At 64.5% G+C, this 57,671-nt stretch carries 48 protein-coding genes (2 of these 48 cut by a window edge); 15 read left to right on the forward strand and 33 right to left on the reverse strand.

Going from position 1 to position 57,671, the window contains the following annotated elements; all coding sequences use genetic code 11:
* Positions 1–341: the 5' portion of a 2-C-methyl-D-erythritol 4-phosphate cytidylyltransferase gene (gene ispD, locus AABE10_RS17720; protein ID WP_342934577.1), read on the reverse strand. 370 nt of this gene lie to the left of the window's left edge; 341 of the gene's 711 nt are visible here — the first part of the coding sequence; it begins with the start codon at positions 339–341; its stop codon lies beyond the left edge, outside the window.
* A 235-nt stretch (positions 342–576) separates the two neighbouring features.
* Between ispD and mfd the strand changes: the two genes are divergently transcribed.
* The 5 genes from mfd (at position 577) to mscL (ending at position 8,520) form a co-directional block, all read left to right on the forward strand.
* Positions 577–4,065: a transcription-repair coupling factor gene (mfd, locus tag AABE10_RS17725; RefSeq protein WP_342934578.1), complete on the forward strand. Its 3,489-nt coding sequence runs from the start codon at positions 577–579 to the stop codon at positions 4,063–4,065.
* Positions 4,066–4,078: 13 nt separating this feature from the next.
* Positions 4,079–5,266 (forward strand): M20 family metallopeptidase, encoded by a 1,188-nt coding sequence (locus tag AABE10_RS17730; RefSeq protein WP_342934579.1) that lies wholly within the window; start codon positions 4,079–4,081, stop codon positions 5,264–5,266.
* 188 nt (positions 5,267–5,454) lie between these two features.
* Entirely contained in the window at positions 5,455–6,702 is a 1,248-nt protein-coding gene (argE, locus tag AABE10_RS17735) for an acetylornithine deacetylase (RefSeq protein WP_342934580.1), read from the forward strand.
* A gap of 94 nt (positions 6,703–6,796) precedes the next feature.
* On the forward strand, positions 6,797–7,816 hold the full coding sequence (locus tag AABE10_RS17740) for a threonine/serine dehydratase (protein WP_342934581.1): 1,020 nt from the start codon (positions 6,797–6,799) through the stop codon (positions 7,814–7,816).
* A gap of 254 nt (positions 7,817–8,070) precedes the next feature.
* On the forward strand, positions 8,071–8,520 hold the full coding sequence (gene mscL, locus AABE10_RS17745; protein ID WP_342934582.1) for a large conductance mechanosensitive channel protein MscL: 450 nt from the start codon (positions 8,071–8,073) through the stop codon (positions 8,518–8,520).
* A 156-nt stretch (positions 8,521–8,676) separates the two neighbouring features.
* On the opposite strand, the gene AABE10_RS17750 is transcribed toward mscL, so the two are convergent.
* The 3 genes from AABE10_RS17750 to AABE10_RS17760 form a co-directional block, all read right to left on the reverse strand.
* The gene (locus tag AABE10_RS17750) at positions 8,677–10,668 is read right to left on the reverse strand and encodes a response regulator (RefSeq protein WP_342934583.1); all 1,992 of its coding nucleotides are present in this window, start codon (positions 10,666–10,668) and stop codon (positions 8,677–8,679) included.
* An 82-nt stretch (positions 10,669–10,750) separates the two neighbouring features.
* Positions 10,751–11,242 (reverse strand): response regulator, encoded by a 492-nt coding sequence (locus tag AABE10_RS17755; protein ID WP_342934584.1) that lies wholly within the window; start codon positions 11,240–11,242, stop codon positions 10,751–10,753.
* Between the two features lie 176 nt (positions 11,243–11,418).
* Positions 11,419–13,041 (reverse strand): sensor histidine kinase, encoded by a 1,623-nt coding sequence (locus AABE10_RS17760; protein ID WP_342934585.1) that lies wholly within the window; start codon positions 13,039–13,041, stop codon positions 11,419–11,421.
* A 617-nt stretch (positions 13,042–13,658) separates the two neighbouring features.
* Between AABE10_RS17760 and AABE10_RS17765 the strand changes: the two genes are divergently transcribed.
* Positions 13,659–14,162 (forward strand): hypothetical protein, encoded by a 504-nt coding sequence (locus tag AABE10_RS17765; protein WP_342934586.1) that lies wholly within the window; start codon positions 13,659–13,661, stop codon positions 14,160–14,162.
* Positions 14,163–14,441: 279 nt separating this feature from the next.
* Here the strand turns inward: AABE10_RS17765 and AABE10_RS17770 are convergent, their stop codons facing one another.
* A complete protein-coding gene (locus tag AABE10_RS17770; RefSeq protein WP_342934587.1) occupies positions 14,442–17,060 on the reverse strand; it encodes an AsmA family protein in 2,619 nt (872 codons plus the stop codon).
* Between the two features lie 104 nt (positions 17,061–17,164).
* On the opposite strand from AABE10_RS17770, the gene AABE10_RS17775 reads away from it, so the two are divergent.
* Entirely contained in the window at positions 17,165–17,938 is a 774-nt protein-coding gene (locus AABE10_RS17775; protein WP_342934588.1) for an ABC transporter ATP-binding protein, read from the forward strand.
* Entirely contained in the window at positions 17,935–18,741 is an 807-nt protein-coding gene (locus AABE10_RS17780) for an ABC transporter permease (RefSeq protein WP_342934589.1), read from the forward strand. The genes AABE10_RS17775 and AABE10_RS17780 overlap by 4 nt, the downstream gene beginning before the upstream one ends.
* 152 nt (positions 18,742–18,893) lie before the next feature.
* Here AABE10_RS17780 and AABE10_RS17785 read toward each other — a convergent pair whose 3' ends face one another.
* Positions 18,894–19,460 carry a DUF6013 family protein gene (locus AABE10_RS17785; RefSeq protein WP_342934590.1) on the reverse strand — a complete coding sequence of 189 codons (567 nt, stop codon included), beginning with the start codon at positions 19,458–19,460 and terminating at the stop codon, positions 18,894–18,896.
* Positions 19,461–19,812: 352 nt separating this feature from the next.
* The gene (locus AABE10_RS17790; RefSeq protein WP_342934591.1) at positions 19,813–20,829 is read right to left on the reverse strand and encodes a zinc-binding alcohol dehydrogenase family protein; all 1,017 of its coding nucleotides are present in this window, start codon (positions 20,827–20,829) and stop codon (positions 19,813–19,815) included.
* A gap of 153 nt (positions 20,830–20,982) precedes the next feature.
* Here AABE10_RS17790 and AABE10_RS17795 point away from each other — a divergent pair, with 153 nt between their 5' ends.
* Positions 20,983–21,942 carry a LysR family transcriptional regulator gene (locus AABE10_RS17795; protein WP_342934592.1) on the forward strand — a complete coding sequence of 320 codons (960 nt, stop codon included), beginning with the start codon at positions 20,983–20,985 and terminating at the stop codon, positions 21,940–21,942.
* A 58-nt stretch (positions 21,943–22,000) separates the two neighbouring features.
* Here the strand turns inward: AABE10_RS17795 and AABE10_RS17800 are convergent, their stop codons facing one another.
* The 4 genes from AABE10_RS17800 to AABE10_RS17815 all read right to left on the reverse strand — a co-directional run bounded on the left by AABE10_RS17800 (position 22,001) and on the right by AABE10_RS17815 (position 27,862).
* Positions 22,001–22,339 (reverse strand): hypothetical protein, encoded by a 339-nt coding sequence (locus AABE10_RS17800; protein ID WP_342934593.1) that lies wholly within the window; start codon positions 22,337–22,339, stop codon positions 22,001–22,003.
* Between the two features lie 141 nt (positions 22,340–22,480).
* Entirely contained in the window at positions 22,481–25,390 is a 2,910-nt protein-coding gene (gene ligD / locus AABE10_RS17805) for a DNA ligase D (RefSeq protein ID WP_342934594.1), read from the reverse strand.
* A gap of 45 nt (positions 25,391–25,435) precedes the next feature.
* The gene (locus AABE10_RS17810; RefSeq protein ID WP_342934595.1) at positions 25,436–26,434 is read right to left on the reverse strand and encodes a Ku protein; all 999 of its coding nucleotides are present in this window, start codon (positions 26,432–26,434) and stop codon (positions 25,436–25,438) included.
* A gap of 195 nt (positions 26,435–26,629) precedes the next feature.
* The gene (locus AABE10_RS17815) at positions 26,630–27,862 is read right to left on the reverse strand and encodes a cytochrome P450 (RefSeq protein WP_428983344.1); all 1,233 of its coding nucleotides are present in this window, start codon (positions 27,860–27,862) and stop codon (positions 26,630–26,632) included.
* A 213-nt stretch (positions 27,863–28,075) separates the two neighbouring features.
* Between AABE10_RS17815 and serB the strand changes: the two genes are divergently transcribed.
* Entirely contained in the window at positions 28,076–28,915 is an 840-nt protein-coding gene (gene serB, locus AABE10_RS17820) for a phosphoserine phosphatase SerB (protein ID WP_342934596.1), read from the forward strand.
* A gap of 115 nt (positions 28,916–29,030) precedes the next feature.
* On the opposite strand, the gene AABE10_RS17825 is transcribed toward serB, so the two are convergent.
* The 5 genes from AABE10_RS17825 to rimO all read right to left on the reverse strand — a co-directional run bounded on the left by AABE10_RS17825 (position 29,031) and on the right by rimO (position 34,784).
* Positions 29,031–30,218: a cystathionine beta-lyase gene (locus AABE10_RS17825; protein WP_342934597.1), complete on the reverse strand. Its 1,188-nt coding sequence runs from the start codon at positions 30,216–30,218 to the stop codon at positions 29,031–29,033.
* A gap of 61 nt (positions 30,219–30,279) precedes the next feature.
* A complete protein-coding gene (locus tag AABE10_RS17830; protein ID WP_342934598.1) occupies positions 30,280–30,924 on the reverse strand; it encodes a hypothetical protein in 645 nt (214 codons plus the stop codon).
* 198 nt (positions 30,925–31,122) lie between these two features.
* Positions 31,123–32,307, reverse strand: coding sequence for a beta-ketothiolase BktB (bktB, locus tag AABE10_RS17835; RefSeq protein ID WP_342934599.1), 1,185 nt, complete (start codon positions 32,305–32,307; stop codon positions 31,123–31,125).
* A gap of 143 nt (positions 32,308–32,450) precedes the next feature.
* Positions 32,451–33,389 (reverse strand): sugar kinase, encoded by a 939-nt coding sequence (locus AABE10_RS17840; protein ID WP_342934600.1) that lies wholly within the window; start codon positions 33,387–33,389, stop codon positions 32,451–32,453.
* Between the two features lie 3 nt (positions 33,390–33,392).
* A complete protein-coding gene (rimO, locus tag AABE10_RS17845; RefSeq protein ID WP_342934601.1) occupies positions 33,393–34,784 on the reverse strand; it encodes a 30S ribosomal protein S12 methylthiotransferase RimO in 1,392 nt (463 codons plus the stop codon).
* A gap of 332 nt (positions 34,785–35,116) precedes the next feature.
* Between rimO and AABE10_RS17850 the strand changes: the two genes are divergently transcribed.
* Positions 35,117–35,638, forward strand: a complete 522-nt coding sequence (locus AABE10_RS17850) for a hypothetical protein (protein WP_342934602.1) — start codon at positions 35,117–35,119, stop codon at positions 35,636–35,638.
* Positions 35,639–35,733: 95 nt separating this feature from the next.
* Positions 35,734–36,105, forward strand: coding sequence for a hypothetical protein (locus tag AABE10_RS17855; protein WP_342934603.1), 372 nt, complete (start codon positions 35,734–35,736; stop codon positions 36,103–36,105).
* A gap of 112 nt (positions 36,106–36,217) precedes the next feature.
* Here the strand turns inward: AABE10_RS17855 and phaR are convergent, their stop codons facing one another.
* The 6 genes from phaR to AABE10_RS17885 all read right to left on the reverse strand — a co-directional run bounded on the left by phaR (position 36,218) and on the right by AABE10_RS17885 (position 43,797).
* Positions 36,218–36,796, reverse strand: a complete 579-nt coding sequence (gene phaR, locus AABE10_RS17860; protein ID WP_012400378.1) for a polyhydroxyalkanoate synthesis repressor PhaR — start codon at positions 36,794–36,796, stop codon at positions 36,218–36,220.
* 148 nt (positions 36,797–36,944) lie between these two features.
* Positions 36,945–37,685 (reverse strand): 3-ketoacyl-ACP reductase, encoded by a 741-nt coding sequence (locus AABE10_RS17865; RefSeq protein ID WP_342934604.1) that lies wholly within the window; start codon positions 37,683–37,685, stop codon positions 36,945–36,947.
* 176 nt (positions 37,686–37,861) lie between these two features.
* Positions 37,862–39,043, reverse strand: coding sequence for an acetyl-CoA C-acetyltransferase (locus AABE10_RS17870; RefSeq protein WP_342934605.1), 1,182 nt, complete (start codon positions 39,041–39,043; stop codon positions 37,862–37,864).
* A gap of 183 nt (positions 39,044–39,226) precedes the next feature.
* On the reverse strand, positions 39,227–41,239 hold the full coding sequence (gene phaC, locus AABE10_RS17875; RefSeq protein WP_428983345.1) for a class I poly(R)-hydroxyalkanoic acid synthase: 2,013 nt from the start codon (positions 41,237–41,239) through the stop codon (positions 39,227–39,229).
* A gap of 411 nt (positions 41,240–41,650) precedes the next feature.
* Positions 41,651–42,511, reverse strand: coding sequence for a peptidoglycan editing factor PgeF (gene pgeF / locus AABE10_RS17880; protein ID WP_342934607.1), 861 nt, complete (start codon positions 42,509–42,511; stop codon positions 41,651–41,653).
* Positions 42,508–43,797, reverse strand: coding sequence for an RluA family pseudouridine synthase (locus AABE10_RS17885; RefSeq protein WP_342934608.1), 1,290 nt, complete (start codon positions 43,795–43,797; stop codon positions 42,508–42,510). The genes pgeF and AABE10_RS17885 overlap by 4 nt, the downstream gene beginning before the upstream one ends.
* Positions 43,798–43,889: 92 nt before the next feature.
* Between AABE10_RS17885 and AABE10_RS17890 the strand changes: the two genes are divergently transcribed.
* Positions 43,890–44,693, forward strand: a complete 804-nt coding sequence (locus AABE10_RS17890; RefSeq protein ID WP_428983346.1) for an outer membrane protein assembly factor BamD — start codon at positions 43,890–43,892, stop codon at positions 44,691–44,693.
* Positions 44,694–44,848: 155 nt separating this feature from the next.
* On the opposite strand, the gene rlmD is transcribed toward AABE10_RS17890, so the two are convergent.
* Entirely contained in the window at positions 44,849–46,273 is a 1,425-nt protein-coding gene (gene rlmD, locus AABE10_RS17895; protein ID WP_342934610.1) for a 23S rRNA (uracil(1939)-C(5))-methyltransferase RlmD, read from the reverse strand.
* A gap of 106 nt (positions 46,274–46,379) precedes the next feature.
* On the opposite strand from rlmD, the gene AABE10_RS17900 reads away from it, so the two are divergent.
* Positions 46,380–47,243, forward strand: coding sequence for an endonuclease/exonuclease/phosphatase family protein (locus AABE10_RS17900; protein ID WP_342934611.1), 864 nt, complete (start codon positions 46,380–46,382; stop codon positions 47,241–47,243).
* 66 nt (positions 47,244–47,309) lie between these two features.
* Here the strand turns inward: AABE10_RS17900 and AABE10_RS17905 are convergent, their stop codons facing one another.
* Genes AABE10_RS17905 through surE form a run of 5 tightly spaced genes read right to left on the reverse strand, consistent with a single transcriptional unit; the run spans position 47,310 to position 52,003 of the window.
* On the reverse strand, positions 47,310–48,086 hold the full coding sequence (locus tag AABE10_RS17905; RefSeq protein WP_342934612.1) for a 3'-5' exonuclease: 777 nt from the start codon (positions 48,084–48,086) through the stop codon (positions 47,310–47,312).
* A gap of 6 nt (positions 48,087–48,092) precedes the next feature.
* A complete protein-coding gene (rpoS, locus tag AABE10_RS17910; protein ID WP_342934613.1) occupies positions 48,093–49,187 on the reverse strand; it encodes an RNA polymerase sigma factor RpoS in 1,095 nt (364 codons plus the stop codon).
* A 16-nt stretch (positions 49,188–49,203) separates the two neighbouring features.
* On the reverse strand, positions 49,204–50,136 hold the full coding sequence (locus tag AABE10_RS17915) for a peptidoglycan DD-metalloendopeptidase family protein (RefSeq protein ID WP_342934899.1): 933 nt from the start codon (positions 50,134–50,136) through the stop codon (positions 49,204–49,206).
* A gap of 5 nt (positions 50,137–50,141) precedes the next feature.
* Entirely contained in the window at positions 50,142–51,248 is a 1,107-nt protein-coding gene (locus tag AABE10_RS17920; protein WP_342934614.1) for a protein-L-isoaspartate(D-aspartate) O-methyltransferase, read from the reverse strand.
* On the reverse strand, positions 51,245–52,003 hold the full coding sequence (gene surE, locus AABE10_RS17925) for a 5'/3'-nucleotidase SurE (RefSeq protein WP_342934615.1): 759 nt from the start codon (positions 52,001–52,003) through the stop codon (positions 51,245–51,247). Before surE ends, AABE10_RS17920 begins: the two co-directional genes overlap by 4 nt.
* A gap of 298 nt (positions 52,004–52,301) precedes the next feature.
* On the opposite strand from surE, the gene AABE10_RS17930 reads away from it, so the two are divergent.
* The gene (locus AABE10_RS17930; protein WP_342934616.1) at positions 52,302–53,276 is read left to right on the forward strand and encodes an NADPH:quinone oxidoreductase family protein; all 975 of its coding nucleotides are present in this window, start codon (positions 52,302–52,304) and stop codon (positions 53,274–53,276) included.
* Positions 53,277–53,382: 106 nt separating this feature from the next.
* On the opposite strand, the gene AABE10_RS17935 is transcribed toward AABE10_RS17930, so the two are convergent.
* The 5 genes from AABE10_RS17935 to recR form a co-directional block, all read right to left on the reverse strand.
* Complete coding sequence (locus AABE10_RS17935) at positions 53,383–54,207, reverse strand: ABC transporter permease (protein WP_342934617.1); 825 nt, start codon at positions 54,205–54,207, stop codon at positions 53,383–53,385.
* A gap of 1 nt (position 54,208) precedes the next feature.
* The gene (locus AABE10_RS17940) at positions 54,209–55,033 is read right to left on the reverse strand and encodes an ABC transporter ATP-binding protein (protein ID WP_342934618.1); all 825 of its coding nucleotides are present in this window, start codon (positions 55,031–55,033) and stop codon (positions 54,209–54,211) included.
* Between the two features lie 128 nt (positions 55,034–55,161).
* A complete protein-coding gene (locus AABE10_RS17945) occupies positions 55,162–56,199 on the reverse strand; it encodes an ABC transporter substrate-binding protein (RefSeq protein ID WP_342934619.1) in 1,038 nt (345 codons plus the stop codon).
* A 109-nt stretch (positions 56,200–56,308) separates the two neighbouring features.
* A complete protein-coding gene (locus AABE10_RS17950; RefSeq protein ID WP_342934620.1) occupies positions 56,309–57,550 on the reverse strand; it encodes a CaiB/BaiF CoA-transferase family protein in 1,242 nt (413 codons plus the stop codon).
* A gap of 66 nt (positions 57,551–57,616) precedes the next feature.
* Positions 57,617–57,671, reverse strand: partial view of a recombination mediator RecR gene (gene recR, locus AABE10_RS17955; protein WP_342934621.1) — the end only. The gene runs 542 nt beyond the window's last position; only the last 55 of its 597 coding nucleotides appear in the window; the start codon falls outside the window, past its right edge; its stop codon occupies positions 57,617–57,619.

Genomic DNA, 57,671 nt, shown 5'->3' on the forward strand with positions numbered 1-57,671 from the left:
ATGCCGGGCCGCGCGGCGTCGTGCACGAGCACCCAGTCGTCGTCGCGGGCGCCGAACTGCGCGAGCGCATGCAGCCCGTTGAGCACGGACGCCTGCCGCGATGCCCCGCCGCAGCGCTGCACGGCAAAGCGAAGCCCGCCGAAGCGGCGCGCATCGAAATGCTGGTCATCGGGCGCGAGGACGACGAGCGTCTGCGCGAACTCGCTGCATGCATCGAACGCAGCGAGCGAGTAATACAGCATGTCGCGGCCCGCGACGGTTCGATATTGCTTGGGCATCGGCGCTCCGGAGCGGCTGCCGGTGCCGGCGCATGGAATCAGGGCAAACAGGCGGGAAGTCACGGAAAGGACGCGGCGCAGTTCAAAGTGAAGGACGGATTTTATAATAGGTGCTCGGCACGCATGCCCCGACACGCGTAAACTTGCCGCTCGTGTTCCGCCGGCGACACGCCTTCGAGGCGTCCGCTGGCGCAATCCATTGGCCGGGCGCGTCGCGAGCCGATGGTCCCACGCTGGTAATCGACAGGTTGCTCATTTGCGTCACCCTTCGCGTCACCCCAAAGGCCGTTTTCCTTTTATGCCCGACATCGCCGCATCCACGCAGTCCTCCACCGAACCGCCCGTCGCGCTGGTCAAGGCCGGCCAGCGTTTCGTTTTCGACGGCACGCACGGCTCGTCCGATGCGCTGTTGATCGCCCGCTATCACCTCGCCTATCGGCAGCAGATGCCGCTGCTCGCCGTCGTCTGCGCGAGCGCCGTCGATGCGCAGCGGCTGTCGCAAGAACTCGCGTTCTTTGCACCGAATGCGCGCGTGCGTCTGCTGCCCGACTGGGAAACGCTGCCTTACGATTCGTTCTCGCCGCACCAGGACCTGGTGTCCGAGCGCCTCGCGACGCTGCACGATCTCGGCGAAGGCCGTTGCGACATCCTGCTCGTCCCCGCGACGACCGCGCTCTACCGGATGCCGCCCGCGTCGTTCATGGCCGCGTACACGTTTTCGTTCTCGCAGGGCGAGCGGCTCGACGAGGCGAAGCTCAAGGCGCAACTGACGCTCGCCGGCTACGAGCACGTGAGCCAGGTCGTGCGGCCGGGCGAGTACTGCGTGCGCGGCTCGCTGATCGACCTGTTCCCGATGGGCTCGCCGCTGCCCTACCGGATCGACCTGTTCGACGATCAGGTCGACTCGATCCGCGCGTTCGATCCCGACTCGCAGCGCAGCCTCTATCCCGTGAAGGACGTGCGCCTGTTGCCCGGCCGCGAGTTTCCGTTCGACGAAGCCGCGCGCACGGCATTTCGCAGCCGCTGGCGCGAAGTGTTCGAAGGTGATCCGAGCCGCGCGTCGATCTACAAGGACATCGGCAACGGCGTGCCGTCGGCGGGCATCGAATACTATTTGCCCCTCTTCTTCGAAGAAACGGCGACGCTCTTTCACTACTTGCCCGAAGGCGCGCAGCTCGCGTTCGTCGGCGATCTCGACGCCGCGATACGGCGCTTCACCGCCGACACGAAGCAGCGCTACAGCTTCCTGTCGCATGACCGCGACCGGCCGATTCTCGAACCGCAGCGGCTCTTTCTGTCGGACGAAGATTTCTTCGCGTTCGCGAAGCCTTTCGCGCGCCTCGCGCTGCCCGGCAACGCGGGCGGCGGCTGGGCCGTGCCGCTGCCCAATCTGGCCATCGACCGTCACGCCGAAGACCCCGTGTCGGCGCTGCGCGCGTATCTCGACACGACGCCGAACCGCGTGCTGTTCGCGGCCGAATCGGCGGGCCGCCGCGAAACGATCGCGCAACTGCTCGCGGAAAACGCACTGCGCCCCGCTTCCGTCGACAGCTATGAAGACTGGCTGACCTCCGACGCGCGCTTCACGCTCGGTGTCGCGCCGCTCGCGAACGGCTTCGCGATTCCCGGCGAAGGCGCGGCGGTCATCACCGAAACGGAGCTGTACGGGCCGCTCGCACGCCGCGCGGGACGCCGCCGCCAGGAACAGGCGAGCAACGTCGATTCGATGGTGCGCGACCTGTCGGAGCTGAAGGTCGGCGACCCCGTCGTGCACTCGCAGCACGGCATCGGCCGCTACATGGGCCTCGTGACGATGGACCTCGGCGAAGGCGAAACCGAGTTCCTGCACCTCGAATACCAGGGCGACAGCAAGCTCTACGTGCCCGTCTCGCAGCTGCACGTGATCTCGCGCTACAGCGGCGCCGATCCCGAAAGCGCGCCGCTGCACGCGCTCGGCTCGGGCCAGTGGGAAAAGGCGAAGCGCAAGGCCGCGCAGCAGATCCGCGACACGGCCGCCGAGCTGCTGAACCTGTACGCCCGCCGCGCGGCGCGCGAAGGCCACGCGTTCAAGCTCGATCCGCGCGACTATGTGAAGTTCGCGGAGAGCTTCGGCTTCGAGGAAACGCCCGACCAGGCGGCCGCGATCGCCGCCGTGATCGGCGACATGACGAGCGGCAAGCCGATGGATCGCCTCGTGTGCGGCGACGTCGGCTTCGGCAAGACGGAAGTCGCGTTGCGCGCGGCCTTCATCGCGGTGATGGGCGGCAAGCAGGTCGCGCTGCTCTCGCCGACCACGCTGCTCGCCGAGCAGCACACGCAGACCTTCACCGACCGCTTCTCCGACTGGCCCGTGCGCATCGCCGAGCTGTCGCGCTTCAAGACGGGCAAGGAAGTCAGCACCGCTATCCAGCAGATCAACGAAGGCAGCGTCGACATCGTGATCGGCACGCACAAGCTGCTGTCGTCGGATGTGCAGTTCAAGCGGCTCGGGCTCGTGATCATCGACGAGGAGCACCGCTTCGGCGTGCGCCAGAAGGAAGCGCTCAAAGCGCTGCGCGCCGAAGTCGACGTGCTCACACTGACCGCGACGCCGATCCCGCGCACGCTCGGCATGGCGCTCGAAGGACTGCGCGACTTCTCGGTGATCGCGACGGCGCCGCAAAAGCGCCTCGCGATCAAGACCTTCGTGCGCCGCGAAGAAGACGGCGTGATTCGCGAAGCGATGCTGCGCGAACTGAAGCGCGGCGGCCAGGTGTACTTCCTGCACAACGAAGTCGAAACCATCGAGAACCGCCGGCAGATGCTCGAAGCGCTCGTGCCCGAAGCGCGCATCGCCGTCGCGCACGGCCAGATGCACGAGCGCGAGCTCGAACGCGTGATGCGCGATTTCGTTGCGCAGCGCGCGAACGTGCTGCTGTGCACGACGATCATCGAAACGGGCATCGACGTGCCGAGCGCGAACACGATCCTGATCCATCGCTCGGACAAGTTCGGACTCGCGCAGCTGCACCAGTTGCGCGGACGCGTCGGCCGTTCGCATCACCAGGCGTATTCGTATCTGCTCGTGCACGATCCGCAGGGCTTGACGAAGCAGGCGCAACGGCGGCTCGAAGCGATCCAGCAGATGGAAGAACTGGGCGCGGGCTTCTACCTCGCGATGCACGACCTCGAGATTCGCGGCACGGGCGAAGTGCTCGGCGACAAGCAGTCGGGCGAGATCCACGAGATCGGTTTTCAGCTCTATACGGACATGCTGAACGACGCCGTCAAGGCGCTGAAGAACGGCAAGGAACCGGACCTCACCTCGCCTTTGGCCGCGACGACGGAAATCAACCTGCACACGCCCGCCATCCTGCCCGCCGACTATTGCGGCGACGTGCAGGAGCGTCTGTCGCTGTACAAGCGCCTCGCGAACTGCGAGCACAGCGATTCGATCGACGGCATTCAGGAAGAGCTGATCGACCGCTTCGGCAAGATGCCGCCGCAAGCGCATGCGCTGGTTGAGACGCACCGTCTGCGTCTTGCCGCGAAGCCGCTCGGCATTTCGAAGATCGACGCGGGCGAAGCGGTGATCGGCTTGCAGTTCGTGCCGAATCCGCCCATCGACGCGATGCGGATCATCGAGATGGTCCAGAAGCACAAGCACATCAAGCTCGCGGGCCAGGACAAGCTGCGCATCGAGACGCGCAGCCCGGACTTCTCGGTGCGCGTCGCGACCGTCAAGGAAACGTTGCGCGCGCTCGGCGCGCCGGCGAAAGGCGCGGCGGATCAGCGCGTCGCGTCCTGAGCGGACGCATCGCATGACAGCCGCGAGCGACACGGCATCGATCGTCGATCTGATGACGGCGCTTGTGCGCATCCCGAGCCGCGGCGGAATCGATGCGCGCGCGCCCGTGCTCGGCTGTATCGAAGCATGGTGCAACGCACATCGGGTCGCCGCGCGCCGGCTGGTTGGCGACGACGGCGAACCAGTTGGCCTTTACGCGGAAATACGCGGCACGGCGGAAACGGCGAACGCGCAGCAACGTCCGTACTATCTGCTGAACGCGACGCTCGACACCGCGAGTTTCGGCGACGAATCCGCATGGACCCACGCGCCGCTGAGCGCGCGGATCGCGCACGGCTGGCTGCACGGCCGCGGCAGCGCCGACAGCAAGGCCGCAGTCGCGATCGACGCGCATCTGGCCGCCGCGCTCGCACGGCGCACCGATGAATTCGCCGGCACGCTCGGCGTGCTGTTCGATCTCGACGAGCATACAGGCCGTTTCGGCGGCGCACGCGCGTTGTTCGATGCCGTCGACGCGCCCCGGCCCGACGGCGTGTTCATCGGCTATCCGGGCATCGATCGCATCGTCGTGGGCGCGCGTGGCTTCGTCCGGGCACGACTCGTCGTACGCGGCATCGCTGCGCATTCGGGCGGCAGCAGCGCGCGCGGACTCAATGCGGCGATACGCGGCGCCTTTCTCGCGGCCTCGTTGAACGACGCGAAGCTACCCATCGATCATGCTTTCGAACGTCCCGCGCAACTCACGGTGACGGGCATCCGCGCGGGCGACGGCACGTTCACGAGCGTGCCGGACCGGTGCGAGCTGAGCGTCGATTGCCGGCTCACGCCGCGCTTCGATCGACGCGAAGCGCAACGCTGCATTGCGGAGATCGTCAATGCTCACGACGCGCGCCACGACGCATCGCTTGCGACAACGATCGAGTGGATCGACGGCTGGCCCGCGTATCGCGTGGACGCATCGCATCCGATTGTCATGGCGCTATCTCGCGCGGCACGAGACGAACTCGGCGCGGAACTGCCGTGCGTGGTCGCGGGACCGTCGAACATCGGCAACTATCTCGCGTCGCTGGGCGTGCCCGCGCTGTGCGGGTTCGGCGTGCGCTGCGAGGGCATTCACGCGGCCAACGAACGCATCGAACTTTCGAGCATCGCGCCCGTCTATCGCGTCTACGAACGCGCGTTGCTCGCGCTGCTGGCCTGAGCGTGGACGCGCCGGAAAACGTCGAAACCGGTCGAAGCCCAAAGTGCTGACGGAAGCGCTTCCATTGCCCGCCAAACGATTGCTGCATCGCGCAAACCCAAGCCCCGCAAGCGCCTGGCGCATCGAGCTTTGGATTATTAAGTGCTTTTTGGGTATCATCGAATGACACACAAGCTGGAGCCAAGGTCATGTCACAGATCGCTGATAAAGCGCTGTCCGCACAAACGTCTTCCACTTCCGCTGTTGTCTCCAACGCTTCATCTCCTGCTTCGCTTCCCTGGGTCGAACGCCTCGTGTCGATGGACACGGTCAGCCGCAATCCGAATCTCGGCCTGATCGAAACCGTGCGCGACGCGCTGCGCGAGCGGGGCATCGACGCGACGCTCACGCACGACGAAAGCGGCAAATGGGCGAACCTGTTCGCGACAATTCCCGCGCACGACGGCGAGACGAATGGCGGAATCGTGCTGTCGGGTCACACGGACGTCGTACCCGTCGACGGCCAGCAATGGGACAGCGATCCGTTCAGGCCGGAAGTGCGCGGCGACAAGCTCTACGGGCGCGGCACCTGCGATATGAAGGGCTTTATCGGCGCGGCGCTGACGCTGGTCCCGCAAATGCAGCAGACAAAGCTTGCGAAGCCGATCCATCTCGCCTTTTCGTTCGACGAAGAAGTGGGCTGCGTGGGCGCGCCGCTGATGATCGCCGACCTGATGAAGCGCGGCGTCAAGCCGGAAGGCTGCATTGTCGGCGAGCCGACCAGCATGCGGCCCATCATCGCGCACAAGGGCATCAACGCGTACCAGTGCTGCGTGCGCGGCCAGGCGGCGCACTCGTCGCTCACGCCGAAGGGCTTGAACGCGATCGAATACGCAGCGCGGCTCATCTGCTTCATCCGTGACATGGCGGACCAGTTCCGCGAGCAAGGCCCGTTCGACGAGCTCTACGACGTGCCGTTCACGACGGCGCAGACCAGCACGATCAAGGGCGGCAATGCGATCAACACAGTGCCCGCCGAATGCAGCTTCGAATTCGAGTTCCGCAATCTGCCGACGCTCGATCCCGATCCGATCTTCGCGCGCATCGACCAGTACGCGCGCGAGACGCTGCTGCCGAAGATGAAGCGCGAGCACGAAGCGGCCGCGATCGAGTTCACGAAGATCGCCGCGGCGCCCGGTCTCGACGCGACGGAGCAGGCGGCCATCACGCAACTCGTGCGCGCGCTCACGGCCGATCAGGACAAGCGCAAGGTCGCCTACGGCACGGAAGCGGGCCTGTTTTCGCGAGCGGGCATTCCGAGCATCGTGTGCGGGCCGGGCGACATCCAGCAGGCGCACAAGGCTAACGAATTCGTCACGCTCGACCAGCTTGCACAGTGCGAACGCTTTCTGGGCAAGTTCATCCATAGCATGTCGGTCGACGCGCACGCGCATTGACGCAAGCAATATAACGACAAGCGACGACGAGCCGACGGCAACCCGACGACAAGACATCGAACGCGGACCTTCCCCACAGACGAGTACGCACGCCATGTCCACTGCCACGCAGCACTCCGACCGCACGATCGACGGCGAGCCGATACCGACGCTCGACGACATCGCCTCGCAGCATTTCGCGTTGACGCCGTGGGTCGTGCGAACGCCCATCTTCGACCGGATGGATTTCCCGACGCTCGAAGGCACGCTCGTGAACTTCAAGTTCGAGCTGCTGCAGGCGGGCGGCAGCTTCAAGGCGCGCGGCGCGTTCACGAATCTGCTCGCGCTCGATCCGGCGCAGCGCAGCGCGGGTGTCACCTGCGTGTCGGGCGGCAATCATGCCGTGGCCGTCGCGTATGCGGCGATGCGCATGGGCATCAGCGCGAAGGTCGTCGTGATGCATGCGGCTAACCCTGCGCGCATTGCGCTGTGCCGGAAATATCGCGCGGAAGTCGTCGTCGCGGAAAACGTGACGGCAGCGTTCGAGATCGTGCGGCGTATCGAGGCCGAGGAAGGCCGCTACTTCGTGCATCCGTTCAACGGCTATCGGACGGTGCTCGGCACCGCGACGCTCGGCTACGAATGGGCGACGCAAACGCCGGACCTCGACGCGGTGATCGTGCCTATCGGCGGCGGCGGGCTGGCGGCGGGCATCTCGACGGCGCTGCGGCTCGCCAATCCGCGCGTGCACGTATACGGCGTCGAACCGGAAGGCGCCGACGTGATGAACCGCAGCTTCGCGGCAAATCACACGGTGCATATGAGCCACATGCACTCGATCGCCGATTCGCTGATGGCGCCGCATACCGAGCAATACAGCTACGAGTTGTGCCGCCGTCATATCGACCGTCTCGTCACCGTCACCGACGACGCGCTGCGTGCCGCGATGCTCACCCTCTTCACGCAACTGAAGCTGGCCGTCGAGCCCGCGTGCGCAGCGGCCACGGCCGCCCTGCTCGGCCCGTTGCGCGAGCAACTGCAAGGCAAGCGCGTCGGCGTGCTGCTATGTGGGACGAATACCGATCCCGTGACGTTTGCCGCGCATATCGAACAGGCGCGTGCCGCTGAGGTTTGATGGGCCTGCCGATATAGCCGGCTCGTTGCGCGCGCCGCGATCGCTTCAATGCACTTCCTCGAGCCTGATTTTTGCGTCTGGTTATTGCTCCAGCATTGCCAGCGCATGCGTCCGTCAGCGTCGTTCACGCTGCACGGGCACGACAATCGCTTCCTGCGTCGTGCCGTGGCGCATTGCGATTAATCCCCAAATGATTTCCCGCTGCGCCGAACGTTGGCTATCATGTCGCCATCGACTTCAAGGAGAAACGCCTGATGAGCCTAGTCACGGAATTCAAGGAATTTGCCCTCAAGGGCAACGTAATGGACCTCGCTGTTGGTGTGATCATCGGCGGAGCGTTCTCGACGATCGTCAATTCCGTCGTGAAGGACCTGATCATGCCTGTCGTCGGCGTCGCGACGGGCGGCCTCGACTTCTCGAACAAGTTCATCCTGCTCGGCCACATACCGCCCAATTTCAAGGGCAATCCCGATTCGTACAAGGATCTGCAAACGGCGGGCGTCGCTGCATTCGGCTATGGCTCGTTCATCACGGTCGCAATCAACTTCGTGATTCTCGCCTTCATCATCTTCATGATGGTCAAGTTCATCAACAAGCTGCGCGCCCCGGCGCCCGCCGCGCCCGAAGCGCCGCCGCCGACGCCGGAAGACGTGCTGCTGCTGCGCGAGATCCGCGACTCGCTGAAGAACTCGCCGCGTAGCTGAGCGCGTGCGAGCGAGGCGCCGCCGCTTCGGCGCCGCTTGCAAACGGCACATAACGCGAAGGGCCTGTTGCGTAAGTTAGCGCGCGACAGGCCCTTCGCTTTTTGTCGAACGCCTTCTCTCGAAGGCTTTATATCGAATGCGTGCTGGACCGCGCGTCTAGTCCGTTCTCCCCTCGCCTGCATTCCTCTGCGCTTTCGCTGCCGCCGCGCTTTCAATTACCTGTTCGAGCTGCGCGAAGTTGACGGGCTTCGTCAGATGCGACGTGAAGCCCGCTTCGAGGCATCGGCGGATATCCTCGTCGCTGCCGAAGCCCGTCAGTGCGACAGCTGGCGCATCGTCGCGCTCGCGGAACGCCTTGATGAAATCGAGGCCCGTACCGTCCGGCAAGCCGACGTCGCTGACGATCAGATCGAACGGCGCGCTCTGCGTCGCGGCAAGCGCATCGGCGACACGCCCGACGACGGTCACTTCGTGACCCAACGTGCGCATCAGTTGCGCCATCACTTCCGCCGTATCCGTGTGATCTTCGATCAGCAGAATCGTGAGGCCGCCTGCGGGGTGCACGCTCGCGGCGACGGGCGCAGCGGGCTCGGCGAGCCGCTCTTCGGCTGTCGGCAGCATGATCGTGAACGTCGCGCCGCAGTGCGCGCCCGGACTTTGCGCGGTGACCGTGCCGCCATGCGCATCGGTGAGCGCCTTCGTGATCGCGAGCCCGAGCCCCAGCCCGCCGAACTGCCGCGACATGTTCTGGCTGCCCTGCTCGAACGCGTTGAAGAGCTTGCCGATCTGCTCGGGCTCGATGCCGACGCCCGTATCCTCGACCGATATCTGCACATGCATTCTTTCGTCGCGCGTGCGCACGAAAATATGCCCGCCGTCCGGCGTGAATTTCGCGGCATTGCGAATCAGGTTCCACAGCATCTGCTGCAAGCGCGCGCGATCGGCCAGCACGTAATGATTTTGCGCCGTCTTGCTGACGTGCACGTCCTGCTGCTTCGTCTGAATCTCGCTGCGAAACAGATCGAGCACGCTGTCGATCACCTCGTGCACATCGACCGTTTCCAGCGACAGCCGCAGCTTGCCGTTCGCCACGCGCGTGAGATCGAGCAGATCGTCGATCAGGCGCGCTTCCAGTTCGACATTGCGGCGAATCATCACGACGCCCGAGCGCACTGCTTCGGGCAGGTCCGGCATCATCTCGAGCATGCGCGCGCCCGCGAGCACAGGGGTCAACGGCGTGCGCAATTCATGCGACAGCATCGCAAGAAAACGGTCCTTCGAACGATTCGCTTCTTCCGCCGCCTGGCGCGCGGCCTGTTCGGACGCGAGCAGGCGTTCGCGTTCCTCGATGGCTTCGCGCTGCGAATGGATGTCCGTGCAACTGCCGAACCACTTGCTGACCGTGCCGCTCGCGTCGCGCACGGCGGCAATGCGCGCGTCGAACCAGCGATACGCGCCGTCATGGCGGCGAATGCGCAATTCGTGGCGGTAAAAGGCGGCTTCGCTGCGCACCGTCTTGAGCCAGGTGCGGCGCACGTCTTCGCGGTCGTCGGGATGCACGGCGTCGAGCCACGCCAGCCCGAGCGCATTCGCACCGTCGAGGCCCGTGTAGTCGATCCACTGCTTCGACAGAAAATCGCAGTCGCCATTCGCGTCGCAGGTGAGCACGAGATGCGGCAGCGCTTCCGATAGCGTGCGGTAATGCGCCTCGCGCTCGCGCAGCAGCAGTGCTTCCGCGGACGCCCGTTGCAGCCGCACTTGCGACAACACGCGTTCGACGGCTTCGGGCAGATAGTCGAGATAATCGCCCGCCTTGGGCACGACGTCGGACACGCCGGAACGCAGCGCTTCGATCACGCGGGATTCATCGGTGAAACCCGTGACGAGTATCGCGGGAATGCGCACGCCCTCGTTGCGCAAACGCCTGAAAAAATCGAGCCCCGTCTCCGCGCCGTCAAGCTGATAGTCGAGCACGATCAGATCGGGCGCGTTTGCATCGATCGCGCGATGCGCGCTTTCCACGCTGTTGCAGAGCTCGACGCGGCAGCCGGCGCGCTCCAGCGATTTGCGCGCAAGCCGCAAGATGCCCTCGTCGTCGTCGACGACGAGCACATGCGCGGCGAGCGGCGTGGATCCGTCTTCGGTCATCCCAGATGATCAATCGTCAATTGGACTGCTTGCGGCACGAACTGCCCCGTGATGAGCGAGCACTGCGTGCCCCTGCGCGTATTCATGCAGATGCGTAGCGCTGCCCCGGCGGCAGCTTCACGACCTGCAGGAAGAAGCCGAGCCGCCGCACGGCTTCGATAAACGCATCGTATTCGACCGGCTTCGTGATGTAGACGTTGCAACGCAATTCGTAGCATCGTTCGATTACGCGCGGATCGTCGGTGGTCGTGAGCACGATGACGGGCATCGACGCCGTCGCCGGTGTTTCTTTCAGACGCCGCAGCACTTCAAAGCCGTCCACGCGAGGCATCTTAAGGTCCAGCAGCACGACGTAATTGGCGACATCGTCGCGCGATGGACGGCCGCTCGGGCGCTCGCCGGGCGTCGGCTCGCCGAAGAAATAGTCGAGCGCCTCCTGCCCGTCTGCGAAGCGTACGAATCCGTTCGATATGCCGGCACGCCGCAGATTGCGCTCGACGAGCGTCGCGTGTCCGTCATCGTCTTCGATCAACACGATGCCAACCGACTTACCGACCGCTTCCCCGTGTGACATTGTTCCCTCCGGCGCGCTCGCATGGCGCATCGCGCGTTTGTCACGACCGTCTCCGATTCCGCGTCAAAGTACAACCCGATGCAGTACGACCCGATGCACGTCATTATGCGTCGCTCAGCTTACGACTTCTTGCACTGCGTCACGCACGCGATGCCCCGTTGCGCGCATTCGCGTGCTCATCGGGCCCGCAACGGCTGACCGGGCAGCGTGACGAAGAACGTCGATCCCGCGCCCTCCGCCGATTCGACCCACACGCGTCCGCCATGGCGCTCGACCATGCGGCGCACCAACGCAAGCCCGATGCCCTCGCCTTGCGCGACATCGCCATGCAGACGCTGGAACGCGCGAAATACCTTCGACATATACGCGGTTGGAATGCCCATGCCATTGTCGCGCACAAAGTAAGTGCGCGTTCTTTGCGGCGGCGCCGTCGCGCTGTTCTCATGCGCGGCATCGGCCACATCGAGCGCGCCCACTTCGATATGTCCCGGCCGCGCCGGATCGAGAAAAATGATCGCGTTGCCGATCAACTGTCTGAACACCTGCTCGATCGCGGCAGGATCGCCCCATGCCGCCGGCAATTCGCGCACGACGACCACGGCTTCGCGCTCGTCTATATGCTTTTGCAGCGCATCGACGGCCCGCGCGACGGCACGCCCGACGCTCACACGCTGCCAGTGATATTCGTGCCGCCCGGCGCGCGAAATGCACAGCAGCGCATCGATGATAGCGGCCGCACGCGTCACCGATAAACGCACGAAGCGCAGCGCTTCCTGCACGTCGCCGTCGAGCACATCGGCGAGCCGTTTGTGTTGGTCGGCGGGCAGGCGGGCGTCGACGATCGTCGTGCGCAGTTCATCGCACGAAACCTGCAGTTCTTTCGAAAAGCCCTGCATGTTTACGAGCGGCGAGCGCAGATCGTGCGACACGCTGTAGATGAACATCTCATTGTCCTGCGTCTCCTGGCGCAATGTTTCGTTGACGCTCGCCAGTTCCGCCGCGCGCGTCTGCAGCGACGCCTGGAGCGCCGCCTGATTCAGCTCGGCGGCACGCAGCAGCGCGCTCGTGCGGTGCAGCGCGGCATCGAGCGCGGCGATTTCGTCGTTGCCCGCGAGCGGCGCGGGCAACGGCTTTCCGCTGCCGAGCCGTCGCGCGTTCGACGCGAGCACATCCAGCCGCCGGCCGATGCCGCGCGCGAACGCGAACGCCGTCGCAGTCCAGATCAGCATCGAGCCGAGCACGGCGACCACCAGCGCGAGTTGCTGGCGCGTGCGCGTTTGCGCGAGCGTGGCATTGCGTTCTGCTTCGAGCCGCGTCGCTTCGTCGATGAATGCATGCAGCGCGTCGCGAAAGCGCACGGCTTGCGCGGGCAATGCACCGCCTTCGAGCGTCGCGAAGGGCTTCATCGTCGCGCCCGTGCGCAGCGATTGCGCAACGGACATCGCCTGTTGGCGATAGCTGTCGACGGCGTCGCGCATCTGCCGCACGCGCGCGGCCTGCTCGGGTGTGTCCGCAACGGCCTCTTCGAGTCGCGTCAACCGGTCGGCGAGATCGACCCACGGTGCATGACGATCGATGAACGACGGATCGTCCGCGACGATGCCTGCGCGCACGCGAGCCACTTGCCGCAGCATCGGGTTTTCGAGGGATGCCGCCTGATACAGGATCTGCCTGCCGTCCAACGAGCGTTCGACGGCCTGCGCCGTTTGTGCCTGCATATCTGACACGACGCCCAGCAGCGCCAGTTCGACGGCGCTTGGCAATGCGATCAGCAACAGGCCCTTTGTGAACAGTTTCATCTACGCATCGCGCGATGGCGGCGGAATCAGCGAGAAAGGCGGAAAGCAGCGAGCGTGGCACGCGAGCAGCGATACGTTTCGCGCATCGGATACGTTTCGCGCATCGAACTGTCAGCGCGGCTGTTGCCTCGCGGACGACTGACATGCAGGCGTGCACGGTGACGCGCGTCCTGCACGCAGAACCGGCGCGAATCTTGAAACGCGCGCATGCATCATCGCAGTCTGTGAAGCATGGAACGTCGACACGCACGATGCGCCATTGATGATTTCACTCATGCGCGCCGCTCATCGATTCGACACAGCGCCGTGCGCTCCGTCCGAAGCCGCGCCGCGGCTGGGACCGGGCCATTATCGACGGGCACACAAGATATTTCAACGTGCGCGCAGAAGGGGCTGGCGCACACAAAAATGTCTTTTTTTACGGTGCCGGAAACACGTCGCGCGTGGGTGAGTCTATTATTGAGACCAGATGCACAGGGGATGCGAAAGCGCACGGCGACGCGATTCGGCCTGGCTCGCACGGGACGATGGAGTGAGACAGACGAATCACCGTGTATCCGGCATTTTCGTATGCTATAAAAGATCGACGTGCGGCGCGCGAAGCCGGGAGTGGTCGCATGAGGACGCTGCGTTTCTTGCAATTCTTTTTCAGGCGAGTTTTTATGTCCTTCCCGAAAAAGCGCAGGCGCGCGAAGGTGGACGGCGACGAGTCGTTCCTCGCTGTGCTGCGGCACTTCAAGCCCTTCGGTCAACTCGATACCAAGATTGCGCGCGCTCGCGCGCAAGACGAGCCGGTGCTCTACGCACATGTGCTGCCAGGGCTCGATGTCCTGCTGTGCAGCGTGCGCGGCGCGCAGCCGCCCTATCCCGCTGTCGCCGAGTTGCGCCGCCGCTGCATCGAATCCATTGCGAACGCGCTCGAACAGCCGCTGGACGGACTGGAGAACGGCGGCTACTGGTACGAAGCCGACGGTTTCGGTTTTCTCGTGTTCGCGAGCCGCGCGAGAGCACGCATCCTGCCGGAATTCGGCGCGACGCGCACCACCACCGCCGCAGGCACGCGGCGCGGCGTGCGGCGTCAGGATGCGGCCGGCGACGCGACGCCTCGCTCGCTGCGCTAGATCCTCAGAACCACGACACCATGGCCGCGAAATTCGCGGCCGTGGTGTTTTAGCGTGCTGCTCTGCTGCTCTTGCGCTATTGCTCTTGCGCTATTGCTCTTGCGCCATTGCTCCTGCGCTATTGCTCCTGCGCTATTGCTCCTGCGCTATTGCTCTTGCTCTATCGCCCCTGCTCTATCGCCCCTGCTCTATTGCTCAATTGCGCAGCGCTCAATCGCTCTCGCCGCACAAAACATGCGCGTCGTTTTTCACCGCGACGTCACGCACTGAATCGTGCACTCAGCTGCCCTTGTAGTCGGCGGCATGCCCGGGCCCCGGCAGCGATGCGCCGCTGGCGGGCGCCGCTGGCTTCTTCGATGACCCGGAAGATTTCTTCGATCCCGATGTCGCGGGCGCTGACGGCTCCACGGCCGACGCACCCGGCGTGCCCGGCGGCAATACAATGCCCTTCGCTTTTTCGCGTTGTCCCGGCGGCGGCGCGGCCGGGGGCTGCGCCTGCATCGCCGTCAGCAGTTGCTGACATGGCAGCGGCTTGTTGTTGCTCGGCGCGATCAGCGGGATCAGCGCGGCAAACGGATTGATCAGGCCGAGCCCGACCATCGCGCCGCCGCGCAGCGCGAGCGCCGCCGCGTTCACGCCCACGCTCGGGTTCTTGAACGATCCCTTCACGTACAGCGGCGAGCGCAGCGTGAAGATGCGAAAGCCCTTCGTGTGCGGATGCACGCCTAGATCCATCGACTCGTCCTTCATGTTCACCGTGCCGTCGATATTGATCACGGCGTCCTGCGTATCGAGCGCGAACACGCGTGAATCGAGCACGCCGTTCGTCACGACGAAATCGCCGGCTGCGCAATTGATCTGCACGTCGCGCGAGCCGAACAGCTTTTCGTAGACCACGTTCGCGACGTTGAGCCCCGCAGCTTCCATCAGCAGGCGGCTGATCGTGCCGTCGGTGACGAGCAGCTTCACTTCGCCGTTCGACGTGCCCGCGAGCGCCGCCGGCGAATTGCCCGTCGCCGACAACGCGGCGTCGCCGTTGATTTCGCCGAGCGCGTTCTGCATCGTCTTCACGGTCGGCAGCAACTGCTTGAGCTTCAGGTGGCGCGCTTCCGTCGAGAAGCGGCCCTTGAGCGGCGTCCCGCTACCGTCGAGATGAATGTTCGATGCAAGCGAGCCACCCGCCACGCCGAACTTCAGCGGCTCGAGCGACAGCACGCCGTCCGTCATCACGACGTGCGTGTCCAGATCGGTGATGGGCAGCGCCGGGTCCTTGACGATGCGCCGGCCCGTGAACCTGACGTCGGCATCGATGGCCTTCCAGCGGTCGGTCTTGAACTCCTCGGTCGGCAGCGCCTTGTTCGAGGGCTGGCGCGCCGTCTCGCCGCGCTTTTTCTTGCTCGCGTTGGTGTCCGCGCCGATGACGGGCGCGAGGTCCTTGAACTGCAGCAGGTTCGACACGAGCGTGCCCTGGAGCAGCGGGCGCGTCGCGCGCTGCGTATAGACGACCGTTCCGTTCAAATCGCTGCCGCCGACACGGCCTGTAAAATTTTCATACCTGAACACGCTCGCGCCCTGCTTGAAGTTACCGATCAGATGGCCTTCCGTTGCATACGGCGGCGTCTCGGGCAGCGTGATGCCCGTCAGCTGATACAGATGGCCCAGGCTCGTGCCTTGCAGCCACAGACGCAGATCGACAGCTGCCAGATGCGCGGGATCGGTGACGGTGCCGACCATCGCGATGCGCAAGTCGCCTGCTTTCACATCGGCCTGCACGGGGAACGGGCGCGACACGTCCTGCAACGCGAGCACGCCGCCGAACTTGCCGCTGCCCGATACCGGCGAGCGGTTGTACGTGCCCTTCACGGTCCAGCCGATTCCATATTGCGGCGCACCGCGATGTTGCGCGACGGCCGTGCCCGTTGCGCTGGCGGGCGCGCTGGCTGATGCGGCCGGTGATGCGGCCGGTGACGCGGTGGCTGATGATGCGGTGCCTGATGCAGCGAGTGCCGTCGACCCGCTCGCGCTCGCGCCCGTGCTCGCGAGACTCGATGCGCCCACGCCCGCCGGCGCGGCGGATGCAGAAGCACCCGGTACAACCGGGGCACCCGATGCCCCCGGCAGAGCAGGCGCGCCAGATGGCGCCGATGCGGTGGCCGCTGCAGCGGACGCAGCCGCCGCCTCGGAAGCGGTTTCGTGCTGCACCTGTGCATTCAGCCGTTTCGCGCCCTGCTTGCCGACAACATCGGCGGAAGCGTTGCGTGACGTCTGTTCCTGCTGCTTGAGCGCTTCGCCGATCGGAATCGGCTGGCCTAGCGTATCGACGACGGCCTGCATGTCGATCTTCTTCTGCTGATCGTGGAGCGCGATATTGCCTTTGTTCAACTCGATGTCGTGCAGATCGAGTTTCCACTCCGACGGTCCCGCCGACGACTTCAGCTTGAAGGTCCAGTTGTTGCGTCCATCGACGAGCCGTTCCAGATCGACGGATGGATTCACGAGGTTGATCGCCGGGATCACGATGTCATGCGTGAGCAATGGCAGCACTTTGACCTCGAAGTCGATTTCGTCGAGCGTCGCGAAGTGCTGCTGCTTCGTCCAGTCGGGATTGGCGACCGTGATGTTCTGCGCGGAAAAGCGCGGCCACGGCACCCACGCACGCCAGCCGTTTTCGCCGACGGGATGCCGCCATCCGACCTTCAGATCGCCCTCGATCGCGAACGGCCGGCCGATGGCTTCGCTCACTTTGTCGTTGACGTAAGGACGCGCGCGATTCCAGTCGAATGTGAGGATGAACACCGCGAGCGCGGCGACCAGAATGACCAGCACGGCGATCAGCCACGCGAGGATCCTGACTATCGTTTTGCCGATGGATAATCCAGTCGGGTGCAGCACAGCCATGAGGGCTCCGTAGGGAATACAACCATCGACAGTCAGCGCAGCACGAGGTGTGCCCGCCCGGTGCGCCCGCTATGATGATGCGCTGCGACAGATTCTATTTGCCCATGCCCCACAACACCAACTTCACGGACGCGCCGCTCGTCCACGCGAAAGACATCGTGCGGCGCGACGCGACGCGCGGCGAGACGCTGCTGCGAGCGACGAGCATCGTCATCGATGCCGGCGCGCGCATCTCGATCACGGGCCCATCGGGCTCGGGCAAGAGCGTGTTCATGCGCGCGCTCGCACTGCTCGATCCGCTCGATGGCGGCGACGTGCTATGGCAAGGCAAGCGCATCGCGCGCGCGTCGATTCCGCGCTACCGTCGGCACGTCGCGTATATCCGGCAGCGGCCCGCGCTGCTCGACGGCACTGTCGAAGACAATCTGCGCTACCCGTACACGCTGCACGTGTACCGCGACGTGCGCTTCGATCGCGAGCAGGCCGCGAAGCTCGCGTCGCAGGCCGGGCGCGCGGACGATTTTCTCGACCGGCGCGCAAGCGAGCTGTCGGGCGGCGAAGCGCAGATCGCGGCGCTGATCCGCGTGTTGCAGCTCGCGCCCGATGTGCTGCTGCTCGACGAGCCGACGGCATCGCTCGATCCCGAATCGGCGCGCGCGATCGAAGCGCTGCTGCGCGCGTGGTTCGACGCCGCGCCGGATGCGCGCGCGTGGCTGTGGGTATCGCACGATCTCGCGCAGGCCGCGCGCGTGAGCAATCGTCATCTGACGATGCGCGCGGGCGTGCTCGGCGAAGCGCGATTCGATGCGCAAGCGGCCATTCAAGCGAATGCGTCCGCCGACACCGCAACAGCGATCAAGCCGGGGACCAAGCGATGACACTGCAAAACCTCAGTCTGTGGGATGTCGGGCTCGCGGCGCTTTTGATCGTCGTGAACGGCGCGGTGTCGGTGGCGCTGAAGCTCGATCTCGAACGCAAGCTCGCGTGGGCCGCCGTGCGCACCGTCGTCCAGTTGCTCGCGATCGGCTATGTGCTCGCCTGGGTGTTCGCCTACGGCCGCTGGTACGTCGTGCTGCCGCTGATGATCGTGATGACGCTGATCGCGGGCTTTGCGGGCGCGGGACGCGGCTCGCGCACCTACGCCGGACAGCGCGCCGACAGCATCCTGTCGATCTGGGCAAGCGCATGGCTCGTCGCGGCAATCGGCCTGTTCGCGGTGATCCGCATTCGCCCGTGGTACGAGCCGCAATATGCGATACCGATTCTCGGGATGATTCTCGGCAACACGCTGACGGGCGTGTCGCTCGGCATCGAACGGATGACGGAAGAACTGACGGCGCGCAGAGACCGCGTCGACATGGCGCTCGCGCTCGGCGCGACGCGCTGGGAAGCGGCGCAAGGACCGGCGCGCCAGGCCGTGCGCGCGGGCATGACCCCGACGCTCAACGCGATGGCCGTGGTCGGCGTCGTAAGCCTGCCGGGGATGATGACGGGCCAGGTGCTCGCCGGCCAATCGCCGTTGCAGGCTGTGCGCTATCAGATCGTGATCATGTTCCTGATCGCGGCGGCGTCGGCGCTCGGCACGGTAGGCGCGGTGCTGCTCACTTACCGGCGGCTCTTTTCGCCGGAGCATCGCTTTCTCGCGTCGCGGCTCGTCGAGCGCGCTTCCAGGCGAAGCTAGACGTCAGGCGTGCCAGCGCGCGTGGTCTTGCGCGCGGCCCGTCGCGAGCGATGATCGTCGATACATGCACGCCGCATGCAATTGTTCATCGCATGCGATCGATGCGCCGCGCGAACGACCCGATCGCGTGGGCCGCCGGTACCGCTGGTACGTTAGCGCTTCGCCGTGACCGACACCTGGGAGCCGTCGCTCAGCGTCAGCGTCTTCGTGCTGCCGTTGGTCGGCATCGTGAAGCGCAGCACCTGGCTCACGCTCGTGTAGTTCGGACACTTGAGCGACTTGCCGTCGTTCGTCACCGTCTTCGTGCCCTTCGGCGTCTGCGCCTGGAAGCTCATCTGCACGGTCGCGGTGCCGTCCTTCGCGACGACGGGCGCGAAGCGGATCTGCGTCTGCCGGATCATCGCGCCGTTCGTATCGACGGGCAGCGACGACATGTTGGGACAATCGCCATCGGCTGCAACGGGGCCGCCGGGCGGCACCGTTTTCCATGTGAAGTCGTCGGATTCCCCGGAGCGAATCGTGCGCGTTTCCTGCGAGTTGCCGAACTGCTTCGACGTGACCTTGACGGTGTAGCGGATGGGACCGTCCGTGGGCGCCTGCGACGTCACGGTGATCGGCGTCGCCGCGCGCGTGGGCGCCGGCGTCGCGGCGAGCACGAGAGCGGCGCATGCGAGAGAAGTCACAACAGAAACGGCGGGAAGTTTGACGCTGATGCTCATACTGTCACCTCGTTGTTGTGCTGCCGCGTGGCCATGCGTTGCGGACGCGTCGAAGGCGCGCGGCAGGTTTGCATGATGCAGAAGCAGTCTAACGCCAAGCGGACGGGCGCGGGCTTCGCCGTGATCCGGTATTACCCCGCTTGCGCAACCGCGCGTTTGCGCGTGTGCAATCCGTCCGTGCTCTGCCCATTTGACAGTCGCGGCGCGCAGGGATTCGATGCGGCATCGTGACGACGGATGAATCGCGAGACATGTCCGATGCATGTCCAACGCATGAAGGGCGCATGACGGTTCATGCGCCCTTCACTTTCGCTTGCAGCGGCAGCTTGACAACAGTGTCAGACGCGCGGCATCAGAAGCCGCTCAGCACCAGCTTGCCGATCGCGCGCCCTTCCTCGAGCAGCTTGTGCGCGCGGCGCAGATTCTGCGCGTCGATCTTGCCCAGATGCTCGCCGACCGTCGTGCGCAGCGCGCCCGCGTCGATGAGGCGCGCAACTTCCGTCAGCAGCTTGTGCTGCTCGATCATGTCCGGCGTGCCGAACATCGAGCGCGTGAACATGAACTCCCAGTGAAACGCGGCGCTCTTCGCCTTCAGCAGTTCGATGGGAACGGGCTTCGCGTTCTCGACGATCGTCGCGATGCCGCCCTGCGGCTTGATAACGGCGGCGGCGGCCGGAAAATGGCGGTCGGTGTCGTTGAACATCAGCACGTAATCGACCTGTTCGAAGCCGAGTTGCTTCAGTTGCGCGGGCATGTCGCCGAAGTGATCGACGATGTGATCCGCGCCGAGCCCCTTCGCCCATTTCGCCGACTCCGGGCGCGACGCCGTCGCGATCACGGTGAGCTTCGCCAGCTGCTTCGCGAGCTGAATGCCGATCGAGCCGACGCCGCCCGCGCCGCCGATGATCAGCACCGATTTGCCCGCATCCGCGCCCTGCGGCGACACGCCGAGGCGATCGAACAGCGCCTCCCACGCGGTGATCGCCGTGAGCGGCAGCGCGGCCGCCTGCGTGAAATCGAGCGACGCGGGCTTGCGGCCAACGATGCGCTCGTCGACGAGATGGAACTCGCTGTTCGCACCCGGCCGCGTGATGCTGCCCGCGTAGAACACGGAGTCGCCGGCCTTGAACAGCGTGACGTCCGGGCCGACAGCCTCGACGACGCCCGCCGCGTCCCAGCCGAGCACGCGCGGCGTCTTCTCGACCGTGTCCTTCGGCGCGCGCACCTTGTAGTCGACGGGGTTCACCGAAATCGCCTCGACCTTCACGAGGATGTCGTGCCCCGTCGGCTGCGGCTTGTCGATTTCGATATCGACGAGCGACTCGGGATTGTCGATGGGCAAGTAACGGGTGAGGCCTACGGCTTTCATGACGGCTCCTTGATTCGCGTGAAGTCTTTGACGGGATTGAGCGTGGGCGGCATGCGCGGGGCGCCGCTCGCATTGACTGAATCGTAGAAAATTCTTTACCCTCTGAAAACCAGCATAATGACTGAAACATTTTCTGGATTTTCCAAACAATCAATGAAGCCACGCTCCGCCGCGTTCCCCGTTGCATCTTCCGCCGACGAGCGCGGCCGGCTCGATCTGCTCGATGTCGCGCTCTTCGTGCGCGCTGCGCTGCTCACGAACGTGTCGGCGGCGGGACGCGAGTTCGGGCTGTCGCCCGCCGTCGCGAGCGCGCGCATCGCCAGTCTCGAGCGGCTGCTGGGCGCCCGCCTGCTGCACCGGACGACGCGCCGCGTCAGCCTCACGCAGGACGGCGAAGTCTTCATGGCGCGCGCCGAGGCGCTGCTCGACGCGGCGTCGGCCGCGCGCGCGTCGGTGGGCCGTGGGCACGCCGAGCCGCAAGGACGGCTGCGCGTGTCGATGCCGTCGTCGTTCGGGCGGCAGCACGTGTCACCCATCATCGCGCAGTTCTTGCGCCGCTATCCGGGCGTGAGCGTCGACTTGCGGCTCACGGACACGATCATCGATCTCGTCGATGCCGGCGTCGACGTCGGCATCCGACTGGGCGCGCTGAAGGATTCGTCGCTGGTCGCGCGGCGCCTCGCGGTCAACCGGCGCGTGATCTGCTGCGCGCCGTCGTATCTAGCCGAACGCGGCACGCCGCGCCATCCGTCCGATCTCGCGCAGCACGAATGCGTGATCCTCTCCGGTCAGCGCGACTGGTCGTTCGTCACGCCGACGGGCACGCTGACCGTGCGCGTCGGCGGCCGGCTCGCGACCGACAACGGCGAAGTGATCCGCGACGCGCTGCTGGCGGGCTTCGGCATCGCGCTGAAATCGACATGGGACGTCGCGCCGTATTTGCGCAGCGGCGAACTGGTGACGGTGCTCGATACGTATCCGCTGGCGGAGACGGTGGCGATCTGGGCGGTATATCCGTCGCGCGCATTCGTGCCGCCGAAGACGGTCGCGTTCATCGATTTTCTCGCCGCGCATTTCGGCGATCCGCCATACTGGGATGCCGATCCTCAGTGAAGCGATGCGGCGCGCGCTTTCAGGTGCCACTACGGCGCGTGCATCGCATGCCGCTCGATCAACGGCGCTTGCCCGGCGTCGCGGACTTGTCCTGCTTGCGTCGCGTCGCGGAATTCTTGTTCGCATGCGCGTCGTTCTGCGTGCGCGCCTGATAGTCGCCGCCGCCGCGCAGGTCCGTGTCTTCGAGACCGTGTTCGAGATCGCTATGTGCCTGCTTGCCGACGCCTCGCGGCTCGTGCTCTTCCTGCGATCCGGCGCTCTGATCGTTCTCATGCGGCAATGGCGCGGCCTTGTCCCCGAACGGACGGTTCGGCACATTCGAGTTGTCGTTGCCTTCCGGGCGCTGCGTCTGCCGTTGATGATCGTCGCCTGTCGCGTGTTGCTGCGATGTCTTCATGATCCTCTCCATGATTCAGGTGCGGTGCTTCGCCGTGCATGAGCATGCATGAGCACATTGATGAGCACATTGCGCGCCTCGCTGGCGTCCCGCCTCCGGTGAAGTCGTTCGCTGCGATGAAATCGTTCGAATACGCGGCGCTCATTCATGCTCCGCCGTATCGAGCCTGCGCCGCATTTCCGCGGTGATGCGCTGCTTCGTCTTAGCGTAGGCGGCCCACGGATCGCTCTTCAACGCGTCGAGGCGTTCATGCACGTTGGCGATATTCCACTGATCGCCTGCCGTCGTATCGGGCACTTCGTCCCACGCGAGCGGCACCGATACGCCCAGCCCCGGACGCGCGCGCAACGAATACGCGCACACGGTGCTCGACCCGCGGTTGTTGCGCAGATAGTCGACGAAGATCTTGCCCTTGCGATTCTGCGCGCCCATCTTCGCGGCGAAGTGCTTCGGCAGCGCGTTCGCCATGTGCTGCGCGACGGCTTGCGAAAACGCCTTCACGTCATCCCAGCCGAGCTGCTTCGCGATCGGCACCACTACATGCAACCCCTTGCCGCCGCTCGTCTTGCAGAACGACGCGAGGCCGAGTTCTTCGAGCAGTTCGCGCGTGAGCTGCGCCGCCTCGATCATCCGCTTCCAGCCGAGCGCCGGGTCCGGGTCGAGATCGAACACCATGCGGTCGGGCTTTTCGATGCTCGCGGCAACCGCGTTCCACGTATGCAGTTCGATCGTGCCCATCTGCGCCGCGCCGACGAGCGCCGCCTCGCTCTCGATCGTCAGCAGCGGCGGATGATCCGGGTCCAGCCCCGGATGCTGCGTGATGTTCGGAATCGACAGCTTCTGGCTATGCTTCTGGAAGAACAGTTCGCCACCGATATCCTCGGGCGCGCGCACGAGCGCAACGGGCCGGTCCTTCAGATGCGGCAGCATCCACGATGCAACCGACTCGTAGTGTTCGACGAGTTCGATCTTGCGCACGCCGGTGCTCTTGTCGATCACGCGCTCGGGATGCGAGATGCGCACGCCCGCGACCGTCGTCGTTGCGCCGGAGCGCTTCGCAGTCGTTGCGTTCGTGGCTTGCGCATCCGGCTTCCTTGCCGTCGATTTCGTTGCCGTCGATTTCGTTGCCGTCGATTTCCTTGCCGTCGATTTCCTTGCGGTCGATGTTCTCGCCGCCGTCGATGTCTTCGCGTTGTCCGTGTTTGGCTCTTCGTTCATCTGCTCCACGTCGGCTCCCTTTTGCGGCGTTTCGTGAACGATCTGCTTCGCGGGCTTGTCGCTGCGCAAGCTGACGAACGACGCCTGCCGCACGACGCCGTCGCTCGTCCATTCCGCGAAGTTGCATTCGGCGACGAGTTCGGGCTTCACCCAATGCACAGGCGTGCGGCTGCGCTCGCGCGGCTCGCTCGCGAACGGCATCTTCGCGGTTTCGCGCGCATCGAACTGCTGCTTCAGCGAGCGCAGCAAGGCCGCGTTGAAGCCCGTGCCGACGCGCCCCGCGTATTGCAGCTTGCCCTTCGTGTCGTACACGCCGAGCAGCAGCGCGCCGAACGCTTCGCGGCTGCCCGACGGCTCCGTATAGCCGCCGATCACGAACTCCTGGCGACGCCGGCACTTGAGCTTGATCCACGACGGCGAGCGACCCGACGTGTAGTGACTGTCGCGCCGCTTGCCGATGATCCCTTCGAGGTTCATCGCGCACGCGCTCTTCAGCAGTTCGCCGGCATCGTAGCCGAAGTCGTCGGAGAAACGCAGCGTGTCGTCGTCGACGGTTTCCATCAGCGCGTGCAGGATCGCGCGCCGTTGCACGAGCGGCACGCCGCGCAGATCGTAGCCATTCAGATACGGCAGATCGAACAGATAAAGCGTGATGTCCTGCGGACGGTTTGCGTCGAAGGCGTTTTGCAATAGCTGGAAGCTCGGCACGCCGTCGCTGTCGAGCACCACGGCCTCGCCGTCGAGCCACGCGCAGTCGAGCCCGATGCGCGCGAGCGCCTGCGCCTGCTTGCGAAACTTCGCGGTCCAGTCGTTACCCGCGCGCGTGAAGACTTTCACGGGCTCTTTCGCGTGATGATCGATGCGGGCGAGCACCCGATAGCCGTCGAACTTGATTTCGTAAACCCAATCGCCGCCGGCGGGCGCGCTATCGACGAGCGTCGCGAGTTGCGGCTTGAGCGTCGCGGGCATCTTCGCCTCGACGGCGCCTTCGATCGACGGATGGCCGGCAAGCTCGCGCAACGACTCCGCACTGCGCGTCGCGACGATGTCGGGATGGCCGCCGGGCGAGCCTTTGGCTCTGCGCGATGCGGCGGCCTTCGCTGGCGTCGCCGATGCGTTTGCGCGTTGCGCTTTGGTTTTCCACTTGCCGGCAGCGGACTTACCCGCGCCATCCGCGCCGCCGCGCGCGCCCGGCGCGTCGGATATCACGCTGCCCTGCATCGCTTCGAGCACGTCGAACTCGGCTTCGCTGCGCGCTTCGTCGTCGCGCTCCTTGATGAGCAGCCACTGCTCCTTGCCGCCGCTGCCTTGCATGTGACTGCGCACGAGCGTCCAGCCGCCGTGCAGCTTGTCGCCGTCCAGATGGAACTTGAGCTTGCCAGCCGCATACGCTTCGCGCGCGCCCGCTTCGCCGCCGACGGGCTCCCATGTGCCGCGGTCCCAGACGATCACCGAGCCGGCGCCGTAGTTGCCTTCGGGAATGTCGCCTTCGAACGATCCGTACTCCAACGGATGATCCTCGACGTGCACGGCGAGCCGCTTCACCGACGGATCGAGACTCGGCCCTTTCGGCACGGCCCACGACTTCAATGTGCCGTCGAGTTCGAGACGAAAGTCGTAATGCAGACGACGCGCGTCATGCTCCTGGATCACGAACGACAGCGCGTGCTTCGAGGCCGCTGTTGAAGGCGTCTTCGCGGCGCGCTTCGTTTTCGGCGTGCCCTTCGTGTCCTTCGTGCTTTTTGCGCTCGTCGCGCGCGCGGCGATCCCCGACGGTTCAGGCGTCCGGTCGAAACGGCGCTTGCGATGATAGGTCTCGAGCTTGTCCGTCATGGTGACTGTTCGCTCTGTACGTTGCGTTAGCTTCGCACGGCGGACTCACGCAGCGCGACGCTTGCGCGCCGTGGATGACGTGCTCTTGCGCGCGGTCGAGCCCGTCGCGCGGCGCGTGGACTTCTTCGCTGACGCGCGCGATTTAGTGGGCGCTTTTTCGGCTTCTTGCGCCGCTTCGTCGTTGTCCGCGGCTTCTGTCTGTTCGGCATCCTCCGTACTTCGCGCGGCGCGAGCCGCCGGTTTGCCCTTGCCACGTCCAAGGCTGCGCTTCAGCAGATCGGACAAGTCGAGAATATCCGCCGATGGCCGCGATTCGCGCGGCGTCTCGATGTCCATGACTTCTTCGATCTTGCCCGCGCGCACCTTCTTGTCGACGAGCGCGAGGATGTCGTCGCGAAACGTGTCCTTGTACTCGGACGGGTCCCACGTATCGCTCATGTCGTCGATCAGCTTTTTCGCCATGTCGAGTTCGCGCGACGTGACGCCCGATTTCTTCGCGCTTTCGTCGGGCAATTTGAATTCGTCGAGGGAACGCACTTCTTCGGACCAGCGCAGCGTATTGAGCGCGAGCACGGGCCCGACGGGTATCAGCGCGGCCAGATGCTGCCTGTTGTGCAGCACGACGCTCGCCACGCCGACCTTGCCCGACGCCTTCATCGCGTCGCGCAGCAGCGCGTAGACCTTTTCGCCTTTGCGATCGGGCGCGAGGTAGTACGGCGTGTCGAGATAGAGGAACGAGATGTCGGGCGCCTCGACGAACGCGAGAATGTCGACCGTCTGCGTCGACTCGGGATTCGCCGCGCGAATCTCTTCATCGGTCAGCACGACATACCGGTCCTTCTCGTACTCGTAGCCGCGCACGATGTTGTCGCGCGTCACTTCCTTCCCCGTGCGTTTGTTGATCTGCCGATAGCCGATGGGATCGATCGTGCGCTTGTCGAGCAGATTGAAGCCGACCTTCTCGGACCTCGTCGCGGGATAAAGTTGCACGGGCACGTGCACGAGGCCGAAGCTGATCGCGCCTTTCCAGATCATATGAGGCATAGCGCGCTCCCCGAAGTTGAACTTCATGCGAAGCAGCAAGCGTGCCAAGACATTGCGCCAGTCCGCCTCTGTCTGCTTCCACGCATCCCCGCGACGACGGCGAGCGGCGCTGTAAGTCTTGCGTGCGCGCGGAAAAAGCTACGGGCGCGCTTCGATCCGGCTTTCCTGCGTTTGAAGCTCCAGCGCGCGTTCGACTCAAGCGACGGCGCACGGCACCGCTGCGTAGCCGCGAAAGCGCACGCGTCCGCCGCGCGTCGGCTCGCCGCTGATTCTGTACGACGGAAAGCGCCGCACGAACCGTCCGATCGCGATACGTGCTTCGAGGCGCGCAAGCGACAGTCCCGCGCACTGATGAATGCCGAAGCCGAACGCGAGATGGCGGTTCGGCGTGCGTCGGATGTCGAAGCGGTCAGGCTCGGGAAACTGCTCGGGATCCCGATTCGCCGCGCCGATGCACAACGTGACGGGCGTGCCCGCCGTCACGCGCACGCCGCCGATCTCCGTGTCGAGCATCGTCATCCGGTTGCCGAGCTGGTTCGAACTCTCGAAGCGCAGGCATTCCTCGACGGCGCTTTCGATCAGATCCGGCTCGCGCAGCAACGCGTCCCGCTCGGCTGTCCACGCGCTCAACGTAACGAGACCATTGCCGATCAGGTTCGTCGTCGTTTCGTGGCCCGCGTTGAGAATGAAGATGCAGTTCTGCAGCAGCTCGATTTCGGACAGCTGCTCGCCGCCTTCACCTTGAATCAGGCGCGTGAGCACGTCGTGCTGCGGATCGCCGGGCTGCGCGCGGCGTCGCGCGACCAGACTCTTCAGATACGCGACGAACTCCGTCACCGCGCGATTGCCGCGTTCGTGCTGCGCCGGCGTGAGCGTCGGCTCGAGCGCGCCGAGTATCGCGAGCGACCAGTCGCGCAACGGCTCCCGTTCGTCGTGCGGCACGTCGAGCAGATTGCCGATCACTTCGACGGGAATCGCGGCCGCGAAGTCGCCGATCAGATCGATCTCGCCGCGCGCGGCCGCGCGATCGAGCAGACCGTCGACGAGACGGATCAGGCCGTCTTCCATCGCGGCGATCGCGCGCGCCGTCAACGCGCCCGCGATCAGCTTGCGCACGCGCGTATGCAGCGGCGGATCGTTGAATACGAGGCTTGTCGTGTGATGCTCGAAAAGCGGCGTCGCGCCGTACTTGGGCGCGAACTCGACTTTCTTGTCGGAGCTGAAGCACTTCGAATCGCGATAGACGGCCTGCACGTCGCGATAGCGCGTGAGAAAGAGCGAACCGTCGGGCATGCGCTTGACGGGCTCGTGTGTGCGCAGCGCGCGATAGACGGGATACGGGTCGGCGTGAAACGATGCATCGAGATGCCGCAGGTCGAAATCGCGGGCGATGTCGGCATCGGTTGCCGTTCCGTGAAGCAGGTTCATCGGTATCTCCATGTTTGTTCTTTTCGCCGCGCGTCGCGGCTGAATGCTTCGACTCGTCAGTATGAACCATGCCGTCTTCGCAAGCATCGCCGCTGCACCCACGCGACCGGCCGTCGCGCGCGGAACCGTTACAATAGCCGGATTTCCCGTGCCATCCCGCCGCACATTTCACGCGCGCATGCCACACGTTGCGCGCCCATTTTCCGCGTCGACATGAATCTCGTCATCCAAAGCCTTGCGCCTCTTGCCGCCGAACACCACAAGCCGCTCACCGCGCTGTCGCGCGGTTCGAACCTCACCGTGATCGATCCGCACGCGGTGTGCATCGACAACGCCGATGCGGCGCAGCGCGCCGACGTCGACGTGTACTGCGCGACGCACTCGCTCGACTACGCGTTCGTCGAAGCGGGCCGCCGGCTGACCGACTTCCGCCTCATGGCGATGGACATGGACTCGACGCTAATCACGATCGAGTGCGTCGACGAGATCGCGGATTTCTGCGGCCTGAAGGCGGAAGTGGCGGCCATCACGGAAGCGGCGATGCGCGGCGAAATCAAGGATTTCAACGAGAGCCTCACGCGCCGCGTCGCGCTGCTCAAGGGTCTCGACGCGAGCGCGCTCGACAAGGTCTACGAAGAGCGCCTGCGTCTGTCGCCGGGCGCGGAAAAGATGCTGGCGGGCGCGAAGGCGGCGGGCCTGAAGACGCTGCTGGTATCGGGCGGCTTCACGTTCTTCACCGAGAAGCTTCAGGCGCGCCTCAACCTCGATTTCACGCGCGCGAACACGCTGGAGATTGTCGACGGCAAGCTGACGGGCCGGGTGCTCGGCGAGATCGTCAACGCCGATGTGAAGGCGCGCACGCTGCGCGAAGCGTGCGACAAGCTCGGCATCGAACCGTCGCGCGCGATCGCGATGGGCGACGGCTCGAACGACCTGAAGATGATGGGGATGGCGGGCCTGTCGGTCGCGTTCCGCGCAAAGCCCGTCGTGCGCGAGGCCGCTAGCGTCGCGTTCAATCACGTCGGGCTCGATGGGCTGTTGCGGCTCTTCTAAGCCAGCGCGCTTGCACTGCCGGATGATGTGAAAACGCGAAAGGCCCGCTCTGAATCGAACGGGCCTTTCCGTTTGCGCTGCCGCTTAGGTTAAAACCAGGCGGCGAATACAGCCGTCAGGCGGCCAGCGCCGCGAGGCAACGCTCGATATCCGCGCGCAAATCCGCTTCGTCTTCGAGGCCGACATAGAAGCGCACCAGCGTGCCGCGATGCGGCCACTGGGATTCGGTGCGCATCGATGCGACGTTGTACGGCATCGCAAGACTCTGTGCGCCGCCCCAGCTCCAGCCCAGCGAGAACAGTTCGAGCGATTCGCAGAACGTGTCGATCTGCGCGGGCGTATAACGCTCGTCGAACACGACCGAGAACAGCCCGCCCGCGCCCGTGAAGTCGCGCTTGTAAAACTCGTGGCCCGGGCAGTCGGGCAGCGCCGGATGCAGCACGGCTGCAATTTCGCGCCGCGTCTTCAGCCACTTCGCGAGTTCGAGCGCGCTCTTGTCGTGCTGCTCGAAGCGCACTTTCATCGACGGCAGACTGCGCAGGATCAGCGAGCAATCGTCCGACGACACGCCGATGCCCATCCGCATGCGCGCGAGCTTCAGCTTCAGATGCAATTCGCGGTCGATGGTGATCGTCGCGCCCATCAGCACGTCGCTGCCGCCCGACTGGTACTTCGTGAGCGCCTGCATCGAAATGTCGACGCCGTGATCGAACGGACGGAACGCGAGGCCCGCCGACCACGTGTTGTCGATCGCAGTGATGACGCCGCGCGCGCGGGCGACGGCCGTGATCGCGGGAATGTCGGACACTTCCATCGTCACGGAGCCGGGCGCTTCGAGCCAGATCAGCTTGGTGTTCGGCTGGATCAGGTCGGCGATGTCCGCGCCGATCAGCGGATCGTAGTAACGCGCGGTGATGCCGAAGTCCTTCGCGAGCCACTCGGCGTGATCGCGGTTCGGCGAATAGACGTTGTCGGGAATCAGCACGTCGTCGCCCGATTTCACGAGGCCGAAGTATACGTTCGAAATGGACGACAGGCCGGACGGCTGCAACAGCGCGTGATTGCCGCCTTCGAGCGCGGCGAGGCGCTGCGCGAGCGTGATCGATGTCGGCGTTGCGTGCAGTCCGTAGCGCCACTGCGCGTCGTTGCGCCAGTCGAGGGTGCGCATCGCCGCGAGATCCGGAAAAACGACCGTCGATGCGCGCGCAACGGGCACCGAGAACGATTCGAAACCGGGCGTCAGCTGGTCGGCGGGCTGGACGATGCGTGTTTGCAAGCCGTGCTTCGGAGTCTTTTGAGTCATGGTCAGTTGGTGTTGGATTCGAAGTGCGTGAGGTGGTACGTCAGTGATGCGCGCGGCGCGCCTATTCGCCCGTCGTCAGATTGCTCACGCCGTTGACGGGCTGGCCGCCCTTGCTCGCCTGAGCGGGCGGTTGCTGGGGCTTCTGTGCTTGCGCTTGCGTAGGTGCCTGAGCGGGCGACTGAGCGGGCGACTGAGCGGCTGCATTCTTGCCGGCTGCGCCAGTCGCCGCCTGTCCCGCCGCGAGCGGCCGCAACGAGAAATCTTGCGGATCGGAATCGTCGACGTTCATCCGCTGGCCTTCGACCGAACCGTCGGCGGCAAACTTGCCGACCCAGTTGCCCGTGATGTGCGTGCCGTCGTTCGACTCTTCGACTTCGAGCGTATCGCCGTCGCGATCGCCTGCGATCAGGATTACCTCGCCCGAATCGGCGAACTGATACTCGCCGTGCACGCCAGATGGGTCGTCGGTCTTCGCGCCCAGGCGCAGCACGATCTGCCGCTTGCCCAGTGTTCCCGCATATTGCGGAAACTTTGCGAACTCGGGGCTCGGCTTCAACGGCAACTGGATCGGCGGCGGCGCCGCGAGTTGCTTCACGGCATCGCTTTGCGCGTACGTCGCGGCGGGCAACGCCATCGTGACGGCCAACGCCGCGGCTGCGATCATCGCGGGCCACGACGCCCTCAGTTTCGACCTCATCTTCTGCATCCGTTGTTTCCTTTCAACCGGCCTGTGATATCCCGCCTTCGATGTCATGCTTCGACGTCATGCCTTGACGTCGTACCTTAACGTCATGCTTTAACGTCGTGCGCGGCGGGAACCGGCTTCGACCGGTTATACCGCAAGTTCGTTCAGCGAGGGGGCGGCGCACCTTTTCGCCGCCCCTTTTCACGCGTCATTGCCTCGTCAGATGCGCTCGAAGATCGCGGCGATGCCCTGGCCGCCGCCGATGCACATCGTCACGAGCGCGTAGCGCCCGCCGATACGCTGCAGCTCGTACAGCGCCTTCACCGTGATCAGCGCGCCCGTCGCGCCGATCGGATGGCCAAGCGAAATGCCCGAGCCGTTCGGATTCACCTTCGCAGGATCGAGGCCCAGTTCCCGCGTCACGGCGCATGCCTGCGCGGCGAATGCCTCGTTCGCCTCGATTACGTCGAGATCGCCGACTTGCAGGCCCGCGCGCTCCAGCACTTTCTGCGTCGCGGGCACGGGGCCGATGCCCATGTAGTTCGGATCGACACCCGCATGCGCGTACGCGACGAGCCGCGCGAGCGGTTTCGCGCCGCGCTTGTCGGCGACGCTGCGCTCCATCAGCACGACGGCCGCCGCCGCGTCGTTGAGGCCCGACGCATTGCCCGCCGTGACCGTGCCGTTCTCCTTCGCGAAGACGGGCTTGAGCTTCGCGAAGTCGTCGGCGGTTGCGTTCATGCGGACGTGCTCGTCCGTATCGAAGACGATGTCGCCCTTCTTCGACGCAATCGTGATCGGGAGAATCTGTTCCTTGAAATAGCCGCCTTCGATCGCCTTTGCGGCACGGCGATGCGACTCGAGCGCGAGCGCGTCCTGCGCTTCGCGTGTGATGTCGTATTTCTTCGCGACGTTTTCCGCTGTCACGCCCATGTGGATCGGCTGAAACGGATCGTGCAGCGCGCCGAGCATCATGTCGACCATGCTCGCGTTGCCCATGCGCTGGCCGAAACGCGCCGTCGGCATCATGTACGGCGCGCGGCTCATGCTTTCCGCGCCGCCGCCGATCGCGACGTCGGCATCGCCGAGCAGCACGCTCTGCGCCGCGGAGACGATCGCCTGCAGCCCGGAGCCGCATAGCCGGTTCACGGTCAGCGCGGGCGCGTGCTGCGCGACGCCGCCGTTCAGCGCGGCAACACGCGCGAGATACATGTCTTTCGGCTCCGTGTGGATCACGCTACCGAACACGACGTGACCGACTTCGTCGCCGTTGACGTTCGCGCGCGACAGCGCCTCGCGCACGACGCGCGCGCCCAGGTCCGTAGGCGCGAAGTCCTTCAGGCTGCCGCCGAAATCGCCGATTGCGGTCCGTACGCCGCTTACCACCACCACTTCACGTTGCATCGCTTGCTCCTCTCTTGTGTCTCAGATGAATGCCGCGCGCTTTGTGGAGACAGCACGCGACGATGTCCCGCTGAACCTGCCCGAGTAGCCGATTGGCGCGTTGCGCCCTGACGTTATTGTGCAACCGCCGCCGTGCGATGCGCTCAAGCGGCGAGGAGTTTTTCGACGGTCGCGCGATCGGGAATCGGCGCAACGGCGCCGAAGCCTTGCGTCGACAGCGCCGCCGCGACGTTCGCATAACGCGCGGCCGCGAATGGATCGTCGCCCGCGACGATGCGCGCAATGAATGCGCCGCCGAAGCAGTCGCCCGCGCCCGTCGCATCGACCGCGTTCACGGCGTGACCCGGCACGACGCGGCGCTCATCGTGTGTCGCGACATACGAGCCTTCCCTGCCGAGCTTCAACGCGACGATACGCGGACCTTGCGCCAGCAGAAAATCGACGATGTCGTCGCGCTTCGTGAGTCCTGTCAGCTCGGTGACGTCATCCCAGCTCGGCAGGCAGATGTCCGTCTGGCGGATCGCTTCGAGCATCACCGCGCGCGCCCGCGCGAGCGGCCAGAGCTTGAGGCGCAGATTCGTGTCGAAGCTGACGAGCACCCGGTTCGCGCGCGCATGTTCGACGGCGGTGAGCGCGGCATCGCAGGCGCTCACGCTGATCGCGAGACTGATGCCCGACAGATGGATGACCTTCGCGGCGGCAATCGCGCCGAGCGGCAGATCGCGCGGCGCGTAGCGGCTCGCGGCGGAGCCGGCGCGCAGATAGTCGAACTGATGGCCGGACGGGCCATGCGACACGAAATACACGCCCGTCGACGCCTGATCGTCGATACGCACGAACGACGTATCGACGTGCTCGCGTCGCCACAGATCGAGCAGCAGACGCCCGAACTGATCGCCGCCGACAGCCGACACGAAACCCGTCGACGCGCCCTGACGCGCGGCCGCGATGCAGAAGTTCGACGTGTCGCCGCCAAAGCCCTGCAGATACGTCGGCTGGTCTTTCTCCGACTGGTTGAACTCGACCATCGCCTCGCCGAGCGCGAGGACGGACGGCGTGCCGGCGGGCGCGCTCGACGCCATCGCCTAGACCTCGCCCCACAGGTCGTGGCCGTCGGCGCCCGTGATCTTCACCGACACGAAATCGCCGACCTTGTAGCGCTTCGACGCCTTCGTCGCGGGCGCGATATACACGACGCCGTCGATCTCCGGCGCATCCGCCGCCGTGCGGCCGATGCCGCCGTCGGCATTGATTTCGTCGACGAGCACCTTCAGCGTCTTGCCGACCTTGCGCGCAATGCGCTTCGCCGACACTTCTTCCGCGACTTCCATGAAGCGCGCGCGGCGTGCCTCGCGGACTTCATCGGGCAGCGCGCCGTCGAGCTCGTTGGCCGTGGCGCCTTCGACGGGCGAGTACGCGAAGCAGCCGACGCGATCGAGTTCCGCCTCGCGGATGAAGTCCAGCAGCGTTTCGAACTGCTCTTCCGTTTCGCCGGGGAAGCCCGCGATGAACGTGCTGCGGATCGTCAGGTCCGGGCAGATCTCGCGCCATGCGCGCACACGCTCGAGCACCTTCTCGGCGTTCGCGGGACGCTTCATACGCTTCAGCACTTCCGGATGCGCGTGCTGGAACGGCACGTCGAGATACGGCAGCACGTGGCCCTTAAACGGTCCTTCCGCCATCATCGGAATCACTTCGTCGACGCTCGGATACGGATACACGTAATGCAGACGCACCCACGCGCCGTATTGCGCGGCCAGTTCGCCGAGCGCGCCGACGAGATCGGTCATGCGCGTCTTGATCGGCTTGCCGTTCCAGAAGCCCGTGCGGTATTTGACGTCGACGCCGTATGCGCTCGTGTCCTGCGAAATGACGAGCAGCTCTTTCACGCCCGACTTGAACAGGTTCTCCGCTTCGAGCATGACTTCGGCGACGGGGCGCGAGACGAGATCGCCGCGCATCGACGGAATGATGCAGAACGTGCAGCGGTGATTGCAGCCTTCGGAAATCTTCAGGTACGCGTAGTGACGCGGCGTGAGCTTGATGCCCGCGGCGGGCACGAGATCGACGAACGGATCGTGCGGCTTGGGCAAATGGCTGTGCACGGCCTGCATCACTTCGCCGACGGCATGCGGGCCCGTCACGGCGAGCACCTTCGGATGCACTTCTTCGATCAGATTCGAGCCGCTTGCGCTCTGCTTCGCGCCCAGACAGCCGGTGACGATCACCTTGCCGTTCTCGTTCAGCGCTTCGCCGATCGCGTCGAGACTTTCCTGGACGGCTTCGTCGATGAAGCCGCACGTGTTCACGACGACGAGGTCTGCACCGTCATACGTGCCGGATATCTCGTAACCCTCCGCGCGCAACTGCGTGATGATCTGTTCGGAGTCGACGAGGGCTTTCGGGCATCCGAGGGAAACGAATCCGACCTTCGGAGTCGAGGCGGTCGGCGCGGCGGGGGTTGAGGTCTGCGACATAGAGAATGGTCCGGCGAGAAGCGATGAGTGGCGCGATAGATGAAGGCCTGGGCGTGCAGCCCGAGCGCCAAACCGCGGCAAACGTGGATGCACCGTGCGGCGGCTAAAAGCGCGACTGCGGGCCGCCGCGAATTGGGGCCATGTGGATCGGATCTGTAGCGCGATGCGTGGTCGACGCTCGATCGAAATGGCCTCGCGCAAGCAACCGCGTATTATACCGTGGTCGGGGAATGAGGAACGGCGTATAGGCGGACGCGCCTTTTGATGCTCCCTGTTGTCCACACATGGCCCTGTCGACAACACGTGGGCGCTCCGTTACCGATCTTCGAGGTTTGACAAAACATTACACCGCCCTGGTTTATTTACGACCGCGCATTCATTATTTTCCTATCCAGATCTATCCGAACGCGTTTTCGACGCGGCAACTTAAATCACAGCATCAGGATAATCAGCAGACAAGGACAAATATGAGCGCACGGCATATCCACAATCACAGACCAATCAAGCATTCGAAACAATCCTGGCAAGAAAAGTCGACGAATGTCGTACCGCTTTACGTTCAGTCGGCGCTCAGATCCGCAATTGAACTCGAAGGCGTTTCATCCGCCGATTTCAACGATCTCCTTTGGATCATGGCGCAGGAATCTGCCGGCATTGTCGGCACGCGCAACGGCGCATCAACAGCGCGGGGCCTCTACCAGTTGCTCCGTGCCCAATACGGTTTGAACCCGCATGGCGAGCAATCCTTCGGCAATGCTGTCGAAGAATGTCAGGGCGGCATCCGTTACATTTATGGCCGATACCACTCAGCGAAATCGGCGCAAGATTTTTGGAAGAGACATCACTGGTATTGAACGTTATGCGCCGATCATTGTGTTTTCTTTCGATCTTATGGGCCGTGTCGATTCGGTGTATCGCGTCCGACGATTTGCCGAAATTTGAAAATTGCATGGCCACACCTGAAACGGTGCAAAAGCAAGCGCGCCTGAAACTGACCACGGCCGAGACCCGTCGATATGCGACCCAGTTGAGGGAAGTACAGAAACATCCTGTCGATTTCGCAGGTCATTTCGTCATGGCGAGTTGGGGGTGCGGCGCGGGCTGCGTCACAGCAGCGGCGATCGATGTGAGAACGGGCGCCGTCACGATGGTCCCGTTCACAGTATCGGATTGGCCGCTCGACGTGACCGAACCGCTTTCATTCCGGAAGGACAGTTGCTTGTTAATCGTCCGCGGCAGCCGAAATGAAAAAGGCCGTGGCACGTACTACTACCGCTTCGACGGCAAGTACTTCCGCCTTTTGAAGGCAATCGAAGAATAGACGGCATACACGCCGCCACACCGCCCGGCGCGCCGCCGGGCGGACTCATCGAGGCATCCTGGCCGGAAACGCAAGAAGAACGCGTTCCCGCCTGAAGAACCGCTTGCGCCGGCTACTTTTTCTCCGGCTCCGGATTCCCTTGCGGCGCAGGCTGCGTGAACGGGAACGAGCTGAACATCGTCTTCGCCTGGTTCTGCATCTGCTCCTGCATCTGGACGAACATGTTCTTCGACTGCTCGATATAGCTCGTCATCATCCCCTGCATCATCGGGGCCTGCATGTTCATGAACTGCGACCAGACCTCCGGATTCATCGTCTTGCCTTCGTATAGGCCCTTCGATTGATCCGCGAGCTTGTTCTGAATATCGATGAACGCCTGGATGTTCTTTTCCAGGTACGTTCCCATCATGCCCTGCATCGCATGCCCGTAAAAACGGATGATCTGCGACAGCATCAGCGAAGAGAACATCGGCAGACCACCGCTCTCCTCTTCGAGAATGATCTGCAGCAGGATGCTGCGCGTCAGGTCTTCGTTGCTCTTGGCATCGATGACCTTGAAATCCTCCTGATCCAGCACGAGCTGCTTCACATCAGTCAACGTGATGTAAGTGCTGGTCTCTGTATCGTACAGTCGACGGTTCGGATATTTCTTGATGAGTCGTTCGGCTGTTTTCTTTGTAGTAGTGGTCATGTAAAGCCTTTGAGCGCGAATGAAGCGCAGAAACGGCGTCCTGTTGCACGCGCAGCTTGACACTGCGCGTACAAGACGCCGCCAGAAACATCTGAACCATGCAACGCCCTGCTTCGTCCTTGCTGCGACAAAGCGGAACGCCCACGGATCAGCCCATATGCAGGCCGCCGTTCAGCGAGAAGTCGGCCCCCGTCGAGAAGCCCGACTCGTCCGACGCCAGCCATGCAACGATCGACCCGATTTCATCCGGCGTGCCGAGACGGCGCACCGGAATCGTCGCGACGATCTTTTCCAGCACATCGGGGCGGATCGATTTCACCATGTCCGTGCCGATATAGCCCGGCGACACAGTGTTGACCGTCACGCCCTTGGTGGCCACTTCTTGCGCGAGGGCCATCGTGAAACCGTGAATGCCCGCCTTCGCGGTCGAGTAGTTCGTCTGCCCGAACTGCCCCTTCTGGCCGTTCACCGACGAAATATTGATGACGCGGCCCCAGCCTCGCTCGACCATGCCGTCGATCACCTGCTTCGTCACGTTGAAGAGACTCGTCAGGTTGGTGTCGATCACGGCCGTCCAGTCCTCGTGCGTCATCTTGCGAAACACGACGTCGCGCGTGATGCCCGCATTGTTGACCAGCACGTCGACTTCGCCAATTTCAGCTTTCACCTTGTCGAACGCGGCCTTGGTGGATTCCCAGTCACCCACGTTGCCTTCCGAAGCAACGAAGTCGAAGCCCAGCGCTTTCTGATCTTCGAGCCATTTCACGCGGCGCGGCGAGTTCGGGCCGCAGCCCGCGATCACCTTGAAGCCATCCTTGTGCAGACGCTGGCAAATGCTCGTGCCGATGCCACCCATGCCGCCCGTTACGTACGCAATTCGTTGTGACATAAAACACACTCCATTATCGTTTTACGAGACGCCAGCCGCCTCGTGCTTCGCCCTTCGCGATATCCATGGCCATGGGCGGTTTGCGCCACCTGCAAGGCCATTGGACCGCGCCACGCGCCGGCCGCCCTCTGGCGAACGCCGGCCGGCGTGGCGGCCTCCTTGTGAAACGGTCCTGCTTACGGACGCTCGACAGCCAGCGCCACGCCCATGCCGCCGCCGATACACAGCGAGGCAAGCCCCCTCTTCGCATCGCGCTTCTGCATTTCGTGCAGCAGCGTGACGAGAATACGGCAGCCCGACGCGCCGATCGGATGGCCGATCGCGATTGCGCCACCGTTCACGTTGACCTTCGACGTATCCCAGCCCATCTGCTTATGCACGGCCAGCGCCTGCGCGGCGAACGCCTCGTTGATTTCCATCAGGTCGAGATCGTTCACGCTCCAGCCCGCGCGCTCCAGACAGCGGCGCGACGCCGGCACGGGGCCCATGCCCATCACCTTCGGATCGACACCCGCGTTCGCGTATGCCTTGATGCGCGCGATCGGCGTCAGACCCAGCGCCTCGGCCTTCTTCGCCGACATCACGACGACAGCGGCTGCGCCGTCGTTGATGCCCGACGCGTTCGCGGCCGTCACCGAGCCTTCTTTCGAGAACGCCGGCTTCAGGCTCGCAAGCGATTCGGCCGTGACGCCGTGGCGCACGAATTCGTCGGTCGCGAACGACAGCGGGTCGCCCTTCCTCTGCGGAATCTGGATCGGCACGATTTCATCATCGAAACGGCCGGCCTTCTGTGCGGCTTCCGCCTTATTTTGCGAAAGTGCTGCGAACTTGTCCTGGTCTTCGCGCGTGATGCCGTATTCCTTCGCGACGTTCTCGGCCGTCACGCCCATGTGGTACTGGTTGTACACGTCCCACAGGCCGTCGACGATCATGCTGTCGATCAGCTTCGCGTCGCCCATGCGGAAGCCGTCGCGCGAGCCCGGCAGCACGTGCGGCGCGGCGCTCATGTTTTCCTGGCCGCCCGCGACGACGATGTCCGCGTCGCCCGCGATGATCGCGTTGGCCGCCAGCATCACGGCCTTCAGGCCCGAGCCGCACACCTTGTTGATGGTCATGCCGGGCACGGCCATCGGCAGGCCGGCCTTGATCAGCGACTGGCGCGCCGGGTTCTGACCCGAACCCGCCGCCAACACCTGACCCATGATGACTTCGCTCACCTGCTCGGGCTTCACGCCCGCGCGCTCCAGCACGGCGCGGATCACCGTGGCGCCCAGCTCCGGCGCCGCGATCTTCGCCAGCGACCCACCGAATTTGCCGACAGCCGTGCGGGCCGCCGATACGATCACTACGTCAGTCATTTCGATTTCCTTTGGGGCTGCGGCGTGTCACTCCACAGTAGCCCGTCAAGTTGTTAATCCGGTCAGTCAGCGTTACTGCGATACAGCGTCTGTCTCACTCCGTCGTCACTCGTTATCCGTTTGCGGCGATCGCTCGTTGACTCCGACGGCGACCGCTCCTGAATTGCTTCGACGCCCGAACGATTACTCGCGCACCTGCACGTAGCGTCCGGGCGCGGGTTCGATCACGGGGAATTCGGCCGAGCCCGCTTCCGTCGGCGCCTTCACCTTCTTGCCGCCGTACTGGTCGAGCCAGTTCGTCCATTCGGGCCACCAGCTGCCCGGGGTTTCCGTCGCGCCTTCGAACCAGTCGTCCGGATTCGCGGGCAGCGTCTTGTCGTCGCCGGCCACCGACCAGTAGCTGCGCTTGTTCTTCGACGGCGGATTGATCACGCCGGCGATGTGCCCCGATGCGCCGAGCACGAACTTGCGCGGCCCCGTCAGCAGCGGCACCGACGCATACGCCGATTGCCACGGCACGATGTGATCTTCGCGCGAGCCGTAGATGAACGTCGGCACGTCGATGCGCGACAGGTCCACTTTTTCGCCGCACGTCGTCAACGCGCCGGGCTCGCGCAGCCGGTTCTCGAGATACGTATTGCGCAGGTACCAGACATACATCGGACCCGGCAGGCTCGTCGAATCGCTGTTCCAGTACAGCAGGTCGAACGGCATCGGCGTGCGGCCCTTCAGGTAATTGTCGACGACGTAGTTCCACACGAGGTCGTTCGGACGCAGGAACGAGAACGTGTTCGCGAGCTCGATGCCGCGCATCAGGCCCGGGGGCATACCGTTCTTGCCGCCTATCGTCTGCTCGCGCATCTGCACATGCGCTTCGTCGACGAAGATGTCGAGCACGCCCGTATCGCTGAAGTCGAGCAGCGACGTGAGCAGCGTCATCGACGCGGCGGGATGCTCGCCGCGCGCCGCCGCGACCGCCAGCGCCGCGGCCAGCAGCGTGCCGCCGATGCAGAAGCCGAGCGTATTGATCTGCTCGCGGCCGCTGATCTGGCGCGCGGTATCGAGGGCCTTCAGCACGCCGTCGGACACATAGTCGTCCCACGTCTTGTGCGCGATCGACTGGTCCGCGTTGCGCCACGAAATCAGAAAGACCTGATGACCGGATTCAAGCGCATGCGCGACGAGCGAGTTGTCGGGCTGCAGGTCGAGGATGTAGTACTTGTTGATGCACGGCGGCACGATCAGCAGCGGCCGCTCGTGGACCGTCGCCGTGCGCGGCTTGTACTGGATCAGCTGCATCAGTTCGTTCTCGAACACGACGGAGCCTTCCGTCATCGCGAGATTCTTGCCGACGCCGAAACGGGATTCGTCCGTTTGCGAGATCTTGCCGCGCTGCATGTCGCCGAGCAGATTCATCACACCCTGGCGCAGGCTCTCGCCGTTGCTTTCGAGCAGCGTCTTCTGCGCTTCGGGATTCAGCGCGAAGAAGTTGCTCGGCGATGCAGCGGCCGTCCATTGCTGCACGGCGAAGCGGATGCGCTCGCGTGTCTTCTGGTCGGTTTCGATCGCGTCGACGAGTTCCTGCAGATAGCGCGCGTTCAGCAGATACCACGCGGCCGTGTACGTGTAGACGGGCGTCGTCTTCCAGGCTTCCGAACTGAAGCGGCGGTCCTTGAGCTCGATGCCAGCCGACGCCGCCTGGGTCGCCTGCTGCAGCAACTGCATCGCGTCGCGCGAATAGTCGGACTGCAATTGCTGAAGCCGCGCGGGCGGGATCGACGCGCTCGGCACCTTCAGTCCCACGAGCTGCTGCGTGAACTGTTGCGCAAACTGCGGCGCGAACTGTTGAGCAAGCTGCGGATTGAACGCCTGTCCGAAGAATGCGTTGAACGGCTGGCCCGAAGCCTGGCCGTCCGGTTGTCCCTGCGTCCGGGCAAACTGCCGGGCGATCTGCTCGACGAACGGATTGGAAAATGGCAGCGAACCCGCCTGGCCCGTCGCCGCTTTCGCGAAGTCCGGCATGGAAGGAACGCTGAACGGATTGCCATTTGCTGCGGCCGGCGCGCCTAGCGAACGCCATGCGTTCATCCATGCGTCGAACCATTGCTGAACCCCTGCCGCATTCGCTTCTTGCTGAGCGCGGTCTGACGAGGTGTCCTTGCGAGAAGAATTCGAGGAAGTTTGAGATGCAACCATGCCTGCTTTTGACCGAAGAGTCCTCGCGGACGGGTTGAGAGGCAGGCTCTGGCGCGCAGACCGCGATCGGATCGCGACCACTCGGCGCCCTTGCCCTGTGAAGAACATTCTTGCGCCCCATCGCAAGGCATGTCAATGCTTGCTCCCGATTTTGCCGCAGTGCGGGATTTTTTTCATTATCGTTTTCCCGATGTGCATCAAGGCGTTTCGCGATCTCGTGCGTCGTCGCGCTGTGCAATGCAAAAAGAGCCCGCTATGACGGGCTCCTGTCCTGATCCACACAGCCGCGGAACGCTTATGCGCTGCCCAACCGCATAGGTCTTCTTACGTTCGCGCAGTGCAGCATACGAACGCTCGCGAAGCGTCTTCGCGATGTGTCTGGCGCAGCAAAAGGCCTTTTCGCAGCGGGACTTAGAACGGCACGTTATCGTCCGCGAGCCAGATCATCGCGGCCATTCGGCCCGTCTCGCGATCGCGTCGATATGAGTAAAAACGCTCGCGCCGAGTGAACGTGCAATGATCGCCACCCGTTACCTGCATCACGCCGAGTTGCGCGAGTCGCAGACGCGCGAGCCTGGGCAGATCCGCGAGGTATTTGCCCGCGTTCACAGGGTGATCGGCGAAGGCGCTTGCGAGCTCATCGCGTTGTGCGCCACCGACACCCTTCATGAAGGCGTCACGCACGTCTGGTCCGACCTCGAAAGCCGCCGGGCCGATGCACGGACCCAGGTAAGCGTGCAGCGCTGACATGTCAGTGCCCGCGAGCGACGCGACACGCCGCGCCGTGTTCTCGACGACACCCGAAGCGAGACCTCGCCAGCCCGCATGCGCGGCGCCGACCGCGCGGCCTTGCGGATCGCACAGCAGCACGGGCATGCAGTCCGCGATCATCACGACACACAGCGTGCCCGTTTTGTCGGTCACGCTCGCGTCGGCCTGAACGGGTGGCTCGCCGCGCTTTGCGGCGGCGAGCGCGTCGTCGGCATTCACGACCGTCGCGCCGTGAACCTGCGACAGCCACGCCGCCCGGTCGATCCCGGTGAGCCCGGTCAGCCGCAGCACGCGTGCACGGTTCTCTTCGACATGCGCAAGATCGTCGCCCGACTTCTTGCCGAGATTCAGTCCGCCCGGCCCGTCGACGCCATCGCGCCACGTGCCGAACGGCGGCAGGCTCACACCGCCGTTGCGCGTCGTGACGAACGCATGCACGCGCGGCGACACGCGCCACTCGGGCCGCAGCACGTCTTTGATCGTCAGGTCAGGCAGCGTCATGCGCGATCGTCCTTGTCGTGTGATCCGTCTGCTTCGTCCGCTTCGTCCTCGTCGATGTACTCTTCCGCATCGGACGATGCATCGGCTTCGTCGTCGTAGAACGCTTCGTATTCGTCGTAGTCTTCGTCGTGCTCGTCTTCATGCTCGCGGCCCAGCCCAAGCGCTTCGGACAAGGCGGCCATATCTTCCGGCACATCGGCGCGCCACTGCATCGTGCGGCCCGTCCGAGGATGAACCAGCGCGAGCCGCCATGCATGCAGCGCCTGTCGCGCGAAGCCGCCCGGCAGCGGCGTCACCGACCGCTTGCCGCGCGCGCGGCCATACACCGGGTCGCCGAGCAGCGGATGGCCGACATGCGCGCAATGCACGCGGATCTGATGCGTGCGCCCCGTCTCCAGATCGCAATGGATCGCCGACACGGGCTGACGCTCCCACAGCGTCGAATCGATTCGCCTGAAGTGCGTGCGCGCGGGCTTGCCCGCCGCGCCCGTCACGACGGCCATGCGCGTGCGCTCGCGCGGATCGCGGCCGATGGGCGCGTCGATCGTGCCTTCTTCCGGCATGTTGCCCCATACGAGCGCGAAATAGCGGCGCTTGACCGTGCGCGCCTGCAACTGGCGCACGAGATCCGTTTGCGCTTCGAGCGTGCGCGCGACCACCATCAGCCCCGACGTCTCCTTGTCCAGCCGATGCACGATGCCTGCGCGCGGCAAGCCCGCGGCGGCATCGCCATAGCGGTGCAGCAGACCGTTCAGCACGGTGCCGCTCCAGTTGCCGGCGGCGGGATGGACGACGAGCCCGGCAGGCTTGTTGATCACGACGAGCGTCTCGTCCTCATAGACGATATCGAGCGGCACCGGTTCCGGCGTGAACGCGAGCTGCTCGGGCAGCAGATCGGGCACGAGCTCGATCGTCGCGCCAAGTGGCACCGGCTGGCGGATCTTCGCGGGCTGTCCGTCGACGCGCACGCGCTGCGCATCGATCCAGCTTTGCAGACGGCTGCGGGAAAACTCGGGAAAGACCTTCGCGAGCACCTTGTCGAGCCGGTCGCCCGCAAGCTCGGGCGGCACCGTGACGACGCGCGGCGCTTCGTCCGCGCGCGGCGCGGCGCTTTCGGCAGCGATGGTCGGCGCTTCGGAAGCGAGTGCGTCGCCGCCGAAATCGTCGTCGAGCGCAGCGCTTGCGCTATCGTCCGGCAATGCGTCGGCGGGGTTTGCGCTTGGGCTATAATCCTTGTTGCTCTTCCGCGCGCCCTGTGCGGGGCGCGGAGTATTGGAACGGGTCATCGAGACTGGGTCACCTGGACGTAAAGCTAGACTGGAAAATGCGAGCCTTGAACATCATTACTCAAACTGTTCGAAAGACGGTGGCCCAACAGATGGCCAGGAAGGTGGCCAGCTATGTCGCTTGCGCGGCAGCCGTTGCGCTGGTGGCGGCCTGTCATGGCCTGCCTCAGAAGACCGACGAAACCGCGACGTGGACCAACAATAAATTATATACGGAGGCGCAAGACGCCTTGAACGGCAGCGACTACGGCAAGTGCGCGAAATACTTCGAAGCGCTCGAAGGCCGCGACCCGTTCGGCCACTTTGCGCAGCAGGCGCAGATCAACGTCGCGTACTGCAACTGGAAGGACAGCGAAACGGATGCCGCCGACCAGGCCGTCAACCGCTTCATCCAGCTGCACCCGGACCATCCGGACATCGCGTACGCGTATTACCTGAAGGGCATGATCCACTTCAACGACGATCTCGGTCTGTTCGGCCGCTTCTCGGGTCAGGACATGAGCGAGCGCGATCCGAAGTCGCTGCGCGAGTCATATGACGCTTTCAAGGTGGTCGTCGACAAGTATCCGCAGAGCAAGTATGCGCCCGATGCCGCTCAGCGCATGCGCTATATCGTGAACGCGCTGGCTTCGCACGAAGTGCACGCGGCCGACTACTACTATCGCCGCGGCGCGTACGTGGCCGCGATCAACCGCGCGCAGCTCGCGATCAGGGAATACAAGAACGCGCCCGCGATTGAAGACGCGCTGCATATCATGATGCTGTCGTATCAGAAGCTGGACCAGCCGCAGCTCGCCGACGATACGAAGCGCGTGCTGGCAGGCACGTTCCCGGACAGCCCGTATATCACGGGGCATGCGCGTCCGGGTAAGGAAAAGGCGTGGTGGCAGTTCTGATCCGCTGATCGTCAGCCGATATAAAAAACGCCACGGTTCGATACCGTGGCGTTTTTGTTTGTGCGGCTCGCTCTGGTGCTCTCGCTGCGCCGCTCATTCTGGCGCCCGCTTTACGCGGACGCGCCTCACGACGGGCCCGTTTCGTTCGCGCCCGGTCAGTCACGCTCGAACAGCGCGATCGATTCGACGTGCGACGTGTGCGGGAACATGTTCACGACGCCCGCGCCCTTCAGCCGATAGCCGGCTTCATGCACGAGCAGGCCGGCGTCGCGGGCGAGCGTCGCCGGGTTGCAGGACACATAGACGATGCGCTTCGGCAGCGGCCCTTCGCCGCTTTGCGCGATGTCCGCGAGCGCCTTCGATACGGCCAGCGCCCCTTCGCGCGGCGGATCGATCAGATACTTGTCGAAGTGGCCGAGCGCGCGGATGTCGTCGGCGGTGACTTCAAACAGGTTGCGGCACGCGAACGACGTATGCCCGTCGACGCCGTTTTCCTTCGCGTTTTCGAGCGCGCGCGTGGTCAGCACGTCGCTGCCTTCGATGCCCACCACTTCGCGCGAAACCCGCGCGAGCGGCAGCGTGAAGTTGCCGATGCCGCAAAACAGATCGAGCACGCGATCGGTCTTTGCGGGCGCCAGCAGGCGCAGCGCGCGGCCCACCAGCACGCGGTTGATCTGGTGATTGACCTGCGTGAAATCGGTCGGACGGAACGGCATGCGGATGCCGTACTCGGGCAGCGTGTAGTCGAGCTGCCGGTCGAGCGGATAGAACGGATAGACGGTATCCGGCCCCTTCGGCTGCAGCCAGAACTGGACGTTGTGCTGGTCGGCGAAATCGCGCAGCAGCTGTTCGTCGGCGGCGTTGATCGGCTCCAGGATGCGCAGCACGAGCGCCGTCACCGACGAGCCGACGGCCAGTTCGATTTGCGGCATGCGCTCGCGAATCGACAACCCTTCGACCAGATGGCGCAGCGGCACCAGCATGTCCGACACATGCGGCGGCAGCACTTCGCAGCTCGTCATGTCGGCGACGTAGCTGCTCTTCTTCTCATGGAAGCCCACCAGCACGCCGCCCTTCTTCACGACGTTGCGCACGGTCAGCCGCGCGCGATAGCGGTAGCCCCACGACGGGCCGTGGATCGGCCGGAAGACGGTTTCCGCGCGCAGCTTCGCCAGATGCATCAGATTGTCTTCGAGCACGCGCTGCTTGACGGCGATCTGCGCGCGCACGTCGAGATGCTGCATCGAACAACCGCCGCACGTGCCAAAAAACTTGCACTGCGGGCGGGTACGGATCACGCTCTCTTTAAGAATATCGACGACTTGCGCCTGTTCGAAACTCGGCTTCTTCCGGTAGCTCGAATAGGTGACGCGTTCGCCGGGCAGCGCGCCCTCGACGAAGATGACCTTGCCGGGCGAGCCGTCTTCCGTGACGGTGCGGCCGACGCCGCGCGCTTCCATGTCGAGCGAGTCGATATCGAGTTCGGGGGCCTTGAACGGGCCGGCGGCAGCCTCGTCGCGCGCATGCCTGCTCTTGCGGGGCGAGCGCGTTTTACCAATGGGGGTAACAGTTTCAGACACCTGCGACTTCCTGACAGACTGTGTAAAAGTGGGACCCGACATGAAAAATCAGCGGGACCAAACATGAGATTGTAGACGAACGACAAACACCGACGGAGATTTGACGATGCGACTGATCAGCTGGAACGTCCAGTGGGGACGCAGTGCGCACGGGGACGTGAACCTGTCGCGCACGATCGACGAAGCACGGCGGCTCGCCGATTTCGATGTGCTGTGCATGCAGGAAGTCACGCGTGGCTTTTCGGTGCTGGCGGGCCATCCGGGCGACGACCAGTTCGCCGAGCTTGCCGATCTGCTGCCCGGCTACACCGTGCTCGGCGCGATCGGCGCGGATCTGGCGCCGCTCAAGCTCGATGCGCCCGCCGCGCCGCGCCGGCAGTTCGGCAACGCGCTCGCGACGCGTCTGCCCGTCGAGCGCGTGATCCGTCATTCGCTGCCGTGGCCCGCCGACCCGGAAGCGCCGTCGATGCAGCGCGTCGCGCTCGAAGCCGTGCTGCGCGCGCCGAGCGGGCCGCTGCGCGTAATCGTCACGCATCTGGAGTTCTATTCGCTCAAGCAACGGCTCGCGCAGGTGAACCATCTGCGCGCGATGCAGCAGGAAGCGGCCGCGCATGCCGCGCACCCCGCGCCCGCCGAAAATGCGATCGGGCCTTTCACCGATACGGGGCGGCCTGTCAGCGCGATTGTCTGCGGCGATTTCAACAGCGCGTACGACAGCGAAGCGTACAGGCGCATGCTGGAGCCGCTCGACGGCAGCCCGTCGTTTGTCGACGCGTGGACGGCGCTGCACCCGAACCAGAGTCCGCCGATGACGGCAGGCGTCTACGACAAGGCGCAGTGGTCGGACGGGCCGCTCACGTGCGATTTCCTGTTCGTCACAGAAGACCTGCGCACGCGGTTGCGCAGTTGCGAGATCGACGGCGCGACGCGCGCATCCGATCATCAGCCGATCGTGCTGGCGATGGATTGACCTGCCCTGCGTGCACGCGGCGCGCGTGCATCATCCGCGGCGCGTGCATGCGAGCGCACGCAGCGATCAGTTCTCGAACGCAGCCAGATACTCGGCCCAATGCGGCGCCGGCTCCTGCGCGAGCGCGTTCTTCACGAACGCGATTTCGTCCGCGTACTCTTCGGGCGAGAAGCCGCCGCGCATCAGCTGGAAGCGGCAGTACAGCAGATACGTGTTGACGACATCCGTCTCGCAGTAGTTGCGGATCTCATCGATGCGGCCCGCCCGGAACGCGTGCCACACCTGGCCGCCGTCCATTCCCAGCTTGCCGGGAAAGCCGCACAGCTTCGCGAGCGCATCGAGCGGCGCGTTCGCGCGCGCCTGATACATCGCGAGCACATCCATCAGATCGGTGTGACGCGAGTGATAGCGGCTGATGTAGTTGTTCCATTTGAAGTCGCGGTCGTCTTCGCCGAGGTCCCAGTAGCGGTTCGCACGAATGCCGTTGACGAGCGCGCGGTAGTGCAGCACGGGCAGATCGAAGCCGCCGCCGTTCCATGACACCAACTGCGGCGTGTATTTCTCGATGGTCCGGAAGAACGATTGCACGAGCGCGGCTTCGCCGTCTTCGGGCGTGCCGAGCGAGCGCACGCGAAAGCCGTTGTTGTCGCGGAACACGCATGAAATCGCGGCGACGCGCTGCAGATGATGCGGCAGAAAATCGCTGCCCGTCTTCTCGCGCCGCGCCGCGAAAGCATGCTCGGCGACTTCTTCGTCGGACATCGTGGCGGGAAGACTTTCAAGCCGGCGAATGCCAGCGACATCGGGAATCGTCTCGATGTCGAAAACCAGAATTGGAGTCATTGGTTTCTAAAGAACGGCGTCCTTGCGTACGCCATTGGAGGCAAAGAAGCGCTTCAGACGCACGAGCGCCTCTTGCTGGATCTGGCGCACACGCTCCCGCGTGAGGCCCATTTCGTCGGCGAGTTCTTCGAGCGTGGCCGGCTCGATGTGATTGAGACCGAAGCGGCGCTCGATCACATGCCGATGCTTGTCCGACAGCCGCGCGAGCCATGCGCGCGTCAGCGTCTCGAGCTCGCGATGCTGCACTTCCGCGTCCGGCGACTGGCTCTGGTCGTCCGACAGCAGATCGAGCAGACTGCTCGCGGGATCGAGATCGAGCGGCGCGTCGAGCGACGCCGTGTGCTCGTTCAGCGCGAGGATGTCGGTCACTTCGTCCGTCGTCTTGCCCGTCAGATACGCGATATCGTCGATGCTCGCGTCGCGGCGGTCAGCCGCCTCGCCCGAGTTCATCGAATTCTTTTCGAGGTGGCGCTTCGCGCGCAGCACCTGGTTCAGCTCGCGGATCACGTGCACGGGCAGCCGCACCGTGCGCGCCTGATTCATGATCGCGCGCTCGATGCTCTGGCGGATCCACCACGTCGCGTAAGTCGAGAAGCGGAAGCCGCGCGTCGGATCGAACTTTTCGATCGCGTGCATCAGGCCGAGGTTGCCCTCTTCGATCAGATCGAGCAGCGGCACGCCGCGATTCAGATAACCCTTCGCGATGCTGACCACCAGCCGCAGATTGCGCTCGATCATCACCTGACGCGCTTCGAACTCGCCCGCTTTCGCAAGACGCGAGTAGCGCTGCTCTTCCTCGACGGTGAGCAGCGGCTTCACGCTGATCCGGTTCAGGTAATGCTGGATCGTGTCGGCCGTGAGTTCGGCTTGCAGGAGCGCGCGGAAATCGTCGGCGTCGGGTGCGGAATCGTTTGCGCCTTCGCGCGACTCGGATTCTTCGTCGGAACCCGATGCGCGTTCGTCGAGATCGTTGGCGCTTTCGAGATCGTCGACCGCTTCGTCGTCGGCATCGGAAGCGCCAGCATCGTCCACCGAAACATGCGTGGCACGGCTGAGTGACTCAGTCTCTGCTTGCGGTGTGCGGCGCTTCGATTTCGGCATGGTCGTATCGCTTGGCTTATTGCGGCGGCAAATACTTCAATGGGTCGACAGGCTTACCCTGGCGGCGAACTTCGAAATGCAACATCACGCGGTCCGAATCACTGTTGCCCATTTCGGCGATCTTCTGACCTTTCGTTACCGCGTCACCCTCTTTTACCATCAAAGCACGATTATGTGCATACGCTGTGAGATACGTTGCGTCATGTTTGATGATAATGAGATTGCCGTAACCGCGCAGCCCATTTCCTGCATAAACCACCCGGCCATCAGCGGAAGCCTTTACCGGTTCGCCCGCCGTGCCCCCGATGTTCACGCCTTTGTTCTTCGAATCGTCAAAGCTGTTGAGCAGCGGCCCTCGAACCGGCCACACAAACGACACGTTTCCATTCGACGCCGTCGTATCGCTGGCACCCTGCGGCGGGATCGTCGTCGCCTGCGCGCCCGACGCGCCTGGCGCCGCACCGAAGAGCGGCGGCTGGTTCGCCTGCGCGGCCTGCGGCGCGCCGTTCAGCGGTGCGCTCTGCACTGCACCACCGCCGATGGGCGCCGTCGCGACACCCGGCACGACAGGCGCGCCGTTCGCGCCCGGCGGCGCCACGCGCAGCAACTGGTCGACCTCGATCTGGTTCGGGTTCGTCAGGTTGTTCCACGTAGCGATGTCGCGATAGTTTTGACCGTTTTCGAGCGCGATCCTATACAACGTGTCGCCCGGCTTCACTCGGTAGTAGCCCGGAGGCGGCGGACCGAGCGGCGCAGCAGGCTGCGCGCCGGGCGCACCGCCCGCCTGGTTGATGGTGCCGAGGGTGCCGGAGCGATCGACGACGGGCGCCTGATCGAGGCGCGTGGCACATGCCGCCAACACGGAAAGCATGGCTACGCAAACGCTGCGCTGAGCGATGGTCAACGGGATATTCTGGCTGGTTCTTTGCATCGCGCGAAACATACTCATCAGGTTCAAATCACTCCGGATTTTAAGGGGACAAAGAAAACGCGATCAAGCCGCGATTCGCGCCATTGCGCGGGCCCCGTGCGCTCGACGAGCGTGAGCACCTGCGACTGTCCGTCCTGCGATCCGACGGGCGCCACGAGCCGCGCGCCGATGGCGAGCTGTTCGAGCAGCGCCTGCGGCACATCGAGTCCCGCCGCCGCGATCACGATTGCATCGAACGGCGCCGCCGACGGCAAACCGACGCGTCCGTCTCCGTAATGCAGACGGATGTTCGGGATGCGCAGCGGGCGCAGGTTCGTCTTCGCGCGCTCGTAAAGCGGTTTGATGCGTTCAATCGAATACACGTCGCGCGCGACCTGGCTCAGCACGGCAGCCTGGTAGCCGCAGCCGGTGCCGATTTCGAGCACATTCGCGAGCGTGCGGCCCTGCGCGGCCAGTTCGATCATCCGCGCGACCACGGATGGCTTTGAGATCGTCTGGTGATGGCCGATGGGCAGCGCCGCATCTTCATACGCCTGCGTGGCGAGGCCTGGGTCCACGAACATGTGGCGCGGCACCATCGCCATCGCATTGAGCACGCGCGAGTCCGACACGCCGTTCGCTCGCAGCCGTTCGACCATCCGCTCGCGCACGCGTTCGGAGGTCAGCGTCAGCGCGCTGCTGAGCGCGACGTTCGGCGCGCCCGTGCGATCCGACGATGTCGTCACGGGACGCGGCAACTGGTTGCGCGCGCCGTCGTTGCGGATCGCGGTCGTGCCGATTGTGCCGATCGTGCCAGTCGTGCCCGTCGTCCTCTTTGCGTTCTTTGTATTGACGATTCCCGTCGCGTTTTTTGCAATCGAAGGCGTGCGCGCGGATGCGCCGGCGTTCGCGTTCTTCGCGCCCGCATTGAGCGCGCCGACAACGCCCTTCGCGCCCGCCGGGGAAGTGACGCCCGCCGTGCCGCTCGCGCCGCTGCGCGCGCGGCCCGCCTGTGAATTCACGTTCGATGCCGCCGGCTTGACGGGCGTCTTCGCGCCGCGCGCATCGCTCGCACGCACGTCGGCCCGGCGCGGCTCGCGCACCAGGTCTTCGAGTCCAAGCGGGAAGCGCTTTGCGCGCTCGCCAGTCATGAAGTGCCGCTCCCGGCGCGCACCCAGTCGCACGCCGCGGGCAGCATGGCCGTGTCGGTCAGATCGAGTTGCAGCGGCGTGATCGACACGAAGCCGTTCGCGACTGCATGGAAGTCGGTGCCTTCGCTGGCATCGCGGGCGCCGCCTGACGGACCGATCCAGTAGATCGGCTCGCCGCGCGGATTGGTCTGCCGGATCACCGGCTGCGACGGGTGCCGCTTGCCGAGACGCGTGATGCGCCAGTCGCGCAACTGCTCGTAAGGCAGGTTCGGTATGTTGACGTTCAGCAACGGATGGCCCGGCAGCGGACGTTCGAGATAGTGCGCGACGATTTCGGCGGCGATGCGCGTGGCGTCTTCGAGGTGCACCCAGTCTTTGTCGACGAGCGAAAACGCGATCGCGGGCACGCCGAACATGATGCCTTCCGTCGCGGCGGCGACCGTGCCCGAGTACAGCGTGTCCTCGCCCATGTTCTGGCCATTGTTGATGCCCGATACGACGAGATCCGGCGTATGGTCGAGCATGCCCGTCAGCGCGATGTGAACGGAATCGGTCGGCGTGCCGTTCACGTAGTAGAAACCGTTGGACGAGCGCAGCACCGACAGCGGGCGCGAGAGCGTCAGCGAGTTAGACGCGCCGCTGCAATTCTGTTCGGGTGCCATCACGGTGACATCGGCGAGCGGCTTCAGCGCTTCGTAAAGCGCGGCAAGGCCGGGCGCCAGATAACCGTCGTCATTGCTGAGTAGGATTCGCATGCGCCGATTGTAACCGAGGAAACAAGGCACGCGAACGACACGCTGGCCCGCAGCATGCCTATGTCTGAACGCATGGCTTCATGGGCTTCGCGCCGCAATGGAAGCGCACGCTCGTTCGCGCTTGCTTTACACTGCTTCGCTGTGGGGGTTCGCTTGCTGTCGATGTTTTGCCGTCGACGTTTTGCCGTCGACGCTGCGTTGCCTGAACGGGGCGCAAAGATCGCGGCAAGCATGCTGATCGACAGCACGCTTATGAACCCGTCAATCTTGCGATGGACATTTATCGACTGGAGACACGATGCGCGCAATCCGCTGCAACCACTATGGTCCGCCCGAGACACTCAGCATCGAGGAATTGCCCGATCTTCAGCCGCAAGCCGGCCAGATCGTGATCGACGTGAAAGCCGCGAGCGTCAATTTTCCTGACGTGCTGATCATCCAGAACAAGTATCAGTTCAAGCCGCCCCTGCCCTTCACGCCCGGCGCGGAAGTCGCGGGCATCGTGCGCGTCGTCGGCGAAGGCGTCACGCAGTTCAAGCCGGGGATGCGCGTGGTCGCTTATACGCAGCAAGGCGGCTTCGCCGAGCAGGCGCTCGCCGATGCGAGCGCGTGCGTGCCGCTGCCCGAAGACGCCGACCTGGAGACGGCCGCCGTCTTCACGCTCGCATATGGCACGTCGCACCATGCCGTCGTCGATCGCGCGGCGTTGAAAGCGGGCGAAACGATGCTCGTGCTGGGCGCGGCGGGCGGCGTCGGACTCGCGGCCGTCGAAATCGGCAAGGCGCTCGGCGCGCGCGTGATCGCCGCGGCGTCGAGCGACGAGAAGCTCGCGACCTGTGTCACGCACGGCGCCGACGCGACCATCAACTACGCGACGGAAGATCTGCGCGAGCGCATCAACTCGCTGACGGACGGCAAAGGTCCCGATGTGATCTATGACCCGGTCGGCGGCAGCTATGCCGAGCCCGCATTTCGCAGCATCGGCTGGCGTGGGCGCTACCTCGTCGTCGGCTTTGCGAACGGCGAAATTCCGAAGTTGCCGCTCAATCTCGCGTTGCTGAAAGGCGCGAGCATCGTCGGCGTGTTCTGGGGCGATTTCGCGCGCCGCGAACCGCAGCGCAACGCAGCCGCGTTCCAGGAGATGGTCGGGTGGATTCGCGAGGGCAAGCTCAAGCCGCTGGTCTCGGCGCGCTATCCGCTCGAAGATACGCCGCGCGCGCTCAACGACATGGCGCAGCGGCGCGTGCTCGGCAAGATCGTGATCACGCCGTAAGCACGAACGGACTGCTCGGCGGCGAACGTCAAACGACAAAACGAAACGACAAACGGCGCGTGGCCCTCGCAGGTCACGCGCCGTTCTTCTTTCGATACACCGTCGATCAGATCTTTTCCGTCTCGCCGCTCTTCGGCTGCCATTTCATCAGGCGCCGCTCCAGCATGCCGACGATTGCATCGAGTACCAGCGCGAAAGCCGTCAGCACGAGAATGCCGGCGAACACCGTGTTGATATCGAAGGTGCCCTCGGCTTGCAGAATCAGATAGCCGACGCCGCGCGCCGAGCCCAGATACTCGCCGACCACCGAGCCGACGAACGCGAGCCCGACCGACGTATGCAGGCTCGAAAACACCCAGCTCATCGCGCTCGGCAGATAGACGGCGCGCAGCAACTGCTTGCGGTTCGCGCCGAGCATGCGCGCGTTGGCGAGCACGACGGGGCTCACTTCCTTCACGCCCTGATAGACGTTGAAGAACACGATGAAGAACACCAGCGTCACGCCGAGCGCGACCTTCGACCAGATGCCGAGGCCGAACCACACGCCGAAGATCGGCGCGAGAATCACGCGCGGCATCGAGTTCGCTGCCTTGATATACGGATCGAATAGCGCGCTCGCGAGCGGCGAGAGCGCGAGCCATAGGCCGACGCCGAGCCCCAGCACCGTGCCGAGCGCGAATGCGAGCACCGTCTCGATCAGCGTGATCCACAGATGCAGATAGATCTCGCCGGACGTGAACCACTCCCAGATCCGCACGAGCACTTTCTGCGGCTCGCCGAAAAAGAACGCGGCCTTGTTCGGGTCGTCAAAATAGAACGCGGGCAACAGCGTCGGGCTCGTCAGCACGTACCAGAGCACGAAGGACAGCACGAGCAGCAGCCACTGCCAGATCACGAGGTTGGCGCGGTTCGGGCGCAAGACTTTCCACATCTCAGTTGCTCTCCTGCACAGCCGTCAGTTGCTGCTGATAGCCCTTCAATACCTCATCGCGCAGCACGCTCCAGATCTGCGCATGCAGTTCGACGAAGCGAGGATGCGAGCGCACTTCGGCAACGTCGCGCGGACGCGGCAAATCGATCGTGAACTCGCCGATGGGCCGCGTGCCCGGTCCCGCCGACAGCACGACGACGCGATCCGACATCGCGATCGCTTCGTCGAGATCGTGCGTGATGAACAGCACGGCCTTGCGCTTCGCGGCCCACAGATCGAGCAGTTCGTTTTCCATCAGCTGACGCGTCTGGATGTCGAGCGCGGAAAACGGCTCGTCCATCAGGATGATGTCGGGATCGAGGATCAGCGTCTGCGCCATCGCAACCCGCTTTCGCATGCCGCCCGATAGCTGATGCGGATAACGGTCCCCGAAGCCGCCGAGGCCGACGCGCTTGAGCCATTCTTCGGCACGCGAACGGGCTTCGGCGCGCGGCACGTCATGGAACGACAGGCCTGCCGTCACGTTGTCGAGCGCCGAGCGCCACGGCATCAGCGCGTCGGCCTGGAACATGTAGCCCGCGCGCCGGTTGATGCCCGACAGCTTCTCGCCGAACACCGTCACCGCACCCGACGACGGCTCCAGCAGCCCCGCGCCGACGTTCAGCAACGTCGACTTGCCGCAGCCCGTCGGCCCGACGACCGATACGAATTCGCCCGGCGCGATGCGCAAGGTCGTGTCCTTGACGGCGGTGTATCGCTGGCTGCGATTCTCGCGCGACGCAAATGTGCAGGTGATGTTTTCGAGCGCCAGGGCGGCAACGGTCATCGTTCGGCTCACTTCTTCGATGCTTGGATGGTTCGAGGTTCGGGACAAGGAGGTGACGGCGCGACCGCGCGTTCTGCCTGAGAATTGAGCGCGACGCCAGCGCTCGTCCTTGTCCTTGTGTCGGTGCGTTAGGCCTTGACCGTCGTGAGCGCCTTCTTCACGAAGTCGTTCGTCCAGGTCTTCGACAAATCGATCGGCTTGCCCTTCATGGTGTCGTCGAAAGCCTGCAGCGTCTTGAGCGACGTCGCGGGGCCGTCGGCGGGCATCAGGCCGTCGGGCGACATCGCCTCTTTCACGTGCTGCCACGAATCCAGATACAGCGCGCGGTCGCCGAGCAGATACGACTCGGGCACGGTATTGATCAGCTCGGTGCCCGTCGCCGTCTGCAGCCACTTCAGCGCGCGGACCATCGCGTTGGCGAGCGCCTGTGTCGTGTTCGGATTCTTGCTGATGAACGCTTGCGATGCGTACAGGCAGCCAGCGGGCATGTTGCCGCCGAACACCGTGTGCGTATCGTTGAGCGTGCGCGTGTCGGACACGACGCGAATCTCGCCCGAGCGTTCGAGCTTCGTCATCACGGGGTCGAGATTGGCGAGCGCGTCGATCTGCCCCGACTGCAGCGCGGCGATCGCCCCTGCGCCCGCGCCGACGCCGATGAACGACACGTCTTTCGCCGTCAGCCCGGCTTTCGCGAGCACGAAACTCGCCATGATCGACGTCGACGAACCTGGCGCCGTCACACCGATCTTCTTGCCCTTCAGGTCCGCGATCGACTTGTAGTTCGCCATCGTCTTCTTCGACACTGCGAGCACGATCTGCGGCGCGCGTCCTTGCAGCACGAATTCGCGGAAGTACTGGTTCTTCGCCTGCAGCAACAGCGTGTGCTCGAACGCGCCGGAAACGACATCGGCGCTGCCGCCGACAGCCGCCTTCAACGCCTGCGAACCGCCCGCGAAGTCGGAGATTTCGACTTCGAGCCCTTCGTCCTTGAAGAAATTACGGCGCTCGGCAATTGTGAGGGGCAGATAATAGAAAAGATTCTTGCCGCCGACGGCGATCGCGACTTTCGATGTCTCCAGCTTGCCTTGCCCGAATGCGAGCGGCGAGCCGACGAGCGATGCGCCCGCGAGCGCCGCGGTGCCTGCTAGAAAGCCTCTTCGTTGCATGGTCCTGTCTCCGTTTCTTCTGTCATTGTTCTCGCCGGCCTGGCCGGCCGGTCTGCGCGCGCTTTGTGCTCTCTTCGCGCGCGCTTTCAAGCGCCGGCCTGTTCCCCGCTTAGACGACCTGTTGCGCGTGCAACCTTGCGATGTGGTCCGCATCATAACCCAGCGTTCGCAGAACTTCATCCGTATGTTCACCCAGTTCGGGCCCCAGCCAGCGCGTTTCGCCGGGCGTTTCGGAGAGTTTGGGCGTGACGCCCGGCAGCGTGATGTCGCGGCCGTCCTGCCATTTGAAGTTCTGGATCATCTGGCGCGCGGCGTATTGCGGATCGGTGAACATGTCCGCAACGCTATAGATGCGGCCCACGGGCACGTCGGCCGCGTTCAGCACGTCGAGCGCTTCGTCGATCGTGCGATCCGCGAGCCACGCCGCGATCGCGCCGTCGATCTCCTGCGTGCGCGGCACCCGGCCGTCGTTGTGCGCGAGCGCGGGATCGTTCGCGAGATCGTCGCGGCCGATCGCGATCATCAGCCGCCTGAAAATCGGATCACTGTTGCCGCCGATCACGATGCTGCCGTCGCGGCACGGATAGGTATTGGACGGCACGATCCCCGGCAGCGACGCGCCCGTGCGCTCGCGCACCATGCCATAGACGCCGTACTCGGGAACGACGCTTTCCATCATGTTGAAGACGGCTTCGTACAGCGCGACATCGACGACCTGCCCTTTGCCGCCGTTCACCTGGCGGTGATGCAACGCCATCAGCGCGCCGATCACGCCGTGCAGCGCCGCGATCGAATCGCCGATCGAAATGCCGATGCGCGGAGGCGGCAGATCCGGATATCCGGTGATATGACGCAGGCCGCCCATCGATTCCGCTATCGCGCCGAAGCCCGGACGGTCCCGATACGGCCCCGTCTGCCCGTAGCCCGACAGGCGAACCATCACGAGGCCGGGGTTCTCCTTCGACAGCACGTCGTAGCCGAGTCCGAGCTTTTCGAGCAGCCCAGGCCGGAAATTCTCGACGACGATATCTGCTTCTTTCGCGAGCTTGCGGACGATTTCCTTGCCTTCGTCGGCCTTGAGATTGATCGTCACCGACTTCTTGTTGCGCGCCTGCACTGCCCACCACAGCGACGTGCCGCCCACTTCGGGATAGAGCTTGCGCCATTTGCGCAGCGGATCGCCGCCCTTCGGGTCTTCGATCTTGATCACGTCCGCGCCGAACTCGCCGAGAAAGCGCGCGGCGAACGGCCCGGCGATCAGCGTGCCGAGCTCGAGCACCTTGACGCCCGCGAGCGGGCCCTGGGCTGGTCCTTTGTGTGGTTCTTCCGGCGTTGCAGTCGATGTGCTCATGTGTCTCCCGATCTTCTTGTACTTGCCAGATGCGGCGATGCGTCCGGGCGCTACGCCCATTAGCTGTTACATCGAGCGCCTGTCGAGCATCGCGCGCGCGATGGTGCCCGCATCGACATAT

Source organism: Paraburkholderia diazotrophica, assembly GCF_038900755.1.
GTDB lineage: Bacteria > Pseudomonadota > Gammaproteobacteria > Burkholderiales > Burkholderiaceae > Paraburkholderia > Paraburkholderia diazotrophica_A.

What these genes read in the sequence shown, in the direction of transcription:
- mfd (WP_342934578.1), top strand. Translation starts at nt 577, where the DNA reads ATGCCCGACATCGCCGCATCCACGCAGTCCTCCACCGAACCGCCCGTC.
- AABE10_RS17730 (WP_342934579.1), top strand. Translation starts at nt 4,079, where the DNA reads ATGACAGCCGCGAGCGACACGGCATCGATCGTCGATCTGATGACGGCG.
- argE (WP_342934580.1), top strand. Translation starts at nt 5,455, where the DNA reads ATGTCACAGATCGCTGATAAAGCGCTGTCCGCACAAACGTCTTCCACT.
- AABE10_RS17740 (WP_342934581.1), top strand. Translation starts at nt 6,797, where the DNA reads ATGTCCACTGCCACGCAGCACTCCGACCGCACGATCGACGGCGAGCCG.
- mscL (WP_342934582.1), top strand. Translation starts at nt 8,071, where the DNA reads ATGAGCCTAGTCACGGAATTCAAGGAATTTGCCCTCAAGGGCAACGTA.
- AABE10_RS17750 (WP_342934583.1), bottom strand. Translation starts at nt 10,668, where the DNA reads ATGACCGAAGACGGATCCACGCCGCTCGCCGCGCATGTGCTCGTCGTC.
- AABE10_RS17755 (WP_342934584.1), bottom strand. Translation starts at nt 11,242, where the DNA reads ATGTCACACGGGGAAGCGGTCGGTAAGTCGGTTGGCATCGTGTTGATC.
- AABE10_RS17760 (WP_342934585.1), bottom strand. Translation starts at nt 13,041, where the DNA reads ATGAAACTGTTCACAAAGGGCCTGTTGCTGATCGCATTGCCAAGCGCC.
- AABE10_RS17765 (WP_342934586.1), top strand. Translation starts at nt 13,659, where the DNA reads ATGAGGACGCTGCGTTTCTTGCAATTCTTTTTCAGGCGAGTTTTTATG.
- AABE10_RS17770 (WP_342934587.1), bottom strand. Translation starts at nt 17,060, where the DNA reads ATGGCTGTGCTGCACCCGACTGGATTATCCATCGGCAAAACGATAGTC.
- AABE10_RS17775 (WP_342934588.1), top strand. Translation starts at nt 17,165, where the DNA reads ATGCCCCACAACACCAACTTCACGGACGCGCCGCTCGTCCACGCGAAA.
- AABE10_RS17780 (WP_342934589.1), top strand. Translation starts at nt 17,935, where the DNA reads ATGACACTGCAAAACCTCAGTCTGTGGGATGTCGGGCTCGCGGCGCTT.
- AABE10_RS17785 (WP_342934590.1), bottom strand. Translation starts at nt 19,460, where the DNA reads ATGAGCATCAGCGTCAAACTTCCCGCCGTTTCTGTTGTGACTTCTCTC.
- AABE10_RS17790 (WP_342934591.1), bottom strand. Translation starts at nt 20,829, where the DNA reads ATGAAAGCCGTAGGCCTCACCCGTTACTTGCCCATCGACAATCCCGAG.
- AABE10_RS17795 (WP_342934592.1), top strand. Translation starts at nt 20,983, where the DNA reads ATGAAGCCACGCTCCGCCGCGTTCCCCGTTGCATCTTCCGCCGACGAG.
- AABE10_RS17800 (WP_342934593.1), bottom strand. Translation starts at nt 22,339, where the DNA reads ATGAAGACATCGCAGCAACACGCGACAGGCGACGATCATCAACGGCAG.
- ligD (WP_342934594.1), bottom strand. Translation starts at nt 25,390, where the DNA reads ATGACGGACAAGCTCGAGACCTATCATCGCAAGCGCCGTTTCGACCGG.
- AABE10_RS17810 (WP_342934595.1), bottom strand. Translation starts at nt 26,434, where the DNA reads ATGCCTCATATGATCTGGAAAGGCGCGATCAGCTTCGGCCTCGTGCAC.
- AABE10_RS17815 (WP_428983344.1), bottom strand. Translation starts at nt 27,862, where the DNA reads ATGAACCTGCTTCACGGAACGGCAACCGATGCCGACATCGCCCGCGAT.
- serB (WP_342934596.1), top strand. Translation starts at nt 28,076, where the DNA reads ATGAATCTCGTCATCCAAAGCCTTGCGCCTCTTGCCGCCGAACACCAC.
- AABE10_RS17825 (WP_342934597.1), bottom strand. Translation starts at nt 30,218, where the DNA reads ATGACTCAAAAGACTCCGAAGCACGGCTTGCAAACACGCATCGTCCAG.
- AABE10_RS17830 (WP_342934598.1), bottom strand. Translation starts at nt 30,924, where the DNA reads ATGCAGAAGATGAGGTCGAAACTGAGGGCGTCGTGGCCCGCGATGATC.
- bktB (WP_342934599.1), bottom strand. Translation starts at nt 32,307, where the DNA reads ATGCAACGTGAAGTGGTGGTGGTAAGCGGCGTACGGACCGCAATCGGC.
- AABE10_RS17840 (WP_342934600.1), bottom strand. Translation starts at nt 33,389, where the DNA reads ATGGCGTCGAGCGCGCCCGCCGGCACGCCGTCCGTCCTCGCGCTCGGC.
- rimO (WP_342934601.1), bottom strand. Translation starts at nt 34,784, where the DNA reads ATGTCGCAGACCTCAACCCCCGCCGCGCCGACCGCCTCGACTCCGAAG.
- AABE10_RS17855 (WP_342934603.1), top strand. Translation starts at nt 35,734, where the DNA reads ATGGCCACACCTGAAACGGTGCAAAAGCAAGCGCGCCTGAAACTGACC.
- phaR (WP_012400378.1), bottom strand. Translation starts at nt 36,796, where the DNA reads ATGACCACTACTACAAAGAAAACAGCCGAACGACTCATCAAGAAATAT.
- AABE10_RS17865 (WP_342934604.1), bottom strand. Translation starts at nt 37,685, where the DNA reads ATGTCACAACGAATTGCGTACGTAACGGGCGGCATGGGTGGCATCGGC.
- AABE10_RS17870 (WP_342934605.1), bottom strand. Translation starts at nt 39,043, where the DNA reads ATGACTGACGTAGTGATCGTATCGGCGGCCCGCACGGCTGTCGGCAAA.
- phaC (WP_428983345.1), bottom strand. Translation starts at nt 41,239, where the DNA reads ATGGTTGCATCTCAAACTTCCTCGAATTCTTCTCGCAAGGACACCTCG.
- pgeF (WP_342934607.1), bottom strand. Translation starts at nt 42,511, where the DNA reads ATGACGCTGCCTGACCTGACGATCAAAGACGTGCTGCGGCCCGAGTGG.
- AABE10_RS17885 (WP_342934608.1), bottom strand. Translation starts at nt 43,797, where the DNA reads ATGACCCGTTCCAATACTCCGCGCCCCGCACAGGGCGCGCGGAAGAGC.
- AABE10_RS17890 (WP_428983346.1), top strand. Translation starts at nt 43,890, where the DNA reads ATGGCCAGGAAGGTGGCCAGCTATGTCGCTTGCGCGGCAGCCGTTGCG.
- AABE10_RS17900 (WP_342934611.1), top strand. Translation starts at nt 46,380, where the DNA reads ATGCGACTGATCAGCTGGAACGTCCAGTGGGGACGCAGTGCGCACGGG.
- AABE10_RS17905 (WP_342934612.1), bottom strand. Translation starts at nt 48,086, where the DNA reads ATGACTCCAATTCTGGTTTTCGACATCGAGACGATTCCCGATGTCGCT.
- rpoS (WP_342934613.1), bottom strand. Translation starts at nt 49,187, where the DNA reads ATGCCGAAATCGAAGCGCCGCACACCGCAAGCAGAGACTGAGTCACTC.
- AABE10_RS17915 (WP_342934899.1), bottom strand. Translation starts at nt 50,136, where the DNA reads ATGAGTATGTTTCGCGCGATGCAAAGAACCAGCCAGAATATCCCGTTG.
- AABE10_RS17920 (WP_342934614.1), bottom strand. Translation starts at nt 51,248, where the DNA reads ATGACTGGCGAGCGCGCAAAGCGCTTCCCGCTTGGACTCGAAGACCTG.
- surE (WP_342934615.1), bottom strand. Translation starts at nt 52,003, where the DNA reads ATGCGAATCCTACTCAGCAATGACGACGGTTATCTGGCGCCCGGCCTT.
- AABE10_RS17930 (WP_342934616.1), top strand. Translation starts at nt 52,302, where the DNA reads ATGCGCGCAATCCGCTGCAACCACTATGGTCCGCCCGAGACACTCAGC.
- AABE10_RS17935 (WP_342934617.1), bottom strand. Translation starts at nt 54,207, where the DNA reads ATGTGGAAAGTCTTGCGCCCGAACCGCGCCAACCTCGTGATCTGGCAG.
- AABE10_RS17940 (WP_342934618.1), bottom strand. Translation starts at nt 55,033, where the DNA reads ATGACCGTTGCCGCCCTGGCGCTCGAAAACATCACCTGCACATTTGCG.
- AABE10_RS17945 (WP_342934619.1), bottom strand. Translation starts at nt 56,199, where the DNA reads ATGCAACGAAGAGGCTTTCTAGCAGGCACCGCGGCGCTCGCGGGCGCA.
- AABE10_RS17950 (WP_342934620.1), bottom strand. Translation starts at nt 57,550, where the DNA reads ATGAGCACATCGACTGCAACGCCGGAAGAACCACACAAAGGACCAGCC.